Origin of the sequence: Falsochrobactrum tianjinense (assembly GCF_019100495.1) — a bacterium.
Lineage (GTDB): Bacteria > Pseudomonadota > Alphaproteobacteria > Rhizobiales > Rhizobiaceae > Brucella > Brucella tianjinense.
On the sequence record NZ_JAHRVA010000001.1, the window covers coordinates 1 to 55,959 of the forward strand.

Genomic DNA, 55,959 nt, shown 5'->3' on the forward strand with positions numbered 1-55,959 from the left:
GCCGCTAGCAGCGCCGCCGCCCTCGTTGTGGCGCTATATAGGGGCGAGCCATTGCTCCTGTCAACACCGCTTTCCAACTTATTTGATGTTTTTTTGACAAAAAACCAGATGGACAAGTTTTCCACAGGTGCGCCTTATATAGGAGTCGTGTAAGGATCGCCTCATAGCCACGAACAGGGCCGCGAGCGGGACCAGAAGCAGCCGGAAGCAGGAAAGAGCCGGGGTCACAAACCGGCCTCATTATTCAAATAAAAGCCCGCAGCACTTGAGACGCGGGTCGCAGGGCTGTGAATAACGTGCGCGAGCCCGCTTCTCGTTGACTTATACACCTTGGGCAGGCAGAATCGCGCAACCTGTTTGAGGGCCTTCCATCATAGAGGAAGTCACCATACGCCGGATAAGCGGCCTGGCTGCTTTTCTGAGAAATCACGCTCACGCATCTATATGCGACAGATTTGAAAAAGGGCCTGCTATAGCGGCATGAAAGAATTGGGGCCGAATAATCTCGATCCGGGTGACGAGCCCCCGCTGACTGTGGGCGGAAGGCGACGTCCACCTGACAGACGCGAAGTTTCGGCTCGCTGGCTTGCCGGCACTTTCCTGACTGGCGTCACTTCCTGCATGCTGATCGGCATCGCTCTTTTCGCCGCTCTTGATGGCCGAGAACAATTGGCGACGCCCCCTGAAATTCTTGCCCGCAACGACATGCCCGGCGTGACCAACGATACCAGCATTACCAAAGGCGACCGGGTCATCAGCACGATTTCGCGGCAAAAGCCCAAGGATCGCCGACGTTTTGATCTGTCGACCATGCAGAAAGTCGGCGAGCGTGAAGTTATCCGCACTCGACCTTTTGAACTGGTGCATATGGCCCTGGCAGTGGACCACCCTTCCAGCCGGAAATACCCGCCATTCGATGCACTCACCATATTCTCCGAAGGTCCTACCGCACCGCCGCCCGCCGATGCCGGCCAGATTTATGGCGCAAAGGTTGAAAGCGAGATCAGCCTGCGTGTGGTCGATTTCCCCCTTGGCAAGTCCAGTTTTGATGCCGCAAACGACCTGACCGTCGACGAAGTGGAAAAAGTGGTGCGCGATACCGGCGTGTTGCTGACCGACGGCGACGTGCAGGTTGCCTCATTGCATTATATCGATCCGGTGCGCTTCGGCGGAAGCGATTCATCCTTTGCCCTCAGCCCGGCGCTCGGCGTGAAAATCACGCAGGAAAATGTAAGCGTCGCCCCCCGTGCGGACGATGAAGATTCCGGTGATGGCTTCTCGGAAGAGCTGATTCCCTTCCGGCAAACGATGAATATCAAGCAGGCGCTGCAAAATGCCGGCTATACCGGCGAAGACGCGACCGACATGGCGCAGGCTCTGTCGAAACTTTTGAATTCTTCGCGCCTGAAAGAAGGCACCGTCCTGCGTATCGGAACCGAAACGCGCGATGACGTCGACCGTATCGTGCGGGCGAGCGTCTATCACCGCACCACTCATCTGGTAACAGTCGCGTTCAACGACCGCCAGCAATATGTGCCCTCCGATGAACCGGAATCGACGCCGCTTCTAGCTTCGGCCTTCGATGGCGATGCCCCGCCGGCAGCGATTCGCGGCAATCTGCCAACCGTTTATGATGGCATAAGCCGCGCTGCCCTCGCCTATGGCATGACCGAGACGATGCGCGAGCAGCTCGTCAAGATGCTGGCCTCCGATGTCGACCTGCAAGCGCGGCTGTCGCAGACCGACCGCATCGACGCCTTCTTCTCCCTGCCGGAAGATTCCGAAAAAGCCAATGGCGATTCGCAGCTTCTTTATGTGGCAGCAAACTTTGGCGGAACGACACGCAAATTCTATCGTTATCAGGCTCCGGATGGCAGCGTCGATTATTTCGACCAGAACGGAAAGAGCGCCAAGCAATTCCTGCTGCGCAATCCGGTTCCCAACGGGGTCTTCCGTTCGCCATTCGGCATGCGCCGCCACCCGATTCTGGGTTACAGCCGCATGCATACGGGTGTCGACTGGGCCGCGCCGCGCGGCACGCCGATCATCGCATCAGGCAACGGGGTGGTCGAAAAAGCAGGTTGGTCCAATGGTTACGGCAACCAGACGCTGATTCGCCACGCCAATGGTTACGTCACCAGCTACAATCATCAAAACGCGATTGCCCGCGGTGTCACGGTCGGGGCGCGCGTCCGTCAGGGTCAGGTCATTGGCTATGTTGGCTCCACCGGACTTTCAACCGGTCCGCATCTGCACTACGAACTGATCGTCAACGGCACCAAGGTCGATCCGCTACGCATCCGCCTGCCCGACAACAAAGCTCTGAAGGGCAAGGAGCTTGAAGCTTTCAAGCAAGAGCGGGATCGCATTGATACATTGCTCAACAGCGATGATAATGGCACCAGGCTCGCCTCGACCGGATCGGCGAAAAGCTGATGAGCGGCCCGCGATAAACGCAAGCCTTGCCCAAAACATCGAAGAGGCTTTCGATAAGGCAAATTGCCCTGCCAAACCGTTCTATTCGGTAAACTCCACCGACACACCGGCCTTCACTAGCTTGGCGAGCTCCTCGGCATCCCAATTGGTGAGCCGGACGCAGCCATGACTGGACGTCTTGCCGATTCGCGAAGGTTCCGGCGTGCCGTGAATACCGTAGGTGGGCTTTGAAAGTGCGATCCAGACTGTACCGACAGGACCGTTCGGGCCGGGCGGAATGGTCAGCACCTTGTCATTATTGCCCTGCTTGAAATTGATTTTCGGATTATAAGTATAGTTCGGGTTGATCGCGATACGCTGCACCTGAACATTCCCCGAGGGTGACGGGTTGTCCGACGAACCAATTGTCGACGGGTAGGCAACCACGAGCTTGCCGCTCTCATCATAGCCACGCACCTGCTTACGGCCCTTATCCGCAATGATTCGCGCTACCTGCGCGCGGACCGGCCTGCCCAGATTAGGCACTTTGATGGTCGTTCCCGGATGGTTGAAGTTCACTCCGGGGTTGATCTCCTTGAGATAGGGCTCGTCGATATGGAATTTTTCGGCAAGCATCTCAGTCACCGATATATAGGCCATCGCCGGAAGCTGCGCCTTATGCGCATAATCGCTCGGAATGGAGGCTATATATTGTCGCCCCACATCCTCATTGGTGATGGTATATTCGGTGAATGCCGGGCCGCCGGTCGCTTCAAGTTCCGCATTGATCGCCGCCTCATCGGCAGGATTGAGGAATTTGCCGGTCATTTCTCCGTAAGCGGCAGTAGCCTTGTCGACGTTGGAGCCGGAACGCCCGTCGATGACGCCCGGAGATGCGCCCGCCCGATCGAGCAGCACCTGATAGGCGGCAATTTTCTGCTTGGCACCCTGCCCTTGCGGCATTTCGATTGCGGGCATCAAGTCGCCCGAATCGGGAATTCCGCGCGGCTGGATGGAAGGCTGTCCGTAATCCGGCTCACCATAGCCACGATCTATGCTGGCAGTCGGAGCTCCCGAATCAGGATAGCCCGATCCGGGTGGCGGCAGTTCGGATCTCTCGATCTGTCCGTCCCGATTATAGTCATAGCCCGGAGCCGCAGGTGCTTCTGGATAATAATTGGGATCTTCCGGCACATCTCCAAACCCGTCATAGGGTGCACCACCATCGACCGGGCCATCAAGCGTCCAGTTTCCTTCCTGTGACGGCACATTCCGCCTCGACCATCCCGAAGAACGCCGCGGCTCCTCGACATGCAATACGCGCCCGCGCCGGTCCACCGTCACCTGACGTCCATATTCATCGACATAGACGCGCACGCCGTGATCGCCGCCGCCATAATCGAACAATTGCGCAAGCTGCACCGGCTGCGGAGCAGAAGACAATGAATGACCGTCTTCCGCAAAAGCGCTGCCGCCGGAGGCGAGCGCCATGGCGGTGCCGAATAATGCGAAGCGAGACATGCGTATGGAATGCGCCATGAAGGAAACCCTGAATGATCCAGTGATCATGGATGCCGTAAATATAGTTAATAATTTATCTATAACAGCCCATGGCAGATGAACTGGACATGAAAATGGCCGCATCATTCGGTGCCAGCAGGAAATTGCAAGAGCGCCGCAACCGGCATGATTACGGCGCCCAAGCGGTATTTTACGCTTTTTCTTCTTCCTTCGCAGGCTCGTCCGCATCCACCACCCGAACCGGGCGGAAGTTGAGGCGATCCGAACCGGCCAATATCCTGACGATGGAACCGTCGAGAATATCCCCGATCAGGATGCGCTCGGCGAGCGGGTCCTGAACCTCCTTCTGGATCACGCGCTTGAGCGGGCGTGCGCCATAGGCAGGATCGTAACCCTTCTGGGCCAGCCATTCGCGCGCCTCATCCTCAAGCTGCAAGCTGATCTTGCGATCGGCCAGCAGATCCTGGAGGCGCTGCATCTGGATATCGACAATCGCACCCATGTCTTCGCGGCGCAGCCGGTGGAACAGGATGATCTCATCGACACGGTTGAGGAATTCCGGGCGGAAGGCGGAACGCACAACCCCCATCACCTCTTCGCGAACGCTGTCCACATCTTCATTCTCACCAAGGCTGACCAGATATTCCGCACCCAGATTGGAGGTCATAATGATGACTGTATTTCGGAAATCGACCGTGCGTCCCTGCCCATCGGTCAAACGGCCATCATCAAGCACCTGCAACAGCACGTTGAAGACGTCCGGATGCGCCTTTTCGATCTCGTCGAATAGAATCACCTGATAGGGCCTGCGCCGCACTGCCTCGGTCAGTACGCCGCCTTCCTCATAGCCGACATAGCCGGGAGGCGCGCCGATCAGACGGCTCACGGAATGCTTTTCCATGAATTCCGACATATCGATTCGCACCATCGCCGTGTCGTCCTGAAACATGAACGAGGCCAGCGCCTTGGTCAGCTCCGTCTTGCCCACGCCGGTGGGGCCGAGGAAGATGAACGAGCCGATGGGACGATTGGGGTCCTGCAAACCGGCGCGCGCGCGGCGCACCGCCTTGGAAATGGCCTGGACCGCCTCGCCCTGCCCGATGACACGCTTGCCGATTTCATCTTCCATACGCAGCAGCTTCTCGCGCTCGCCTTCCAGCATCCGGTCCACAGGAATGCCGGTCCAGCGCGAGACGATCTGCGCCACATGATCCGGCGTCACGGTTTCTTCAAGCAGCGACCCCCTGTTTTCCTGGCTTTCTGCTTCGACAAGCTGCTTTTCAAGCTGCGGAATCTTGCCATAGGCCAGTTCGCCCGCTTTCTGGAATTCGCCATTGCGCTGCGCGATAGCGAGAGCGTTGCGCGCCTCATCAAGCTGCCCCTTGAGATCGGCGGCAAGGCCGAGCTTCTGCTTTTCCGCCTGCCACTTGGCCGTCAGTTCGCCTGATTCCTCTTCCAGATCGCTCAGTTCTTTTTCAAGGCGCTGCAAGCGATCGCGAGAAGCCTCATCCGTCTCGACTTTCAGCGCCTCGCGCTCGATCTTGAGCTGCATGACGCGGCGGTCAATCTCGTCGAGTTCTTCGGGCTTGGAATCAACCTGCATGCGCAGCCGCGACGCGGCCTCATCAACCAGATCAATGGCCTTGTCCGGCAAAAAGCGGTCGGTGATGTAGCGATTCGATAAGGTTGCTGCGGCAACAAGCGCCGAGTCCGAAACGCGTACCTTATGATGCTGCTCGTATTTTTCTTTCAGGCCGCGCAGAATCGAGATCGTATCTTCAATTGTCGGCTCATTGACGAATACCGGCTGGAAGCGCCGGGCAAGGGCTGCGTCCTTCTCGACATATTTGCGATATTCCTCAAGCGTGGTCGCGCCGACGCAGTGCAACTCACCACGTGCAAGCGCAGGCTTGAGCAGATTGGAGGCGTCCATCGCGCCATCCGCCTTGCCCGCGCCGACCAGCGTGTGCATTTCATCGATGAACAGAATGATCTGGCCCGCAGCCGTTTGCACTTCCGAAAGCACGGTCTTGAGCCGTTCCTCGAACTCGCCGCGATATTTCGCACCGGCAATCAGCGCGCCCATATCGAGCGCCATCAACTGCTTGTCCTTGAGTGATTCGGGCACGTCGCCATTGACAATGCGCAGCGCCAGGCCTTCAGCGATGGCCGTCTTGCCGACGCCCGGCTCGCCGATCAGCACCGGATTGTTCTTGGTACGGCGCGAAAGAACCTGAATCGTGCGGCGGATTTCCTCGTCGCGGCCAATCACCGGATCGAGCCTGCCCGAACGCGCATCCTCCGTCAGATCGCGCGCATATTTCTTCAATGCATCATAATTGCTTTCAGCAGAAGCCGAATCGGCGGTACGTCCCTTGCGCATATCGTTGATGGCCTTGTTAAGCGCCGTCGGCGTCACACCGGCGCTGGAAAGAATCTCGGATGTCTTTGCGGATTTTTCGATTGCCAGCGCGGTCAGGAGCCGCTCGACGGTGACAAAACTGTCGCCCGCCTTGCTGGCCAGTTCTTCCGCAAGCGTAAAAACCTTTGCCAGCGGCTGCGCCAGATAAAGCTGGTCATTGCCGCCCGTGACCTTGGGCAGTTTTTCAAGCGCGCCCTGCAAGCCGATCTGCACTTCCTTGACGCGTCCTCCTGCCCGCTCAATCAGCGATGCGGCCAGTCCCTCCTCGTCATCGACGAGAACTTTCAGAAGATGCTCAGGCGTAAACTGCTGATTGCTGGAAGAAAGAGCGACAGTCTGGGCCGACTGAATGAACCCCCGAACCCGCTCAGTATATTTTTCAATATTCATGATGTCTCCTTTTCCTTCCGACCCTTTGTGGCATCGGAAGACATTTGGTGACGGAACCCCCGTTAGCGGCTGGCCCCTTATCCATCAAATCATATGGGAAGGCATCACAGTTTCGGCAAGAGTGCCCGGAATGGTGAATTCCAAATAAAAATGGCGCGGAAAACCGCGCCATTCTTTCAAAATCAGTCTGCGAAACAATCGCAATCAAACGTCAGAAGCAGTCGTTTCTGCCACCGGCGTCTCGCTGGCATTCTCGTCCTTCGCCACGCGGCGCGGACGACCGGGGCGGCGCGTGGTACGGCGCACGGTTCCTTCTTCTTCCGCTCCCTCGACCGGAGCGGCTTCCACCGCAGCCGGTGCAGCCTTCTTGGCTGCGGGTGCTTTTTTCACAACCGGAGCGACAGGTCCTTCAACAGCTGCGGGAGCTGTCTTTTCAACCGCCGGAGCGGGAGTAGGAACGGGAGCAACTGCGGGTGTTTCCGCTACGGGAGCGGAAGCGTCCTTGACCTCGGCAGCAGCGGCAACCGGTGTTTCAGCCACTGCTTCAATAGTCGGCTGTTCGGAGGCTTCTTCCGCGTTGAAGCGTTCGCGTTGCGGGCGGCGACCTCGGACAGGGCGACGCTGTTCGCGCCCTTCGCGTTGCTGCGAACGGCCTTCGCCGCCTTCCTCGCCATAAATAACTTCTGCCGGAGTGCCTTCGATAACAGGCTGCGGCCCGGTGCCGCTGGCTGGCTGCGGTGCGGACGCGGCAGGGCTGAAGCCTGTCTCGTCTTCGTCAGCGCCATCATTGTCGAATGTCTCTTCACGCTGGAACGGAATATTGTTCTGCGCCATAGCCGCCATGATGATGCGGTTGTAATGTTCGGCGTGCTGAAGATAATTTTCAGCGATCACGCGGTCGCCAGATGCTTGCGCGTCCCGTGCCAGGGTCGTGTATTTTTCTGCAATATGCTGGGCGTTGCCGCGGATTTTCACGTCCGGGCCATTGCTTTCATAGTTGCGCGACAGAGGATTGGGGCCTTTGCGGTTATTGTTATTATTATTGTTATTCCCCCGTCCGCGCATACGCCTGTTCTGCTGTGCTGGCCTCATTATTCATCTCTTTTCAGATTAAAGGGTGTAGAAATCCGTAGCCAAAAACAGCCACCGGCTTCGCATTATCGAACCATGGAGGAAGTACACCCTGAACTTCCTGCATATCGAATGTTCCTGAATTCCCGTTGTTTCATTACGAACAACATGAATCTTATGGTTAGTGTTACGCGCGTAACTCCCTCCGAAAAACCCTGCTTCCCGGAAATAATTCTGAAAGTCTTGCGCTTCCGTACAAACCATCCCTTTAGAAGAATTGCCTCTCAAGGGAGCATGACCTTAAATCGTCATGGAGTATTTTCGCCACCGCCCTCAAGCGGGCAAAACCATTCTGGCTGTATCGGTGGCTGGAAACTAAACGGCTTCGCCGTAAATTCCAAGTGTTTTTTTTGGGGTCGATGAGTGTTTTTTAGCGTCCCGCTGCAAGGGTAAAAATCATGGCCCTTCGGTGGCCACCAAGATCGCTTGCAGCATCGACAAAAGAAAAGCCGCCGCTTTCAAAGAGCGCGTGAACATCGTCAAACTGGCCTGCGCCAATCTCGACGGCAATCATTCCATGCTTATATAGGTATGGTGTTGCCCCTTGTGCAAGGGCCCGATAAAAATCTAATCCATCTATGCCGCCATCTAGCGCTGCCAGCGGATCGTGCTCACGCACCTCGCGCGCCAACTCCGCTATCTCCTCATGCGGAATATAGGGCGGGTTTGATACGATAAGATGAAACTTTCCGCTCACATTGGTGAACCAGTCGCTTTTCAGGGCGGCGAACCGTTCGCTCACCCCGTTTGCGATGGCATTGATCCGCGCCATGGCCAGCGCACCCTCAGATATATCCAGCCCGACGCCGTGCAGTTTCTCAAACCGGTGCAACAGCGCGATGGCGATTGCCCCGGTTCCCGTTCCCATATCGAGCATATCCGCGTAGCCATGCCGTTCGATCAGGGGTTCGATATGCGGCATAACAAGCTCCACCAGCGCTTCCGTATCCGGGCGCGGCTCCAGCGTTTCCGGTGAAAGCCGGAACGGCAGGCCGTGAAATTCGCGTATGCCGATGATCCGGTGTACAGGCTCACCACCAATGCGACGTTGCAACGCTGCATCCAATTGCGCGACCTGCGTCACATCGAATGTCATTTCAGGCGTGGAAATCAGATCGAGCCGAGTCGCGCCCGTAGCCCATTCGACCAGAAGGCGGGCGTCCAGATCGGGCGTATCAATACACGCTTCGCGAAGCCGCGCGCGCGCGGCTTGCATCAGCTGATCGAGTCGTTCTGGTCGCTCGTGGTTCACGCCTGGCCACCCAGTTCCGTCAGAAGTGCGGTCTGGTGATCGGAAATCAGCGCATCAATCAGTTCGTCGAGATCGCCTTCCATCACGCGGTCCAGCTTGTAGAGCGTGAGGTTGATGCGGTGATCGGTAACGCGGCCTTGCGGAAAATTATAGGTGCGGATGCGTTCCGAACGGTCGCCCGAGCCTACTTGGCTGCGGCGTGCTTCCGAGCGTTCGCTATCCGCTTTCTGCCGCTCCATGTCGTAAAGGCGCGCGCGCAAGATCTGCATGGCGCGGGCGCGGTTCTGGTGCTGCGATTTCTCTGCCTGCACCACCATAAGTCCGGTCGGGATATGCGTGATGCGCACGGCCGAATCGGTTGTGTTGACGTGCTGTCCGCCAGCGCCTGAGGCGCGCATCGTGTCGATGCGGATATCTTCGTTGCGAATCTCTATATCGATATCTTCAGCCTCTGGCAGCACAGCAACCGTCGCCGCAGATGTATGAATACGCCCGCCGCCTTCCGTTTCCGGCACCCGCTGTACGCGGTGCACCCCTGATTCGAATTTGAGCTTCGAGAACACGCCCCGGCCCGAAACTGTTGCGATGATTTCCTTGTATCCACCCGCATCGCCTTCACTGGCCGAAACCAGTTCGACGCGCCAACCTTTCTCGCTGGCATAGCGCTCATACATGCGAAACAGATCGCCCGCAAAAAGCGCTGCCTCAAGCCCGCCTGTACCGGCGCGGATTTCAAGAATAGCGTTCTTTTCGTCTGCCGCATCCTTGGGCAGCAGCAGGATTTGTACCTCCTGCTCCAGTTCTTCGATGCGGTTTTCCACCTGCGGCAATTCCTCATTAGCCAGCGCGCGCATCTCCGCATCCGTTGAAGCATCGTCACGCATCGCCGCCAGATCCTGCACTTCCTTGCGCGCATCGGTCAGTTCGCGGATTTTACTGACAACATCCTGAAGCTCGGAATATTCGGAAGCCAGTTTCACATAGGTTTCGGAATCCGGATTGTTGGCCATCTGGCTTTCAATCATGGAAAACCGCTTTAAAAGCTGGTCCATCCGGTCCTGCGGCAATGCGATCATCATCATGTCCTAAAATTTATCCATAGCGCATAAATATGCGGTCGAGCGCGGCCAGCACTGCGGCCCGTCACATAAAATTCTCGTCGCTATAACGGGATATCGTTGTCCTGTGCAAACTCAAGCAGCAGTTCGCGCAGCGAATGCGCCTTGTTTTGCTTGTCGAGCTCGCCGAGCAGAAGGTTATTCAGCTTGCCTGCGTCGAGTGCACCCAGCATGGCCTTGACCGGGCCGATGGATGCCGCCGACATGGAAATCGAGCGGAAGCCCAGGCCGATCAGCGTCATGGCACTCAGCGGGCGCCCCGCCATTTCGCCGCAAAGCGTGACCGGCTTGCCATGGCGCTGGCCCGCGTCGACAATATGGCGAAGCGTGCGCAGAAAAGCCGGTGAAAGCTGGTCAAAACGGTCGGAAATCAGTGAATTTCCACGATCCACCGCCATCAGGAACTGGAACAGGTCGTTCGAACCTACAGAGACGAAATCCACGCTCGCCATCAATTCGTCAAGCTGCCACAAAAGCGCGGGAACCTCGACCATGGCTCCAAGCTTGAGATTGAGCGGCAATGCATGCGCAAAGCGCGAAAGATGGCGGACTTCGCGGTCAATGATCTCGCGCGCCGCCTTCACTTCGCTCACTTCTGTAACCATCGGCAGCATGAGACGAAGTTCGCGTCCGCCAGCCGCCTTCAAAAGCGCGCGCAACTGGGTGCGCAACAGGCCGGGACGGTCAAGCGTCAAGCGAATGGCACGCCAGCCAAGCGCGGGATTTTCCTCCTGCACGGTCGTGCGGAAGTAAGGCAGTACCTTGTCGCCGCCAATATCCAGCGTGCGGAACGTCACCGGCTTGTTGCCAGACGCCTCGATCACCGAGCGGTAGAGCCGCTCCTGCTGTTCGGCGCGCGGGAAGGTCGAAGCCACCATAAACTGGAGCTCGGTGCGGAAAAGCCCGATACCGGCGGCACCCGAAGCAGCAAGCTGCGGCAGATCCACCAGAAGTCCGGCATTCATCAGCAATGAAATTTCCACGCCGTCGCGCGTCATCGATGGCTTGTCGCGCAATTCGCGATAATGTGCCTGGCGCCGTGCGCGAAAACGCACTTTCTCGGCATAAGCCCCTTCCACATCGGTTTGCGGACGCAGATGGACGATGCCCTCGTCTCCATCGACGATTGCCGCATCGTTGTTTTCCGCCATGGAGACGGCGCCCTTGGCCTGCCCCACGACGGGAATGCCCATGGCGCGCGCCACGATCACCACATGGCTGGTGGCCGCGCCATCTTCAAGCACCACACCGCGCAGCCGCTCACGCGGATAGTCGAGCAATTCCGCCGCTCCCATCGAGCGGGCGACGATGATTGCATCCTTGGCCAGCGATTCGGCCATGGTCTTGATATCCCGCCCCATCAGCTGGCGCAGCAGGCGATTGGCGAGATCGTCGAAATCCGACAAGCGCTCGCGCATATAGGGATCGGTCAGATGCATCATACGCGCGCGCGTATCGCTCTGCACTTTTTCGACCGCAGCCTCTGCTGTCAGTCCGTTATGAATGGCCTCTTCCAGACGCCGGACCCAGCCACGATCATGGGCGAACATGCGATAAGCTTCCAGCACCTCACGATGTTCGCCTTCAACCGCCACATCACGGCGCGAGAGCATGTCGTCGATGGAAATACGCAAAGACCCCAGCGCGTCTTCCAGCCGGTTCAGTTCGGCCTGGCTATCTTCATTGAAGAGATTGGTGACGACGATACGCGGCTCGTGCAGCACCACATGCCCAAGGCCGATCCCGTCATTGAGCGCCATGCCGCCCACGCTCATCGGGCGCCCAAGATCCAGCTCGATGCCGGGGCGTGCGAAACGCAAGCCGTCGCCTGTCGCGATGATCTCGGCCAAAACCATGGCCGTGGTTTCCAGCGCTTCCACCTCGTCTTCACGATAGGCGCGCTTGGTCTGGTTCTGCACCACGAGAACCCCAAGCGTGCGGCCAGCGCGAAGCACGGGGACGCCGAGGAATGAATTATAAGCCTCTTCGCCCGTTTCCGGCAGATAGGCGAAGGCCGGATGCCCCTGCGCATCCGTTAGATTGAGCGGGCGCGCGCTCGCGGCAATGGTGCCGACCAGCCCCTGCCCCAGACGCAATTGCGCCAGATGGACCGACTGCGGATTGAGGCCCTCGGTGGCATAGAGTTCGAGCACGCCATCGGCGCGCAATATATAGAAGGAGCAGACTTCCGCGACCATATTCTGCGCGATTTCACGAACGATCCGGTCAAGCCGTTCCTGCGGCTCCAGCGGTTCCGCCATCAATTCGCGCAACCGCCTCAGCAGCACGCGGGGACCGGTTGTCAGATCTCGCATGATCGTCAGGGGCTCCTCAAGGTTGGGCGCAGCTTTTCGCAAAGCCGATTCCCATTACCCGCTTGCGAAGCGTTACGCCAAGTCCTTTGTGAGCATTTTTGACATGGACGTCCAGCGGATTCAGCAGAAAATCGGACAACTCGCGAAATCTTGCGCTGCCGCACGCCGTTTACGGCGTGCGGTTTGTCTTGCGCCTCATACCGTTTACTTATCCAGATCGTAAACGCTGTGCAGCGTACGCACGGCCAGTTCCGCATAGGGACCGTCGATCAGGATGGATATCTTGATTTCCGATGTAGTGATCGCGCGGATATTGATGCCTTTTTCGGCCAGCGCCTTGAAGGCGGTCGCAGCCACGCCCGCATGGGAGCGCATGCCGATGCCGATCACCGAAATCTTGGCCAGCCCCGATTCGGACTGGATCGTGTCGAAGCCCACCTCGGCCTTGGCTTTTTCCAAGGCCCGGACAGCCTTGTCCAGATCGCCCGACGGCACGGTGAAAGTCATATCCGTTTTGGAACCATCTTCGGAAATGTTCTGAACAATCATATCGACATTGATATATTCTTCAGCCAGCGGTCCGAAAATAGCGGCGGAGACGCCGGGGCGGTCATTGACGCGCCTGAGCGAAATTTGCGCCTCATCTTTCGCATAAGCGATACCTGTGACGACCTGCTGTTCCACGATTTCTTCCTCGTCGCAAATGAGCGTTCCGGGCGGATTGATCGGATCATCCATGCCCGGCGCATTGGGGTCCGTAAAGCTGGAGCGCACGAAAGTACGTACCTTATGTACCATGGCAAGCTCGACCGAACGCACCTGCAAGACCTTGGCGCCCAGCGAGGCCATTTCCAGCATTTCCTCAAACGTGATGCGGGAAAGGCGCTTGGCCTTGGGCTCGATGCGCGGATCGGTAGTGTAGACGCCATCGACATCCGTATAGATATCGCAGCGATCGGCCTTCACACCGGCGGCAATGGCGACGGCGGACGTATCTGATCCGCCACGGCCCAGCGTCGCCACCCGATTGTCCGGCCCCACGCCCTGAAAACCGGCCACGACCGCGACCTGCCCCATTTCCATGCGGCGGATGATTTCGGTGCCGTCGATTTCCTGAATACGCGCCGCGCCATGGGAATTGTCGGTCTTGATCGGAATCTGCCAGCCCTGCCACGACCGCGCATCCACGCCGATCGATTGCAGCGCGATCGCAAGCAAGCCGCTCGTTACCTGCTCGCCGGAAGAGACGATAGTATCATATTCGCGCGCATCATAAATCGGGGAACTTGCGCCGCAGACCTTGGGTATGTTCTGCACCCAGCCGACCAGTTCATTTGTCTTGCCCGCCATGGCGGAAACAACGACTGCAACCTGATTGCCGCTATCGACTTCGCGTTTGACGTGGCGCGCCACATTACAGATGCGCTCCAGATCGGCCACTGAGGTGCCGCCGAATTTCATCACGATGCGCGCCATTTAAGGATACGTCCCGTTCTTTTGAGAAATTTCATTCTTGTCCGCCCAAACAATACTTTATTGCGACAGACAACCCGGCGTCACATAACTAAATTGCCTGCATTTCGCAAGTCCATGATTTCGCACATGGCCGCACGGGTGGATCGAATCGGGAAATTGATTTGCTCCTTGACAATCACGCGCTACCTTGGGAGGCAGAATTTTGCACGTCAGCGCCGCCGCCCGCAGGAGAACGATATGACCAACGCCGCCCGCACCACCATTGATGCTTCCGAAATCGAGCATTTCTCGCGCATTGCCGCCGAATGGTGGAACCCACAGGGCAAGTTCCGTCCGCTGCACAAGTTCAACCCGACGCGGCTTGCCTATATCAAGGAAAAGATCTGCACCCAATTCAAACGCGATCCTGATAACCCCCGCCCGTTTGAGGGCCTGCGCCTGCTTGATATCGGCTGCGGCGGCGGGCTTCTGTGCGAACCCATGGCAAGGCTCGGCGCGACGGTGATCGGCGCGGATGCTTCCGAGACCAATATAGAAGTGGCGAAAATCCACGCCGCGCAAAGCGGTCTCGACATCGATTACCGTGCCACCACTGCGGAGGCCCTGGCGGAAGCAGGCGAAAAATTCGACGTGGTTCTCAATATGGAAGTGGTCGAACATGTCTCCGACGTCGATCTTTTCATGTCGGCGACCAGCGAAATGGTGAAGCCAGGCGGGCTGATGTTCGTCGCGACCATCAATCGGACGCTCAAGGCTTATGGGCTGGCTATTTTGGGGGCGGAATATGTGTTGCGCTGGCTGCCGCGCGGAACCCATCAATATGAAAAGCTGGTGCGTCCGCAGGAACTCGAAACAGCTCTTTCCAAAAGCGGCCTGCGCCTCATCGACAAGGTAGGCGTGAGTTACAATCCCCTTGCCGATAGCTGGAGCCGCACGCGCGATACGGATGTGAACTATATGGTGCTGGCCGAACGGCCCGAATAACCAGCTTCTCTATAATCAGCCTCTCTGGGCCTTCGTGGTCAGCGTCACGCCGATGGCGATCACCCCCGCCCCGATCCATGTGAGCGGCGGATAATGTTCACCCAGAAACAGCGTGCCGGACATAAGCCCCAGCGCTGCCGCGACATAGCCGATCTGGCTCAGATAGACGGGACCGCCAACCGCCTGCAAGCGAAAGAACAGCGCAAACATGCCCGCAGAGGCAACGGCCTGCGCCACGGTAGCCTCCGGCACCAGCGCGAATGTATGAAGCGGGAAATTGCCGGTGAACAGAAAGATCCCGCCAAAAAGCATGAGGGCCGCTGCCAGATGGCTACCCGCTGCAAGTTCGGTCGGCGCAGCGTTTTTGGGCCAGTCGAGCGTGCGATAGACATTGCCTATGGCAAGCAGCACCGGAATGAAAAGCGCTGCCGCGACCCAGAGCGGATCGGCAGGCTTGCCTACCTCGCCGCGCGTTAGCGCCACCATCACCGCGCCGGCGAAGCCGACCGCGATGCCGACAATGCCGAGCGCATTGGGGCGGCGCAGGCCGAAACCCATCGAGATCACAAGCGTGATCACCGGCGACAGCGTATACATGATGCCGGTGAACCCGGCGCCAAGATGCGGAATGGCCGAAAGAATTAGGAGATTGGGCAATGCATAGGAGATAATGGCGGTGCAGATATAATAGCGCAGCCTGCCGCCCGAAAACCCAACGCCTCTTCTTTGCAACAGTAAAACCGCAAGCAAGATTATGCCTGCGCCTGCCGAAACGAGAAAAGCCCACATGGCGGGTGCAACCCCCGCTTCAGCCGCGATTTTTCCCAAGGGAAGAATGAGGCCCAGAAGCATGCCGGTCGCAAGCAGCAGGAACAGCGCGGAATCCATTATTCTCATGCGCTCTGCCTCCCGCGCGAGCTGATTGGTGAGTTCTGGTCTTCCGGGAAGAACCCTTTTCAGTTCTGATCTTCCGGGAAGACCGGCAGGGGCATGACTTCGACGCCGTCCTCAAGCAGCGAATGCACATCCTCGCGAGAGGCTTCGCCATAGATGCCGCGCTCCTCGGTTTCCCCGAAATGAATCTTGCGGGCCTCTTCGGCGAATTTATCCCCGACATAATCAGCGTTTTCACGCACCTTGCGGCTCAGTTCGCGCATTTCGTCCAGTGCCTGCTTTTGTGCCTCGCCCAGAGCCAGTGCCATTTTTTCCTTGGTCCGGCTGGTGGAAACGGCAGGGGCCATCAACGATTTACCCACATGCAGCGAGCCGCAACCGGGACAGGAGACGAGCTTCATTTCCGCCTGCCGGTCGAAATCGGCATTGTCGCGGAACCACCCCTCGAATTCATGGCCGTGATCGCAATGAAGCGAAAAGCGGATCATGGATTATGCGTCCTCTTTCTCTTTCGCCGAAGCGAGCGTGACTGAAAACTCCCGTGCATTTTTCAGGTTGGGAACCTTGGCGCGCGCGGCCGTACTTTCGGCAATATCGATATCGGCCAAGATGACGCCCGGCTCGTCATGATCGGCTTCCGCCAGAACCTTACCCCAGGGTGAAACGATGATCGAATGGCCATAGGTCTCGCGGCCATCTTCATGCACGCCGCCCTGCGCCGCCGAAATCAGGAATGCACCATTTTCAATGGCGCGCGCACGCTGCAATACATGCCAGTGCGCCTCGCCAGTCTGCCGCGTGAATGCAGCCGGAGCGGTAATCACATTGGCCCCGGCAAGCGCCTGTGCCCGGAAAAGCTGCGGAAAACGAATATCGTAGCAGACCGCCATACCGAGTGCTGCGAAAGGCAGTTGCGCAATCACCGTTTCCCTGCCCGGCTCATAGGTTGCCGATTCACGCCAGCTTTCGCCGTTGTCGAGATCGACATCGAACATATGAACCTTGTCATAGGTCGCGACCTTTTCGCCGGAAGGCGCAAAAATCGCGGCGCGATTGGCGACCTTGCCGTCACCCGCATTGATGGCCGTCGATCCGATATGCAAGAAAATGCCATGCTTTTTCGCAAGCATTGATGCCGCCTGAAATACCAGATCATTAGCCTCGTCGCGCAAGCTTGCAAACAGCGCCGCGCGGTCGCGCACCAGCCCGCCGGTCATTTCTGGCGTCTGCACATATTGCGCGCCTTTGGCCGCAGCCTCGGCGACCAGTTTTTCCAGATCCCCGACATTGCGGGCAATATCGGTGCCGGAACGCATCTGCACGGCTGCTGCGCGAAAGGTGCTCATAATCTTAATCCTTTAATTCGCGACCTGTTTCAATTCGCCAGTGGCAAGCAAACCGTCGAGTTTGCCCTGACTGTCGAGCGCGAAAAGATCGTCGCAGCCGCCGACATGAACGGAGCCGACAAAAATCTGCGGAAATGTGTTGCGGCCTGAACGCTCTCGCATTTGAGCGCGCAGTTCTGGCGTCGTGCCTGCATTGATTTCATTAAACTCCACGCCCTTGCTGGTCAAAAGTTCCTTCGCACGGGTGCAATAAGGACAGCCGGGACGCGTATAGACAGTAATATCAACCATGAAAAACTCCATTCGTTGCCCCCTATATAGGCAGCAACGGCCTGATCTGGAAGCCCTTTCGATTTTCACGTTTCCGGCAGAACGCGGCTGAACGTCAGGACGTCCACGCTGGTGGCCCCGGTCCGCAGCAAGGCGCGTGTGGCAGCTTTCACCGTGGCTCCGGTCGTATAAACATCGTCCACCAGCAGAACCCGACACCCACGTACCAGAATTTCGCTTTCCTTCGGCACCCGGAAAGCGCCATCGACATTGCGCCGACGCTCTTTGAGGCCAAGACCGATCTGCTGTTGCGTCCGGCGTACACGCTTCAGTGCCTCCGGTGCGAAAGGCTTCGCATTCAATCGCGTCAATGCGCGTGCCAGTTCCGCCGACTGGTTGAAGCGGCGCTGCCACATCCGCCAGCGATGCAGCGGCACCGGCACGACAACATCACAATCGTCGATCAATTCGCGGCCTGCGCGCTGCATCCAGCGCGCCATCCAGGGTGCAAGATCGGTGCGGTCATGAAATTTCAGCGATACGGCCATGCGCTGCGCCGCCCCGCGATGCAGAACCGCCGAGCGCAACCGGCGGAATGGCGGCGGGTCGGCGATCGCCTCCGCGCTCATGAAATTTTCGCCAAAATCATGATTGAACGGAATGCCGAGCACCGGACAGTAAGGTTTTTCGATAAAGCGCAATTGCGACCAGCATTGCGGGCAAAGCGTGCCGGGTTCGGAAACCTGCATGCGACATCCAATACAGGCAGCTGGAAACAGAAGATTCGCGCCAGAGCGCAAGCCGCCCTGCATAGCGTCTAATGCTTTCGTCCCGAACGAACGCAGAAAGCTTTCGTGCGGCCTGTCGTCATCCGCCATTGCATTCGCCCCCCTTCGAATGCATTTAACACTTACCCAGTTTACAGGCGCATGCCCGAAAGAAAAGCCCGAAAGAGAAAACAGAATTCCATGGCCGCTCCCACATCCGAAAGCGCAATTTTCGACCGCGATCTCCTGCTGGCCTTTCGCCGCCGCGCCTTTGCGCGTGCCGATCCGGGTGCGGATTTTCTATTGCGCCGCGCCGCCGAAGATTTCGAAGATCGACTGGATGCGGTTGAGCGCCATTTTCCGGTCGCCATCGATCTTGCGGGGCACAACGGTCTTGCAGCCGCAGCCATTGCCCGTTCGGGAAAAGCTGATCTGATTCTTCGCATTGAACGCAACGAGGCTTTTCTCAAAGGCCCCTTTCCGGCAATCGTCGGCGACGAGGAATTCTTGCCTTTAAAACCCGCAAGCGCCGATCTGATCGTCTCGCTCATGTCGCTGCACGCGACCAACGATACGCCGGGCGTAATGATCCAGATCGCCCGCGCGCTCAGGCCCGACGGCCTGTTTCTGGCGGCGCTCAGCGGCAGCGGTACGCTCGGCGAATTGCGCGAAAGCCTGTTGCAGGCCGAAATCGAGCTGACGGGCGGCGCTTCGCCGCGCGTTTTTCCCTTTCCTGATGTGCGCGATGTGGGCGGACTTTTGCAGCGCGCGGGCTTTGCGCTGCCCGTCACCGATGTCGAAAACGTCACCGTGCGCTATGATTCGCTCTTTAATCTGATGGCCGATCTGCGCGCCATGGGTATGCAAAACGTGCTGCGCGACCGCTCGCGCAAGCCGGTTTCAAAACGCCTGTTCCTGCGCGCTGCCGAAATCTATGCCCAGCGTTTCAGCGATCCCGACGGGCGCATCCGCGCGAGTTTCTCAACCATCTGGCTTTCGGGCTGGGCCCCGCATGAATCGCAGCAAAAGCCGCTCAGGCCGGGTTCCGCCAAAACATCGCTGGCCGAGGCCCTGAAGAAAACGGAAGAAAACTGATCAGCAATCGCCGCTATGGCGTCCATCCGCCTCGATGATGCAGTGAGGGCCGGAGACACCCTTTCTGGCAACAGCAGGCGGTGTCCGCTTGATCGATCCGGTCATCGTGCGGTCAATGCCATTGGGCAGCACCGACTGGGATGCGACCTTGTTCGCCTGATCGTTGAGAATCGGCACGATAATCAGCGCCAGGGCGATGGCTGCCGAGCCGAACAAAAGCACGACGCGCAAAATACCCCGGCCGGCTTTCGAGAAAGGACCCGGCGTATATTCATTGTGATCTGCTTTAAAAAAATTGTCGTCGAAACTCATGAAACTAACTCCGGGACACCTGTTTTTGGAGAATGCCGCAGCGGAGTGAATCATCGATTAACGCGGGGCTGCAATCGTAACGATTTGTCAGCTTTTTTGCGCATGTCCACAGGCAGTGTTTACAGCAGATCGACCAGGAACGGAATCAGCGGCTCGTCGGCTGGCGGCATCGGATAATCGCGCATGTCCTTAGGCCGCACCCATTTGATCGCCTGCCCTTCAAGCCCCTGCGCGATGCCTTCAAAGCGACGGCACACATAAAGCGGCATCAGCAGATGGAAACTCTCATAGGTGTGGCTGGCAAACGTCAGCGGCGCAAGGCAGGCCGTCTTTGTCGTGATGCCGATTTCTTCCTGCAATTCGCGGATCAGCGTTTCTTCCGGCGTTTCGCCCGGTTCCACCTTGCCGCCGGGAAATTCCCAAAGCCCGGCAAGCTGCTTGCCTTCGGGCCGCTGCGCCAGAAGCACGCGCCCGTCCGTATCCACCAGCGCACAGGCCGCAACCAGAAGGATGGGATGGGATTTCGTCTCGCTCATATTCCGTTGCTTTCCCGATAGGCATATCGATAGGCTTCTTGAAACCCGAAAGCTTCATAAAGCGCGATCCCGGCGGCATTGTCAGCGCCGATCTGAAGCCATGCGGTTTTCGCGCCCTCGCTTTTGGCCCATTTGAGCGCCGAAGCGATAATGGCGCGGCCATGCCCCTTGCGGCGTTCAGCGGGCAATGTGCCCACATCGAACAGACCCGCCATCTCTCCATCCTGCACGCAAAGGGCGTTGGAAACCGCACGGCCATCCCGCTCCAGAACGAACATTCCCTTGTTGGGGCCTATGCGAGCAAGAATCTCGCAAAAGCCGGAGCGCAGTTCGGGGGCGCGCTCATGAATGGCCTGCGATCCATCGGCAAACCGCTCCATATCATCAAGCGGAACCACATCGCCCGCCCCGGCCAGATCGAGCTTTTGCAGATCGCACGTCATGACGATGGATTCCTCGAAGCGCTTCCAGCCGACGGCTTCGAGATGAGCGTCGAGTTCCACCGGCGCGAGCGGCGTGAGGCGAAAACAGGGCCGGCGTCCAAAAGACTGGAAACGCCCCGCCACCCGCTCGACGCGCGCTTCTATATTGCGCGTATCGCCCGGATCGAGCGGATTGACCGAATTAAGCCGCCGGGACGAATATCCTTCCGTCAGGCGTACTGCCCATGCGCCATCATATTCAACACATGCGGCTGGCCACGCCCGAAAGCCTGCCGCTTCAAGCCGCCGGACAATGGCAAGGTTTGGACTGGCCATGGGGGTCAACTCCTGTAGTCACCATTGATCGCCACATATTCCTTGGTCAGATCGCAGGTCCAGACGGTGGCCTTGCCGCTTCCCAGCCCCAGATCGACGCGGATAAGAATATCCTCGCCCTTCATATAGGTGGAGGTCGCATCCTCCGAATAGGACGGATCGCGCTCGCCCTGATGAGCCACGCGAATATCGCCGAACCAGATCGCCAGCAGGTCGCGGTCCGCCGGTTCCCCCGCCTTGCCGACCGCCATGACGACACGGCCCCAATTGGCGTCTTCTCCCGCGACAGCGGTTTTGACCAGCGGGGAATTGGCGACGGAAAGTGCGATTTTCTTTGCCGAAGCTGCCGATTTCGCGCCCGTCACTTCGATCTCGACCATCTTGCGCGCGCCTTCGCCATCACGCACGACCTGAAGCGCCAGCGATTTGAGTACGCGGCCCAGAGCCTCGCGGAACGCCGTCAGGCGCTCATCGGCAATATCCGTGATTTCCGGCGCGCCGCGTCCGGCAGCAAGCCCGGTGGCAAACAGCATCAGCGTATCGGAAGTCGATGTATCGCTATCCACCGTCACCGCGTTGAAAGTCGTCTCAACACCCTCGCCAAGCAGGCCCTGCAACACGTCCGATTTGATCGGCGCATCGGTGACGACGAAGGACAGCATCGTCGCCATGTCGGGCGCGATCATCCCCGCCCCCTTGGCAATGCCGTTGATCGTCACCAGCACCTGCCCGAGCAGCACCGTCTCGGTCGCCACTTTCGGATAGGTATCGGTCGTCATGATGGCCTTGGCGGCTTCGGCCCAAAAATCCTCATGCGCCTCCTGCGCCATGCCCTCCAGAAGATGGGAGAACTTGCCCGCATCGAGCGGCTCGCCGATCACACCTGTCGAGGCGAGAAAAATATCGCTCGTCTTGCAGCCGACAGCCCTGGCCGCAGCCTCCGCGGTCGCCTGCGTGGCCTCACGCCCCTTCTGCCCGGTAAAGGCATTGGCATTGCCGGAATTGACGACCACCGCGCGCGCCTTGCCATGGGCCAGATTATGGCGGCAGAAATCCACCGGCGCGGAGGGGCAAAGCGAGCGGGTGAAAACGCCCGCCACTTCCGCAGGTCGGTCGAACACCATCAGCATCACATCCGTTCGCCCCTTATATTTGATCCCGGCAGCAGCGGTTGCGATGCGCACGCCGTCGATGGCGGGCATGGGAGGATAATATTTGGGGGCGAGCGGAGATACAGACGCTGACATGATTGCCTCTGGCAAGAGATAAGGGATTCATCCGCATTGGAAGGATTTACGGTTTAAAATCAAGCGGGAAACGCGTGAAGTCAAAAAAAAATGCCCCGGAAAGCCGGGGCATTTGATCGGTTGACTGCTATTATTGCGGCTTTGCGCCCTCTTCCGGCGCATCGCCTTTTTCGGCGTCGTCCTGCGCCGCAGCGGCATCTTTCATCGCCTTCTCGATCGCTGGATCCTTATATTCGATCTTCATGCCCTCACGCAGATTCTTGACCAGCTCGACATAGCGCTCGCGCATGACGACCGAGCGAATCTGCTCCGACACCTGCTCGAAAGCGGGTGGCTGCTTGGTGCGGCGATCTTCAAGCTGGATCACATGGAAACCGAACTGCGACTGCACCGGCTCCTTGGTATATTCGCCCGGCTTGAGCGCAAAAGCCGCCTTCTCGAATTCCGGCACCATCTGGCCTTCAGCGAAATAACCCAGATCGCCGCCATTGGCGGCTGTGCCGTCGGTGGAGCTTTCCTTGGCCAGGTCTTCGAACTTCGCGCCGCCTTCAAGCTTCTTGATGATGGCGTCGGCTTCTTCCTTGGTCTTCACGAGAATGTGACGCGCGCGCACCTCGACCTGTGGCGGGATGGCGGCGATTTCCTTGTCGTAGCGTGCCCGTACATCGGCATCCGCGATCTTGTCGACGACGGCATCCTTGAAATATTCATTGTGCAGCGCACGCTCGCGCAAAAATTCCATGCGGCTCTTGAATTCCTGGCTCTGGTCCAGCTTTTCCTTTTCCGCTTCGCTCGACATGGCCTTGATGTCGATCAGCGCTGCAAGAGCAGCCAGGCGGCGTTGCTCGGCCGGAAGGCGCGCAAACTGCGGATCGAGGTCGCCTGCGGCCTGATCCAGGTCGCCGACGGTAATGTCCTTGCCGTTGACAGTCGCAAGCACCTTTGCAGGATCTTCGGAAGCGGCAGCGGACTGCGCGGCTTCTGCGGGCTTTGCAGTGTCTTGGGCATTGTCCTGCGCAAGAACGGCATGGCCGCTGAAACCTGCCAGTACGACGGAAGTGGCAAGAATGGCAAATGTCTTGCGGTAGGGGGCTTTGAGAATGGCTTTCATATGGGATTCTCTCCTTCGGAGCGCTTACCGGCCCGATGAATACGGCAGAATTTGGCCGGAACCCCCCATACTTTATGCAAGGAACAGAAATTCCGACCAATCGGGCAACGTTGACATCGCCCGATCCCCCTCTTATCTGTCCTTCGACTTTGCGTCCAGTAAGGCGCGGGGAGAATTGCGCTGGAAAGCGCCTTGAACGGCTGCTTTTCGAGCGTGCTTTTCTTGCATTTGTTTTAATACGCGTGAATAAAGCATTTCGATATTGCCGGATTGCCGGAAGCGCTTCCGGCTGAACGAACAGGAAAGGACCAGGAATGGTCAGCTTTGGCGGCCTCGCCCGCAAGATATTCGGTTCATCCAACGACCGCCGCATCAAGACATTGCGGCAGCGTGCGCAAGAGATTACCGCGCTGGAAAAGAATTACGAATCCCTCACCGACGAACAACTTCAGGCCAAGACCGCCGAATTCCGGGCAGCGCTGGCCGAAGGCAAATCGCTTGAGTCGCTGCTTCCCGACGCTTTCGCCACCGCGCGCGAAGCCGCAAAGCGCGTGCTCGACATGCGTCCTTTCGATGTGCAGTTGATCGGCGGCATTGTGCTGCACGAGCGTGGCATTGCCGAAATGCGTACTGGTGAAGGCAAGACGCTCATGGCGACCCTGCCGGTCTACCTCAATGCGCTTGAGGGCAAGGGGGTTCATGTCGTCACCGTCAACGACTACCTCGCCTCCCGCGACGCCGAAACCATGGGCCAACTCTACAATTTCCTTGGCCTTACCGTCGGCGTCATCAAGCATGGCCTCGATGATGACGAACGGCAGGCCGCCTATGCCTGCGACATCACCTATGGCACCAATAACGAGCTCGGCTTCGATTATCTGCGCGATAATATGAAGTATGAGCGCGGCCAGATGGTTCAGCGCGGCCACAACTACGCCATCGTTGACGAAGTGGATTCCATCCTTATCGACGAAGCGCGCACGCCACTCATCATTTCCGGCCCGCTGGAAGACCGTTCCGAATTCTACACTCTCATCGACACTTTCATCCCGCCGCTGGAGCCGGAAGATTATGAAGTCGATGAGAAGCAGAAGACAGCGATCTTCACCGAAATCGGCACCGAAAAAGTGGAACGGCTTCTCGAAGAAGCAGGCCACCTCAAGGGTGAAAGCCTTTATGACATCGAGAATGTCGCAATCGTTCATCACCTCAACAATGCCCTTCGCGCCCACAAGCTGTTCCAGCGCGACAAGGACTATATCGTCCGTAACGACGAGATCGTCATCATCGACGAATTTACTGGCCGCATGATGCCGGGCCGCCGTTTTTCGGAAGGCCTGCATCAGGCACTGGAAGCCAAGGAAAATGTGACGATCCAGCCCGAAAACCAGACGCTGGCCTCAATCACCTTCCAGAACTATTTCCGCATGTATACCAAGCTCTCCGGCATGACCGGCACCGCTGCGACGGAAGCAGAAGAATTCGGCAATATTTACGGCCTTGAAGTGCTGGAAATCCCGACCAATCTTCCCATTCAGCGCATGGACGAGGATGATGAGGTTTACCGCACCGTCGAGGAAAAATACCGCGCCATCGTGCGCGACATCCGCGCCTCGCACGAAAAGGGGCAGCCGATCCTCGTCGGCACCACATCGATCGAGAAGTCGGAACTTCTGGCCGAGCGGCTGCGCCAGGAAGGCATCAAGGGCTTCCAGGTTCTCAATGCCCGCTACCATGAGCAGGAAGCCTTTATCATCGCGCAGGCGGGTGTGCCCGGCGCAGTGACCATCGCCACCAATATGGCCGGTCGCGGCACCGATATCCAGCTTGGCGGCAATCTGGAAATGCGCGTGCGCCAGGAACTCTCCGAGATTCCTGAAGGTCCCGAGCGCGAAGAAAAGATCGCAGCCATCAAGGCCGACATCGCCTCTCTCAAGGAGAAAGCACTTGCGGCTGGCGGTCTCTATGTTCTTGCGACCGAACGCCACGAAAGCCGCCGCATCGACAACCAGCTGCGTGGCCGTTCCGGCCGTCAGGGCGATCCGGGCCGCTCGAAATTCTTCCTGTCGCTTCAGGATGACTTGATGCGCATATTCGGCTCTGACCGCATGGACGGCATGCTCCAGAAGCTGGGCCTCAAGGAAGACGAAGCCATTGTCCATCCCTGGATCAACAAGGCGCTGGAAAAGGCGCAAACCAAGGTCGAGGCGCGCAACTTCGAAATCCGCAAGAATCTGCTTAAATACGACGATGTGATGAACGATCAGCGCAAGGTGATCTTCGAGCAGCGTCTGGAAATGATGGACGAGGAAGACCTGACCGATATCGTGACGGAAATGCGTCACGAAGTGATCGAGGACATGGTCGCGCTGCGTATCCCCAAGGACGCCTATGCGGAAAAATGGGATATTGCGGGTCTCAAGGAAGATGTGACTTCCAAGCTCAATCTTGATCTCCCGGTCGAGGAATGGGCAAAGGAAGAAGGCATTGCCGAAGAGGAATTCGAGGCACGCATCAAGGATGCCGCCGATAAGGCTGCAACCGACAAGGCCGAGCGTTTCGGCGCGCAGATCATGACCTATATCGAAAAATCGGTCATCATGCAGTCGCTCGATAATCTGTGGCGCGAGCATCTGGTCAATCTCGACCATCTGCGTTCGGTGGTCGGTTTCCGCGGCTATGCGCAGCGCGATCCGCTCAACGAATACAAGACGGAAGGCTTCGAGCTGTTTCAGGCCATGCTCGCCAATCTGCGTGAAGTCGTCATCTCGCAATTGATGCGCGTAGAGATCGTCCGAGAGGCTCCGCCGGAACCGGAACTCCCGCCGATGACCGGACGTCATATCGACGGCACCACCGGCGAGGACGATTTCGATGAGGCCGCCTGGACACAGCACCAGCAGGATGAACATGTCATTCCTGCTGCCGAACGTGATCCCGCCGATCCCAAGACCTGGGGCAAGGTCAGCCGTAACGAGCTTTGCCCCTGCGGGTCGGGCAAGAAATACAAGCATTGCCACGGCGCATTCGAATAAGCGCATCGTAAAAACGGAAACAAGACAAACCCCGGCGTGCAATCGCCGGGGTTTTTTGCCCGCCATTGAGCGCCTGAGCGGCTGGAACGCTCTGTTGCCAAGTTTAGAAAATACTTACCATTCCCAAAGCTTTGTCGTGCTTGCGTGCAATAGGCCGCTTCGTTTTTACCTTTATAAAGAACTGCCCTCTAATGTTCATTCATCGCAGGAGACAAATCTTCGGTGCGATTGAAGAAACATGGTCCATAGAAGACCGGCAGTGCGAAGCTTGAAGAGGCAGCACGCAAACAGGGTTGGCAGACGTGCGTTTTTCGGCAGCCAAAGCAGCGGGCCGGTTTTTGCCCGGCAGGATAGCGATCAGACTTCGCCCGGTGACGGAGCGGCTTGATGGCATCCTCTCGGGTAGCGGCCCGCACGCCGGTGCCCAGCGTTCTTCGCTGGTGGCTTTTTGCGTGCGCGCGGCCAGCGCCGCCATTGCACTGCTTTCTCAGGTCATACTCGCCCGCTGGATGGGCGAATTCGAATATGGCATTTTCGTTCTCGTCTGGCTCGCAATGATTATCATCGGCGATCTTGCCTGTTTCGGCATGCACACCACGATCATCCGCTATGTTCCGCAATATATTCAGCGCAATCTTCACGCTCAGCTGCGCGGCATTCTTTTCACCGGACGCCTCTTCGCTCTCCTGTCGGCCAGCGCCATCGCTCTTGTCGGCTGCCTGCTGCTGCTTGTGTTCGAGGATCGCGTCGCCACCTATTATCTCGTACCCTTCATTCTGGGCTTCATCTGCCTGCCGATGATCGCGCTCGGCGATATGCTCGACGGCATCGCCCGCTCACGCAGCCGCATCATGATGGCGCTGACCCCGAGCTATATCATACGCCCCCTCCTCGTCCTGCTTTTTATGGTCACGGCCCATGCCGCCGGATGGCCGTCAACTGCCGTGACGGCGCTTGCTGTTTCCATCGCCGCGACATGGCTGACCACTCTGGGGCAACTATTAGCGACAGGCCGTACGATGACAGCCGATATTCCTGCCGGACCGCAGGAAGTGCGTCTGGGCGAATGGATGAAGGTCGCCCTGCCGATTTTCTTCGTCGAAGGCTTCTTCTTTCTGCTTATCAATGTCGATGTGCTGATGGTGGGCCGGGCGATGGACCCGCAGCATGTGGCGATCTATTTCGCCGCAACCAAAATCATGGCATTGGCGCATTTTGTCTATTTCGCCGTCAAGGCGGGCGTGGCACAGCGCTATTCGCAACTGCTCCACAACGGCAACCGCGCCGAATTTGCAGACTTCGCTCAGGCTTCCACACGCTGGACCTTCTGGCCGACACTTTTTCTCGGCCTTATCATTCTCGCTCTGGGCTACCCGCTTCTCATGCTGTTCGGCCAGGCATTTACCGAAGGCTATCCGCTGCTTTTCATCCTCATTATCGGCGTAATCGCTCGCGCCAGCATCGGTCCTGCCGAAAGCCTTCTTAATATGTCGGGCAAGCAGAATATCTGTGCCCTGCTCTATGCGGTGACGCTCGGCATCAATATCGCGCTCAATCTGCTGCTCATCCCGCGCTTCGGCCTGATGGGCGCGGCTTTTGCGACCGCTTTTTCGATGCTGGTCGAGGCGGCGCTTCTTTCGACAGCGGTATACCGCACCATGAGTATAACCATGTTCATTCTTGTTCCACAAAACCGTAGCAAAACCTCGGAGGAGATCTTGTAATGGCCGCGAAACCCTTGCTTGAGGAATCTGCGGGTGGAAATGCTGCCCGGATCGTGTCGGAGCTTTCCGACAACCTGACCAGCGTGGACGCTGTAAAACGGCTGGAAGAAAGCTTGCACAGCCGCGATATTCCGCGCAAGCTTGCCATTTATGGCCCATCCGCAGGCTTCGAATTGCGTGATGAGCTAGATCATCTGAGCAACCGCACGATAGAGCCAAATATTTTCTTCAATGCCCGCTTCCTGGCTCCCGCCATGCCGCGCCTTGAAGATCGCGAAGTGCGCGTCATGGTCATGCGCGACGAGAACGAAACGCGCAGTCGCCTGCGCTTCGTCATGCCCTATACGGTCGAGCGGCCCGGCCTGCCGCTATCCACGCCGGTGATCCGCGCCTGGGCCACGCCCTTCGGTCCTCAGGGCACACCTCTCATCGATCATGACGACCCGGTTGGTGTCCTCGAAGACCTCTTCGACATTCTCTCCCGCGACCATATCAAGATGCCGGAAATTCTGGTGCTGCCCGAAATGCGCACCAACGGCGCCGCGGCAAAACTGATCCGCTCGGTCGCTGTCGGACGGCAATTGCCGATTGTCTCCATCGAAAAGAAAGAGCGCCCATTTCTTGAAAGTAATCTTGATGGCGAAACATATATCAAGCAGGCCATCGGCTCGCATCACCGCCGCGAATATAGCCGCCTCTGGCGACGCCTGTCCGAACAGGGCAAACTGGCGCATCACGTCGCCCGAAGCCCGGACGATGTGCGCTATGCTTTCGAGCATTTCCTGGCACTGGAGGCGAGCGGCTGGAAGGGACGGCGCGGCACGGCAATGGCCGTCGACCGTTTTCGCGCAGCCTTCGCGCGCGAGGCGGTCAACAATCTCGCCGAACGCGATTGCGTGCGCATTCATACGCTTCAGCTTGACGGGCGGGTGGTCGCCATCCTGATCGTCTTCACGGTCTCAGGCGAGGCATGGACATGGAAAACGGCCTATGACGAAACGCTTCGCGCATTTTCCCCCGGCATGCTTTTGATGATCGAGGTGGTCAAGAATCACCTTGAAGACTCAAATATCGCCCGCACAGATTCCTGCGCAGTACCCGATCATCCGATCATGTCGCGACTGTTTAGGGAACGCGAGACGATTGAAACGTTGGTGATCGGCCTTAATCCGGGTGCGGACAGGCATGTGCGCCAGGCCGCTTCACAGATTCATCTCTATCAGCGCACCCGCAATCTCACGCGCATCATCCGCAATCGCATCCGGAATTTCACCGAACGAAAAGGATAAGCAATCAAGCCGCGCGAGAGCAATTGACCTGATTTCGTTTAGCCGTTATATCCCTCACCACTGTCCGTTTCAGGACCATATCGAACCGCTTCGGCGGGAATGTGCGGGTGTGGTGGAACTGGTAGACGCGCCGGACTCAAAATCCGGTTCCGAAAGGAGTGTCGGTTCGATTCCGACCACCCGCACCATTTTTCCTCCCGCCAGTTTTCCAGATCTCAGGCCGCCTCCAGCGCCTGTGCGAGATCGGCGATCAGATCGTCAGGATGTTCAATACCGATGGAAAGCCGAATTGTTGATTCGAGCACGCCGATGCGCTCGCGCACCTCAACTGGAACGCCCGAATGCGTCATCGCCGCTGGATGGCTTGCCAGTGATTCCGTGCCGCCCAGGCTGACTGCAAGCTTCAATATCTGCAAAGCGTTGAGAAAACGGAACGCCGCAGCCTGCCCGCCCTTGATATCGAATGAATAGGTCGAGCCTGCACCGGTGCATTGACGCTGGAACAATGCTCCACTCGCCGATCCCTCATCCTCGAATGGCAGATAGTGCAGCTTTTCGACCTTGGGATGATCGCGCAGAAAATCGGCGGTCGCGCGCGCATTGGCGTTGGCGCGCTCCATCCGCAGGCCCAGTGTTTCAAGCGAACGCCCCAGCATCCAGCATGAATGCGGATCGAGCTGGGTTCCGATGGCTCCGCGCAACGCCTTGACCTGGCGCACCAGCGCCTTCTCGCCCAGAACAGCCCCTGCGATCAGGTCCGAATGCCCGCCAACATATTTAGTCAGCGAATAAAGCGACAGATCCGCCCCATGCACCAGCGGTTTCTGGAAAACCGGACCCAGCAATGTATTGTCGCAAGCGATGACCGGGCGATGCCCCTGTCTCTCCTCAATCTTTTCGGCAATGCGCCGGATGGCGGCAATATCGACAAGGCTGTTGGTCGGATTGGCTGGTGTTTCGATCAGGATGACCGAAACACGCCCCTTTGACAGTGCTTCTTCGGCGGCTTTTTCCATCGCCGCCTCATTCACTCCATCGGCAAAGGCAACGGCTTTGACCTCGAAATTGTGAAAGGTCTTTGCCAGCAGCGTTTCGCTGCCACCATAAAGCGGCTGCGAATGCAGGATCACATCGCCAGGACGCGCAAAGGCGAACAGGGTGGTGGCAATCGCCGACATGCCCGAGGAGAAGAGCGCGCAGCTTTCCGCCCCTTCATAGACCGCCAGCCGGTCTTCCACGATCTCGCTGTTGGGATGATTGAAGCGCGAATAGACCAGCCCCGCTCCCACGCCCTCCGGCGGTTCCTTGCGCCCGGATACAAAATCGAAAAAATCACGCCCGTCTTCGGCGGTCTTGAAAACGAAGGTCGAGGTCAGAAACACCGGCGGTTTGACCGCCCCTTCCGAAAGCTCGGGATCATAGCCATAATTGAGCATCTGCGTTTCGGGGTGCAGCAGATGATTACCGATACTGGTCTTGGACGGGCGCGGCGCAGTCATGACGATCTCCTGAAAAACTCCTGCCGACGAAGCGGCCAGTCGGAGTCTATCAGATATATGCCAGAATCTTCTTGCGTTATTGATGGTTGGCAGGAAATGAGAAGCGCGTCAAAACCTTCTTCCGGCTAACATCGATACGCTTACTTGATGACCAGCACCGGAACCGTACTCAGGGAGAGTACCTCTGCCGCCTGGCTGCCCAGCAGAAGCTTGTTAACGCCGCGCCGCCCATGCGAGGCGATGACGATAAGATCGCATCCCTCTTGATTCGCGGCTTCCACTATGCCTTGCGCCGGCGACTGGTTTTCCACATGCAACACTTCGGCAGCAACGCCTGCGCTTTCCGCTTTCGCCTTGGCCTCAGCGAGAAGTTCGCCCGCAGCCTTGGTCACAGCCTCGCGATATTCCTGAAACGCAGCCGGACTCGACGCCCATTCCGCCGCAATCACGATACCATAGGAAGGCAGAAGTTCCGTGACTGAAACCAGCAGGACACTGGAACCGAGCTGGCCCGCAAGCGCCACGCCCTGCTCGACGCCTTTACCAGCAAGGCCGGACCCGTCGGTTGCGATCAGAATTTTCTTATACACGATAATGCCTCCTGTTTGCGATCATATCCGAACATGGATGATTCCGTCGATAATGATGTTGACGCAGATCAATCCGATCCGAAAAGCCGCGGCCCATTTTAGCTTTAATTGGGATAGAATATTTTTCTATAATTATCTACTTTATAGCATTTACTTCTAAATTAAACGAATTGGGCGCACGGCATCAGCTATGCTTCTGCTCCATTTCCCCATAGACTTCGGCAAAATAGAAGGAGGTTATTTCATGACCAAGCCCCAAGGCGCAATTGACGGTCAGACTGCGGGTCATGGCCATATATATAATTCCATTCTTGAGACCATCGGCAACACGCCGCTGGTTCGCATCGACAAGTTCGCCAGAGAAAACGGCGTCGCTGCCAATCTTCTGGTGAAGCTCGAATTCTTCAACCCACTGGCGAGCGTCAAGGACCGCATCGGTCTCGCGATGATCGAGTCCCTCGAAGAGCAGGGCAAAGCGGTTCCCGGCAAGACGGTTTTCGTGGAACCTACATCCGGCAATACCGGTATCGCGCTGGCCTTTGCGGCTGCGGCGAAGGGCTATCGCCTCATCCTCACCATGCCCGAAACCATGTCGGTCGAGCGCCGCAAGATACTCAAGCTTCTGGGTGCCGAGCTTGTGCTCACCGAAGGCCCGAAAGGCATGAAGGGCGCGATTGCCAAAGCCGAGGAAATCGCCCAGGCCAATCCCGATGCGATCATTCCGCAGCAATTCGAAAACCCGGCCAACCCTGAGATCCATCGCCGCACCACGGCGGAGGAAATCTGGAACGACACCAATGGCGAAGCGGATATTCTCATCTCGGGCATCGGTACGGGCGGTACGATCACCGGCGTCGGCCAGGTCATCAAGGCGCGCAAGCCCTCATTCAAGGTGATCGCGGTCGAGCCGAAAGATTCCGCGATTCTCTCCGGAGGAACACCAGGTCCGCACAAGATACAAGGGCTTGGCGCAGGCTTCGCACCCAAGATCCTCGACACCACTGTGTATGACGAAGTAGTGCAGGTTTCCAACGAAGACTCCTTCGCCAATGCACGCCTGATTGCGCGTCTAGAAGGCATTCCTGTCGGCATTTCATCAGGTGCCGCACTGGCCGCCGCAATTGAGGTCGGCAAGCGTGCGGAGAATGCAGGCAAAAATATCGTCGTCATTATCCCCTCCTTTGCCGAGCGCTATCTTTCAACGGCGTTGTTTGAAGGCCTGGAATAATCTTTCGTTATAATGAATAAAGAAAAGCCAGAGCATCAGTGCTCTGGCTTTTGTGTTGGCTGGATATTTTCCGAGATTAACCGGAGATCAAATACCCGTGCGAGCCGCGCAAGCCGGACCAGGCCCGCGCATATAATGGCGCTCGGGCCTGTAACTCGGTGCGACGAACTCACGGATGACGTTAACGCTGTCACGCAACTGGACAATGATATTCATCGTCTTCACCCCATCAAGAATTTGCAGCTCAAAAGCGATGCTCGCCATATCCGTAAGGGTTAATAAACCCCTTTAGGCTTTGGTGCATCTTAATGAAAACTTTAACAATTAAAGATGAACAAGGCCTGAATTTGCAGCGTTAACAATAAGTTAATAGTAAGGATACTTGTGTTTTCCACAGGCATGAAATTGCCGGAAAAAGGCCGGTCTCCTGCGAAACCGGCCTTAAAAGTAAAATCATGCGCGCTGTTTGTTTTTGGGCATTGCCCTAACGCAAAACCGCTTCGCACTTTTGCTGGAAATGCTCTAATCAGCGCGTGGGAACCGGCTGCTCGCCGCGATAATCATAGAAGCCCCGGCCCGTCTTGCGACCCAGCCATCCCGCCTCGACATATTTGACCAGCAGCGGGCATGGGCGGTATTTCGAATCCGCCAGCCCATCGTGCAGCACCTGCATGATGGAAAGGCAGGTATCCAGACCGATGAAGTCCGCCAGTTGTAACGGCCCCATCGGATGGTTGGCGCCAAGTCTCATCGCCGTGTCGATGGCCTCCACCGTACCCACGCCTTCGTAAAGCGTGTAGATCGCCTCGTTAATCATCGGCAGCAGGATTCGGTTGACGATAAAGGCCGGGAAATCTTCGGCCACAGTCACGCTTTTGCCAAGCGCCGTGACAAAATCCTTCGACTTGCGGAATGTTTCCTCATCGGTCGCAATGCCGCGCACCAGCTCGACAAGCTTCATCAGCGGCACCGGATTCATGAAATGAATGCCGATGAAGCGCTCCGGCCGGTCGGTCGTCGAAGCAAGCCGGGTGATGGAGATAGAGGAGGTATTGGTCGCGAGGATCGCCTGCGGATTGAGGATCGGGCATAGCTGCGTGAAAATCTTGCGCTTGACGGTTTCGTCTTCGGTCGCAGCCTCGATGGCCAGATCGACACCGGCCAGGTCTTCCATGGAATTGGCCGGACGGATCAGGCTCATGGCAGCGCTGCGCTGTTCATCTTCCAGCTTGCCCGAAGATACCTGACGCGCCATGTTGCCATTGATTGTGGCAATGCCCTTTTCCAGCCGGTCTGCGGCTGCGTCATGCAAAAGCACATCATATCCGGCCAACGCGCACACATGAGCAATGCCGCTCCCCATCTGGCCCGCGCCAACAATGCCTACCGTCTTGATCGCCACCGTTCCAACTCCTTCATGCTCCCGCCCGATGCGGAGATCTATTCGAGTATAGCGCAGAAAAAGGCGGCAGGTGATCCCGCCGCCCCATCATAAATCAAAGCGCTTTCTGCAACTCCGGCAGGATGGTGAAAAGATCGCCGACGAGGCCGTAATCGGCCACCTGGAAGATCGGCGCTTCCTCATCCTTGTTGATGGCGACGATGACGCGGCTGTCTTTCATGCCCGCCAGATGCTGGATCGCACCCGAAATACCCACTGCAATGTAAAGATCCGGCGCAACCACCTTGCCCGTCTGGCCAACCTGCCAGTCGTTCGGCGCATAACCCGCGTCAACTGCTGCACGGCTGGCGCCGACAGCTGCACCGAGCTTGTCGGCAACCGGCAGGATCACTTCCTGGAACTTCTCGGCTGAACCGAGTGCGCGACCACCCGAAATGATGATCTTGGCCGAGGTCAGTTCTGGACGGTCCGAATCCGAAAGCGCATTGCCGACAAAGCTCGACAGGGCCGGATCGGCAGCCGCATTGACGCTCTCAACTACAGCCGAACCGCCTTCGCCGGTGGCCTGGAAAGAAGCGGTACGCACCGTGATCACCTTCTTGGCGTCGTTCGACTGCACCGTCTGGATCGCGTTGCCTGCATAGATCGGGCGCTTGAATGTGTCGCTCGACACCACTTCCATGATTTCCGAAAGCTGCATCACATCGAGAAGCGCTGCCACACGCGGCAGGATGTTCTTGGCCGAGGTGGTCGCCGGTGCAATGATCGTGTCGTAATTGCCTGCCAGATTGACGATCAGCGCTGCGACCGGTTCAGCAAGCTGGTTTTCCAGCGCATCGCCTTCGGCCAACAAAACCTTGCGCACACCCTTGAGTTTGGCAGCGGCATCCGCAGCAGCCTGAGCGCCCTTGCCAGCAACCAGAATATCGACATCGCCACCGATTTGGCTGGCTGCGGTCAGCGCCTTCGCCGTCTGGTCGGAAAGGCTTGCATTGTCATGTTCGGCAATAAGAAGAATAGCCATGTATTTGTTCCTTCCGATCTCTTAGAGTACGCCGTCGGCCTTGAGCTTTTCCACCAGCTCGCCCACGGAGCCAACCTTGACGCCCGCCTTGCGGCCCCCCGGCTCTTCAGTCTTGAGCACCTTGAGGCGCGGCGCGACATCGACGCCGAAATCGGCAGGAGACTTCTCTTCCAGCGGCTTCTTCTTCGCCTTCATGATATTGGGGAGCGAGGCATAACGCGGCTCATTCAAGCGCAGATCCACCGTCACGATGGCCGGAAGCTTCACATCGATGGTCTGCAAACCGCCATCGACTTCACGCGTCACCTTGGCCGAACCGTCATGCAGTTCCACCTTGGAGGCAAACGTCGCCTGGCTCCAGTTCAAAAGCGCCGAAAGCATCTGGCCAGTCTGGTTGGAATCATCGTCGATGGCCTGTTTGCCAAGGAAAACCAGATCCGGCTTTTCCGCCTCGACCACACCCTTCAAAACCTTGGCGACGCCCAGCGGCTCGACCGCCTCGTCGTGCTTGATCAGGATGGCGCGATCCGCGCCCATGGCAAGTGCGGTGCGCAATGTTTCCTGTGCCTGTGCCGGGCCGACTGAAACCGCGACGATTTCCGTCACCTTGCCCGCTTCCTTCAAACGGATCGCTTCTTCAACCGCAATCTCGTCGAACGGGTTCATCGACATCTTCACATTCGCAAGCTCAACGCCAGAACCATCTCCCTTAACCCGGATCTTGACGTTGTAATCTACAACCCGCTTGACTGCGACAAGGACCTTCATCCGCGATTACCTCTTCCTCGACTTTTCGGCATGACTATGCCGCCTTGAATCTGTGTTTGCATGTCGAAAGCCGACACGAAACCAATACTGACAAAAACACTGTGGAAAGCCACAATGCCTGTCTCTCCCTTGAGAACCGGCTGGAAACCTAAAGATGGCTGACATGCACGTCAATCAGGCTTGGCGCGCTATATCGATTAAAATCAATTTATTCTGACAGAACATCATTCCCAATCCGACACACCTCGCTAGCCGTTCCCGGCGTTTACAAGCCGGTTTTCTTGCGCTAGGAAAGCGTCCGTCACTATCCGGTCGCAGCCTACCCGGTCAAAACAAGGACTCAGAATATGAAAACGCTCGTCATCTGCTCCGGCGGATTGGACTCCGTTTCGCTCGCGTATAGAATCGCAGCGGAACATCAACTCGTCTCGCTCCTCTCTTTCGACTACGGCCAGCGCCATAAAAAGGAGCTGAACTACGCCGAAACCTGTGCGGAACAGCTCGGCGTGCCGCATCAGGTCATCAACATTCGCAGCATTGGCGCAAGCCTGACCGGTTCCGCATTGACCGACGATGTGGATGTGCCTGACGGTCATTACGCCGAAGAAACCATGAAAATCACAGTCGTACCGAACCGTAACGCCATCATGTTGGCGATTGCCTTCGGCGTGGCGGCGGCACAAAAGGCGCAAGCCGTGGCACTCGCCGTCCATGGCGGCGACCACTTCATCTATCCCGACTGCCGCCCCGAATTCATCGATGCATTCCAGACCATGCAGAACCATGCGCTGGAGGGCTATGCCGATGTAAAACTGCTGGCCCCCTACGTAGATGCATCCAAGGCGGATATCGTCACCGACGGCGCAAGATACGCCACCCCCTTCGAGGCGACATGGTCATGCTACAAGGGCGGAGAACATCATTGCGGCCGCTGCGGCACCTGCGTCGAGCGGCGCGAAGCCTTCCACCTTGCCGGCATTCAAGACCCGACGATTTATGAAGACGCCGGCTTCTGGAGAACGGCTATCGATAAGAGGAGTGCGTGATGTTCCGTATCACCAAGGAATTCCACTTTTCCGCCTCGCATCAGCTAACTGCCTTGCCTGCCGACCATCAATGTGCCCGGTTGCACGGCCACAACTATATCGTCGAGGTGGAGCTTTCCTCGCCTGATCTCGATGAAAACGGCTTTGTGCGCGATTATCACGAACTGGCCCCGTTCAAGCGCTATATCGATGATGCATTCGACCACCGACATCTGAATGACGTGCTGGGACACAGCCGCACCACGGCCGAAAATCTGGCAAAGCACTTTTTTGACTGGTGCCGCGCGCGCTGGCCGGAAATTTCCGCAGTGCGGGTGAGCGAAACGCCCAAGACATGGGCCGAGTACCGGCCATGAAACCCACCCCCGAAATCCGCATCAGCGAGATTTTCGGCCCCACCATTCAAGGCGAAGGCGTCCTGATCGGCGAGCCGACCGTCTTCGTGCGCACGGGCGGCTGTGACTATCGCTGCACATGGTGCGACAGTCTGCACGCTGTCGAAAGCCGCTTTCGCCGTGAATGGAAGCCGATGAGCGTCGAGGCGATCTGGCATGAAGTGACGGCACTTTCCGGTAAAAGGCCATTAACGGTGTCACTTTCTGGCGGCAATCCGGCCATCCAGCCATTGGGCCCGCTGATCGAACGCGGCAAGGCCGAGAACTATCGCTTTGCCCTGGAGACGCAAGGGTCGGTCGCCAGGGATTGGTTCGCGCTGCTTGACACGTTGGTCCTGAGCCCCAAACCGCCATCGAGCGACATGGAAACGGACTGGAACATCCTCGCCGCATGCATGGATGCAGCAGGGCAAAAACCCCGGACCGTGCTGAAATTCGTGATCTTCGACGATGCGGACTATGCCTTTGCCCGTACGGCTTCGGCGCGTCATCCGTACCTGCCGGTCTATCTCCAGCCCGGCAATCACACGCCGCCCCCGCCAGAAGCGGATGATGCCGCAATCGACATCGACGGCATCATGCAGCGCATGGAATGGCTGGTCGACAGGGTGATCGAGGATCAGTGGTTCGACGCGCATGTGCTGCCCCAATTGCATGTGCTGATCTGGGGCAACAGGCGCGGCGTCTGATCAACGGTTCTGGCCTGGAACCCAGAGCACATCCTGCGCGCCATTATCGTTGACGGCGCGTCCGGCAACGAAGAGGAAATCCGACAGGCGGTTGATATATTGCAGCGCCTCCGGCGACACCACTTCGCCGTCGATTTTCGCCAGCGCAACCATCAGCCGTTCAGCCCGTCGCGATACGGTACGGGCGAGATGCAATGCAGCGGAGGCAGCCGAGCCACCCGGCAGTATGAAGGATCGCAAGGGGCGAAGATTAGCGTTGAGCTGATCAATATCCGCCTCGATACGCGAAACCTGCGACGCGACGATGCGCAGCGGTTCATAAGCAAGCGGCTTGCCGTCATCCGGCGTCGAAAGATCAGCCCCCAGATCGAACAGGTCGTTCTGGATGCGCGCCAGCATGGCGTCGATATCCGCGTCCGGATTGTCCGACCCGGCTGTATGGATACGCGCCATGCCGATACAGGCATTGGTCTCGTCCACAGTGCCATAGGCTTCCACACGCAGGTCGGATTTCAACCGGCGCGGTCCGCTTGTAAGCCCCGTTGTACCGTCATCGCCGGTCCGTGTATAAATTTTATTCAGCCGCACCATGGTTTATTGTCCGCTGGTCTGGCGAGCATAATAAATCGCGCCCACGATCAACAGCACCGCGATGAATTGCAGGAACACGCGCAATTGCATCATCTTGTTGGAAAAATTGGCGTCGCCGCCGCGCATCATATTGCGCAGGCCGATTATTAGCACGATGGCGACAGCCAGCATGGCAACCATGGCTGCGCCTTTGAACAGAAAGTCCATCCTATTTCCTTCCCATGACCTGCCGCCCGTTGTTACTGCCAATCATGACTGTTCGGACAGCATCCGGTAGAGCCAGCGCGCAGGCATCAAGCGTCGTGCCAGAATACCGAGTTTCGCCGGTCTCGTAACCGCGTAATGCGGACGCGGGCGCGGCGCCTCCAATGCGTGAAGCAGTACATCATAGACGGCCTCCGGTCCAAGCTTGTTCTTGGATTTTGTGCCGCCAGTTTTCAACTTTTCCATCTGCCGCTGATAAAGCTCGCGATGCACAGAAGCTTCCATGTCTATGACGGCTTGCGCATGCATGGCGGCATTGTAAGTGAAACGCGAAGCAATTGGCCCCGGCTCGATCAGCGACACATCAATGCCTGAACCTTCAAGCTCCATACGTTGCGCCAGCATCAAACCTTCAATGGCAAATTTCGACGCCACGTAGGCTCCCCGCCATTTCATCGGCACCAGACCCAAAATTGACGAGCAGTGCACGATCCGCCCATGCCCCTGCGCCCGCATAACCGGGACAATACGGCGTGTCAGATCGTGCCAGCCAAAGAAATTGGCCTCGAACTGCGCGCGAAGCGCCTCCACCGGCAAATCCTCAACGGCGCCGGGTTGGGCGTAGGCGCCATTGTTGAAAAGTGCGTCGAGTTTGCCACTTGTCTGGCGCAGAACGTCTTCCACCAGAGTCTCGATGGACGCTGGCTCGGTATAATCGAGATAATGCGCGCTCAATCCTCGGGCTTGCAGTGCCGCTATGTCTTCGCTTTTGCGGGCCGTGGCGAAAACCTGCCAGCCTTGTCTGTGAAGCGCCTGTGCGCAATATGCCCCAATCCCGGATGAACATCCGGTGATGAGAATGCTGCGCCCTGCGCGTTCGAAAGCCATTCCGTCTGTTCCTTACCACCACGTTTCGCGCACAGTGCTTGATTCGGTCCCCCTTTAAAACGGCACTGCCCTTGCAATCCGTGAACCGATGCTAGATTTAAGGCCTTGAAACATCGGCATCGTCAATCGAAGGGGACACATCTGCGGATGCGAAAAATCAGGCGTTTTCTCCGGCAGATAACCGTCGACGTATGGGGACATTTCAGCACCGACGACGGCTGGGCCTTTGCCAGCCATATCGCCTTGTCGGGTCTGATGGCTCTGTTTCCCTTTCTCATTTTCGCGACCACGCTGGCGAGCTTTCTCGGCACTAAAGAATTCGCCGACACGGCAGTCCATGTCATTTTCGACATGTGGCCGTCGAATATTGCAGCGCCCATCGCCAATGAGGTGAAGAACGTGCTGACCGTTCAGCGCAGCGGACTTTTGACCCTCAGCGTGATCGCTGCCGCCTATTTCGCCTCCAACGGCGTGGAAGCCCTGCGCGTTGCACTCAACCGCGCCTACCGCGTCACGGACCAGCGCTCGATCATCTTCTGCCGCCTGCAAAGCCTCGGCTTCGTGCTGATCGGCACGCTAAGCCTTATGGCGATCAGCTTTCTGCTGGTTCTGGCTCCGCTGGCCGTGCGTATTGCCGAACAATGGTTTCCCGATATAGCGCCCTTCACCGGTACCATCGCCTTCTGGCGCTATTCGGTAGCAGTCGGCGTTCTGGTGCTGGCGCTCTTCATCGTGCATATCTGGCTGCCGGCGGGACGCCGTCGCCTAAGCGACATTCTCCCCGGCATCGGACTTACACTTCTTGCATGGCTGGCGGCTGCAACCGCCTTTGCCAAATATCTCGAAACATTCGCCAATTATGTCACCACCTATGCGGGCCTCGCCTCGATCATGGTGGCGATCGTCTTCCTGTACATGATCTCGGCAATCTTCATCATTGGCGCTGAAATCAACGCCGCGATCATGAATTTCCGCAAGCGCGAACAGCAACCCGATCTTATCGCCGCAAAGTAGTCAGTGCCACGCCGAGCGTCGTCACCACCATGCCAGCGATCTGGATAGGCCCCAGCGTCTCGCCGAAAATAAGATAGGCCATGATCGCCGCCGTTCCCGGCACGAGATAGAACAGCGACGCTACCTTCGACATTGCGCCTTCACGAATCATCACGAGGAGCGCGAGAATCGCCCCAATGGAGATAGCCAGCGTCAGCCAGACCAGCGCGATAATGAGCTGCGGCGACCAGACCATCACCCGCGTTTCAAACGCGAATGCACAGATGGCGGTCAGCAAGGCTGCGGCGATATATTGAACTGCCGTCCCGGTTTTCAGGTCACCTGCCATGCCGAACCGCTTCTGCCAGACCGTACCGGTACTGATGGCGAGCACAGCCACGAATGCGGCGGCAAGGTTTGCAGGATCGACCCCGCTGCCCGCGGAAAATTTCGGCCATACCACCATTGTCACGCCGATGAATCCGACGATCAGCCCGAGCCACTGACCTCTGCTTGCCCGCTCGCCAAGAAGCAGAGCCGCGATCAACGTGGTCAGCATCGGCTGCAACCCCGCAACGAGACCGGACATGCCCGCCGGAAGGCCATGATGTACAGCCCAGAACAACGCGGAAAGATAAACACCGTGAATAAGGCAACCGGCAATTGCCGCATGGATGAGCACCTGCCCTTTCAGCCAAACGCTGCGGCTTGCCAGCGCCCAGACCGCCATGATCGCCGCCGCGATGAAAAACCGGACTGCCATGAAGGTGAACGGTTCCGCATAAGGCATGGAAAGCCCGGCCCCGATGAAACCGGTGGCCCAGAGTAGAACGAACATGATCGGGAAAAAGCGGGCGGCCATTATATTACCTTCGTGATTTTGGCCCGCCATATACCGCTTTGCGCCGAACGCCTATCGCATAAATCTGATTGCTGCGATCAATTTGCCAAATGTGCCTCTACCTCCTAAGGAAAGGAATGGACACCAGAAACGACGCAATCCGCATTCTTGTCGATGCCGACGCCTGCCCTGTGAAAGCGGAAATCTACCGCGTCGCGGAGCGGCACAGGCTCCCCGTTATTCTCGTAGCGAACAGCTTCATCGCCATTCCCCGAGATGCAGAACGGGTGGAACGCGTCATCGTCTCCGATGGACTCGACGCCGCCGACGACTGGATTGCCGAGAACGCGCATCCCGGTGCAATCGTCATCACTGCCGACATACCGCTCGCCAGCCGTTCGCTGGAAATGGGGGCATCGGTGATAGCCCCCAATGGTCGCGTTCACACACAAAGCACCATCGGCAACACGCTGGCCACCCGCAATCTGATGGATTCGCTGCGCTCCGCCGGTGAAGTGACCGGCGGTCCTGCGCCCTTCTCGCCGCGTGACCGCTCAGCTTTTCTTTCGGCGCTCGATCTAGCGATTGTCCGTCTCAAACGCGCCGGTTTCAAGCCCGCCTGATCAAAGCGCCTTGGCGGCATCGATCAACTGAATCGCATCCGGCCCATCCCAGTGCGCGGGGCCATTCATAGCCGCGATCTGGCAACCGTCCTTATCGACCAGAAGCGTCACCGGCAGGCCAAAAGCCAAGTTCTTGCGCTTTAATTCGTTGAAGCTTGCCATGGTCGCATCGCGGTTGAGCGTCAGATTTTTAACGCCGATTTCATTAAGGAAATTTTTCGGCTTGTCGTCTGAACCGGTATCGATATTGATCGCTACCACGTCGAAATCATCACCGCCTCTTTTTTTCTGCAACGTGTCGAGCGCAGGCATTTCCTCGCGGCAGGGTGCGCACCATGTCGCCCACAGGTTCACAAGCAGCGTCTTGCCCTTGTAATCGCCCAGCGTCATCTGTTTGCCGTCAGGGCCGGTAAAGGCGATATTGGCGACCGAAATGGGATTTTCCGCCGCTCGCATGGCCGCAACATCACCGATAGCGGCTGCATCGAGAGCTTTAAGCGAATCCGCCTTCAACGCACATTGCGCAGAAGCTGCATCATTTTGTGTCGAAACATTGCTGCTAACTGCATTGCCAGAAGGCCGTTCCATCACGTATACCGCCCCGATACCGGCAATGACACCGGCAAGGGCGGCAAGAAGGACGATCCTGCGATTTCCTGATTGCTTCCGAGGTTCGGATTTCGCTTTTTCGTTGTCTTCTGCCATCTCTTCTTTCCGATGTTTCGTCAAACCTTCGTCCGGGGCATATGAGCATGAGCGAACAAAAATCAAGCAACCAGATGTGGGGCGGCCGTTTTGCCTCAGGGCCCGATGCGATCATGGAAGAGATCAATGCATCGATCGGCTTCGACCGCAAGCTCTATGCGCAGGATATTGAAGGCTCGCTCGCCCATGCAGCCATGCTGGCAAAGACCGGCATTATTGCGGCACAGGATCATGCGCAGATCGAAGCCGGGCTGAAAACCATCGCCAAGGAAATCGAGGACGGCAAATTCGTGTTTTCGCGCAAGCTCGAAGATATTCACATGAATATCGAATCGCGCCTCGCCGAACTGATCGGCGCATCCGCCGGACGCCTGCATACCGCGCGCTCGCGCAACGATCAGGTGGCTGTCGATTTCCGCCTCTGGGTCAAGCAGGAAATGCAAAAGACCGCCGTCGCTCTGAAAAACCTGATCGAAGCCTTCCTTGAGCGCGCCGAGGAACATGCGGCCACCGTCATGCCCGGCTTCACCCATCTTCAGACGGCACAGCCCGTCACTTTCGGCCATCACTGCATGGCCTATGTGGAAATGTTCGGTCGCGACCTGTCCCGTGTACGCGACGCCATCACCCGCATGGACGAATCGCCCTTGGGTGCCGCAGCGCTCGCAGGCACTGGCTTTCCCATCGACCGTCACATGACTGCGGAGGCACTCGGCTTCCGCGAACCGACCCGCAACTCGCTCGATAGCGTTTCCGATCGTGACTATGCGCTGGAATTCCTGTCGCTGGCTGCAATCTGCGCCGGCCATCTGTCGCGCCTTGCCGAAGAAATCGTCATCTGGTCAACGCCGCAATTCAACTTCGTGCGCCTTTCGGATGCATTCTCGACCGGCTCCTCAATCATGCCGCAGAAGAAAAACCCCGATGCCGCCGAACTGGTTCGCGCCAAGACAGGCCGCATCAACGGCTCGCTCGTTGCCCTTCTGACCATCATGAAGGGCCTGCCGCTGGCCTATTCCAAGGATATGCAGGAAGACAAGGAGCAGGTCTTCGACGCCGCCGAAAATCTGGAACTCGCCATCGCGGCCATGAGCGGCATGGTGCGTGACCTGACCGTCAATGTCGCTTCGATGAAGAAGGCAGCAGGTTCTGGCTATTCGACCGCAACGGACCTCGCCGACTGGCTGGTGCGCGAACTGGGCCTGCCGTTCCGCGAAGCCCATCATGTGACCGGCCGCGCCGTGGCTTTGGCCGAAAGCAGGAAGGTCGATCTGGCAAAGCTTTCGCTCGAAGAATTGCAATCGATCCATCCAGGCATCACCGATGCAGTTTTCGGCTATCTCACAGTGGAAAAATCAGTGAAGAGCCGCCAATCCTTCGGTGGCACGTCTCCGCAGGAAGTGCGCCGCCAGATCCGCTACTGGAAAAAGCGCATCGTCAAAGCGTGAAATCCGCTCGACGGGCCGGTTAAAGTCAGTCGTCTTTTCCGAGGCGCGGTGCGACCCGTTCTATATCGCTGATCAATTGCAGCAGGTTTTTGCTGATATGTGCGTGCAGCGACGCGGCGGCTTCGGGGTATTCTTCCAGAATCCGCCGGAAAATGGCGCGGCTGATACGGATGACTTCGGTTTCCCCTTCGGCCACGGCGCTGATCAGCCGCGTGGTCTGCGCAATCAGCGCCATTTCGCCCAGCATCGCGCCGGGGCCGACCGAGCGGATCGCAACCCGCCCCGCATCCGTTTCATGAAACAGCGTGATGTTGCCCGAAACGACGATATAGCCGCAATCGGCGCTCTGGCCTTCGCGGAACAGCTCGCGGCCCGCACGCAAGACAAGGCGCTCTGCGCCGAAAGCGAGCAGCCTTAGCTGTTCGGGTGTGAAAGACTCGAACAGTCCAACCAGACCAAGAATGCGGATATCGTCATCAAGCGCCATAACGTGTCAATATACCTGCATCAGGCGCAGTCCATCAGGGGACAAGCTTATATCCCCCGCTTTCTGTAACCAGAAGTGTCGCATTGGACGGATCTTTCTCGATTTTCTGGCGTAGACGATAGACATGGGTTTCCAGCGTATGGGTGGTGACGCCGGAATTATAGCCCCACACCTCTTCAAGCAATATATCGCGGCCGATAACTTTGTCGCCGGCGCGATAGAGATACTTGATGATCGCCGATTCCTTTTCGGTCAGGCGAATCTTGCCGCCGCTCTCGTCCAGCAGCAGCTTCTGTCCCGGCTTGAACGTATAGGGCCCGACGGTGAAGGTCGCGTCCTCGCTCTGCTCGTGCTGGCGCAATTGCGCGCGTATGCGCGCCAGCAGCACCGCGAATTTGAACGGTTTGGTGACGTAATCGTTCGCACCCGATTCGAGGCCGAGAACAGTATCCGATTCGGTGTCATGCCCCGTCAGCATGATGATCGGCGGCTTGAACCCGCCCTTGCGCAGCAGCTTTACCGCTTCGCGGCCATCCATATCCGGCAGGCCGACATCCATGATCAGCAGATCGACAGTGCCGTTACGGGCCGTCTGGATGCCCTTGGTGGCGTTGTCTTCCTGAAGAATCTGGAATTCTTCGCATAACTCCAGTTGCTCGACGAGGATGCTGCGCAGATCTTCGTCATCATCCACAATGAGTATTGTACGACCTGTCATGCCTGTCCTCGTTACCCTTTGATTCAAATGGCTCTTGGTGTTTTATGACATTTAATGGCGGCAAGTTGAAGCCGCCAAAACCGAAAGGCTTCCAGGCATTGCCGACACTAAGCAGACATATGGGTACGAAAATGCATTTGGCCAGAAAAAGACAGGGCCACGGCATAGCAATTATCGAAGTACGGGCCAAGCCCGGCCATAAAACACGCGGCCTGCTTGTCGCAGGCAATCTGGTGCTCGAATGCGCACTTGGCAAGGGAGGCATCAACACTTTCAAGCGCGAGGGCGATGGCGCGACACCACTTGCCGCGATGCGCCTGCTCTATGGCTACCGGCGCGGCGATCGGGGAAGCCTTCCCCCTTCACGCCTGCCATTGAGGCCCGTCCGCCGCCTCGACGGCTGGTGCGATGCGCCGCATGACGCCAATTATAACCGCCCGGTGCCACTGCCTTTTTCAGCCAGCCATGAAAAAATGTGGCGCGACGACAATCTTTACGATGTCTGCATCGTCATGGACTGGAATATAGCAACCCGCAAACGCGGCTGCGGCAGCGCGATTTTCTTTCATCTCGCAAAGCCTGGCTATACGCCCACCGAAGGCTGCATTGCATTGAAGCGCGCCGACATGGCTCGCCTCTTGCCGCATCTGAGCAGTAGAACGATGATCCGCGTTATGCGGTAAAAGCCCAGACCGTGGTGCGCTTGACCTCGGCATCTTCCAGTTCGCGCGTCACCGGCACCGTATAGGCTGCCAGTTGCGCAAGCCGTTCCTTTGGCAGATAGGAGCGGCCCGGATCGCCGACGATTACGCATGCACCGCGTGCACAAAGCTTTGAAAACCACGGGATCAGACGGTCAGCCAGCGGCTTTTCGTAAAAGACATCGCCCGCGAGCACCACGTCCCAGCCGTGATCCTGCCCAATGAGATCATCCGGCACTGAGCAAAGCGCGACACTGTTTTCCTGCGCATTGATCTGCATCGCGACCAGCGCAAAAGGATCAATGTCCGATGCGATAACGCTTTTTGCCCCCGCTTTCAGGGCAGCGATGGCGACCAGCCCGGAGCCGGAAGCAAAATCCAGCACATTTTTACCGGCCACGCTTTGAGGATGATCGAGGGCATAACGCGCCACGCCTTGCCCGCCGGCCCAGGCAAAAGCCCAGAATGGCGGCGGCAGGCCGATGGTCGCCAATTCTTCCTCGGTCCTGTGCCAGAGGTTGTGGGCTTCATCGGCCAGATGCAGGCGGATTTCCGGCACATGCGGCGGCGCTTGCAGGCCGGTATTGGCCAGAATAAAATCGCGCGCGCCGCCCGGTGCCGAAACGGACATCAGATTTTGCTCGCGTCCAGACCGCCCATGCGGCAGACCTCGATCCACTCGTCTTCCATCACCGGCTGCACGGAAAGGCGCATCGATGTGACCAGCGCCATGTTCTCGAGCTTGGGATTGGCCTTCACATCTTTCAGCGTGACGGGTTTGGGTATATCGCAGACCGCCTTGATATCCACGCATTCCCAGCGCGGATCGTCGGTGGTGCTGTCAGGATGCGCGAGCTTGCAGATTTCGACGATGCCGACCACCTCCAGTCCGACATTGGAGTGGTAGAAGAAGCCGCGATCGCCCAGCTGCATGGCGCGCATATTGTTGCGTGCCTGATAATTACGCACGCCATCCCACTCTTCGCCTTTTTCGCCACGGGCCTTCTGCATTTCCCATGACCATTTGAACGGTTCGGATTTGAACAGCCAGTAAGCCATGACCCTGCCCTATGCGTTCGCCGGATTGTTGATGGACCAGTTCCATGGACAGATGGTGGCATCGCTGAAAAGGCCAGCCAGCGCATAAGGATCATTGGCGGCGATCTTTTCCGCCTGCGCCTTGTCTGCGGCCTTCACGACCACCAGACTGCCATTGGGCTTGCCGTCTTCGTCAAGAAAGGGGCCTGCAAATTGCAGCGTCTCGCCCAGACCGTTGAGATAATCGAGATGCGCCGGGCGCGTGTCGAGGCGCACTTGCAAATGGTCTGGCTTGTCGTTGCACATAATAGCAAAAAGCATGGTCAATCCTCGCTCTTGAGTGGTCGATTGATGAGGGCCGTGACGGCCTCGTCGATTGTGATTTTTCCGGCAAGCAATGCCGCTACCGCTGCAATGATCGGCGCTGCAATCGCATGTCTTGCACAAAGCTCGGCTGCTATGGGGGCTGTCGCCACCCCTTCCGCCAATGGCCTGTTGGCAAGGTCTTCGCCGCGCCCGAGCGCAAGCCCATAGGAATAATTGCGCGACTGCGCCGATGAGCAGGTCAGCATCAGATCGCCTAAGCCCGACAGTCCCATGATGGTTTCGGGCCGCGCGCCCATGGCCTGCGCGATGCGGCGCAATTCGGCAAAGCCGCGCGTGACAAGTGCTGCCTGCGCGCTGGCGCCATAGCCCCGCCCGATGGCAGCACCTGCGGCAATCGCCAGCACGTTTTTGAGCGCGCCGCCGATTTCAACCCCCTTGAGATCGGTGGTGGAATAGCAGCGGAAGGCAGGGCCGGAAAAGGTTACCGCAAGCTGGTCGGCAATGGCTGCATCCTCGCAGGCGATGGTGACGGCAGTCGGCAGACCGCGTGCCACATCACTCGCAAAGCTCGGGCCGGAAAGGGCTGCGATTGTGTGATCAGGCAGAACCTCTGCCACGACTTCCGACATCAGCCGCCCGGTGTCGCGTTCGATTCCCTTGGCACAAAGGATTACGGGCGCGGATTGCGGGATAAATGCGCCCAGCGCCGACAAGCCGTCGCGCATGGCCTGCGCCGGAAGCACGGTCAGAACCGCATCAGCCCCCTCAAGAACCGCTTTTGCATCGACGCTGGCACAAATGCCCTGGGGCAATTCGATATCGCCCAGATAATGCGGATTTCGATGCAGCTCATTCAACGAGCGGACTGTTTCGCGGTCACGCGCGTAAAGCCATGTTTCATGACCGCTCGTGGTCGTCATGGCCGCAAGCGCGGTTCCCCACGCGCCGCCGCCCAGCACGGCGATTTTACTCTTGCCATTCATGCTTTTGCTCCACGCCGTCCAGTGCCAAATATGGGAGCGGATTTTTCATCGAGCGGCCAACGCGAGCGCGGCGCGATGGCAAGCGAATCGGGGTCAGTACCTGCTGCGCGTTCCGCGCCGGCCCATGCGATCATGGCGGCATTATCCGTGCACAGTTCGAGCGGCGGGGCGATGAAGCTAAAGCCATGCCCGCCGCATAGGGCTTCAAGCGATGCGCGCAGCGTCTTATTGGCTGCAACGCCCCCCGCCACGATCAACGCGGGTGTCGCGCAATCGGGAAATTCCTGTTTGAAACGTTCGAGCGAACGCTTGACGCGGTCCGATAATGTATCGGCAACGGCGGCCTGAAACGAGGCGCATATATCCGCCACATCCTGATCGGAAAGCGGCGCAAGCTCGCTCGCCGTCTGGCGCACGGCGGTCTTGAGGCCCGAAAAGGAAAAATCGAGGCGTGCCTCGCCCTTGAGCGGACGCGGCAGGGCAAAGCGCTTGGAATTGCCTTGCAGCGCCATGCGCTCTACGGCAGGACCGCCGGGATAAGGCAATCCGAGCAGCTTGGCGGTCTTGTCGAAAGCCTCACCCAATGCGTCGTCAATCGTGGTGCCAAGACGTTCATAACGCCCAAGGCCGCGCACCAGCACCATTTGCGTATGGCCGCCCGAGACCAGCAGCAGCAGATAGGGGAATTCAAGATCATCGGTCAGCCGCGCGGTCAGCGCATGGCCTTCAAGATGATTGATGGCATAAAAGGGCTTGTTCGCGGCCATGGCCAACGCCTTGGCGGTCATCAGCCCGACAATCAACCCCCCGATCAGGCCGGGGCCTGCGGTGGCAGCGATGGCATCGACTTCCTCAAGCTTCAAGCCGGCTTCGCCCAGAGCACGCTCGACCAGCGTGTCGAGCACTTCGACATGAGCACGAGCGGCGATTTCCGGCACCACGCCGCCATAAGGTTCGTGTTCGGCAATCTGGCTGAGCACGACATTGGACAGAATACTGCCTTTGCCCTTATCGTCGCGTTCGACAATTGCGGCGGCTGTTTCGTCGCAACTTGTCTCTATTCCAAGAATGCGCATTTGCGGATAGACCCTGCCTGTCACATAATTTCTGGCAACCCGGTATCATGGACGGCGCAATATGCAAACAGCATCCTTGAAGATTGGCACGTTGAAGATCGGCACAAGGGGCAGCAAGCTGGCTCTGGCTCAGGCTTATGAAACACGCCGCCGTCTACAGCAAGCACATGGCCTGCCGGAAGACGCCATCGAAATCCTGCCCATGTCCACCGCTGGCGACCGCATTCAGGACCGCCCGCTGGCGCAGGTAGGCGGCAAGGGGCTGTTTACCGAAGAGATCGAAGCGGCGCTCAAGGATGGCCGCATCGACATTGCCGTGCATTCGACCAAGGATATGCCAACGGTTCTGCCCGATGGCCTTCATCTTTCCACTTTTCTTGAGCGCGAAGACCCGCGCGACGCCTTCATCGGCCGCACATCAAAGCGTTTTCTCGATCTGCCGCAGGGTGCGGTAATCGGCTCTTCATCTTTACGGCGCCAGGCGATGATCAAGCGTCTTCGCCCTGACCTGCAAGTGGTGATGTTTCGCGGCAATGTTCATACACGCCTGCGCAAGCTCGAAGAGGGCGAAGTGGATGGTACCTTCCTCGCCTGTGCCGGGCTGATACGACTGGGTCTCGCCGAGGTGATAACCGATCTTCTCGATCCTGAAATATTTTTGCCAGCACCTGGTCAGGGCGCAATCGGCATTGAAAGTCGGATCGGCGACGAACGAATCGATGCGCTGCTCGAACCCATAGCCCATCGCGATACGCATGTGGCACTCAACTGCGAGCGCGCATTTCTGGCAAGCCTCGACGGCTCCTGCCGCACACCGATTGCGGCGCTTGCGACCGTTGATGGCGACAGGATTTCCTTCCGCGGCATGATCCTGACCCCGGATGGTACCGAAGCGCATGAGGTCACGGCAGAAGGCGCGGCCGACGATGCGGCGCTGCTCGGTGCGGGTGCTGCAAAGCGCGTTCGCGCCATGGCGGGACCGCACTTCTTTGATGGCTGGGACTAGGCATTGGCGGCGCGGCTTGAAACAGCAGCAGGGGGCCGTGTTCTGGTGACAAGGCCGGAGCCGGCGGGCGCGCAAACGGCGCAGAGGCTTGTTCAGGCAGGTTTTTCGCCGGTACTTTTTCCCGTCAGCCGCACCATGGCGCTCGAATTCGACATGCCTGATACAGCTTTCGATGCGCTCGCCATAACCAGCGCCAATGCCTTTCGCCATATCGCGCCGCAAAGGCTTGTGCCCTTCACGGCACTGCCGCTTTTTGCCGTCGGCGAAGGCACGGCGCGCGCCGCCTGCAAGGCGGGATTTGCACAGGTGATCGAGGGCGGCGGCGATGCCGTGCGCCTTGCCTCGACCATGGCCCGCTCCCTGCCCGAAGGCGCGAAGGTGCTTTATCTCGCCGGGCGGGTCCGCCAGCCGATCTTCGAAGAGCGCATCGCGGAAGTGGGCCTCAATATGACGGTACGCGATGTCTACGACGCGCAGCCTATCGACCATTCGACCGATGAAATCCGCACCATCGCAGGCAAAGGGCCATTTGTCGCGGTTCTGCTTTATTCTGGTCTGGCGGCAAAAGCCTTTGTTGAAGCCATGCGCCTGATCGAGCCGCCCTTCAATGCGCAGACGCGGTTTTTATGCATTTCCAGCCGCGTCGCCGAGAAATTGCCGCCGCAATGGCGAAGGCAGGCGCTGGTGGCGGACCACCCCGATGAAGAAGGTGTTTTTCGTTTGTTTTCCAAACTTTGACTCTTTTACGCGCAACCTTCCTTCAACTGGCGATTTTATCTGATAAGATTCAGAACAGTAAACGGCGATTACGAGAGGACCTATGGCGAAATCCGGCACTCCGCGACATTCCAAACCGGCCCGTAAGCCCGTGACCATCAATCTTGATCCATCGGATGTGAAGCGCGTTGACGAAGCGGCGGCATCGAAGGCAATCCCCGCCGCCGAGCCTGTCGGCGCCCCCCGCCCTAAAGCCGCACCAACGCCCGATGCAACCGAAAAGCCACAGACGAAAGCTGAAAAGCCGCCCTTTACAGCGGGCGTCAAGCCGGAAGCCGCACGAGAAGCAGCAAAAGCCGCCGCGAGCACACCGCCGCAGTCCGTGCAGAAATCAGGGTCAGGCCTTTCTCATCTTGTGGCAGGCGTCGCGGGTGGCGTGATTGCACTTGGTGGCCTGTTCGCACTGCAATGGGGCAATGTCGTTCCTTTGCCGGGTGCGCACGTAGCGGCGGACCAATTGACACGCATGGAACAGCAGATTGCCGATCTGCGCACCAACCCCGTCCCCGCACCGCTGGATGAAGCCAGCAAGACGGAACTTGCCGCTCTGCAAAAGAATGTGCAGGCCGCCGAAATCAAGGCAGAGGCTGTCGCTGGAACCCTGTCGGAATTGCAGCAGCAATTCGAGGCGCTGCCGAAAGCTGCCGAGGGCGGCGCGCCGGTCGATACGGCGGCGCTGACCGCGCGGCTGGAAGCGCTCGAAACGCAATTGAGCGCCGCGAAGAATCAGGCCGATCAGGCCGCTGCCAGTGTTTCGGGCAATAGCGGCACGATTTCGTCGCTGGAGCAGAAGCTGGTTTCGCTTCAGGACAAGGTGAGCGAAGCCGCACGCCAGCCCGACGCTTCGGCGCTGATTGCCGCCAATGCGCTCAGAACCGCCATTGATCGCGGCGGTTCTTTCAAGGCCGAACTCGACACCTATGCAGCACTTGCTCCTGACGACCGCTCAGTTGCGGGCCTGAGCGCCTTTGCCGACAAGGGCGTGCCGACTGTGGCCGATCTCAATGCATGGTTCGGCCCCGTCGCTAACCGCATCGTCGGAACCGAAAATAAATTGCCAGCGGATGCCGGTATCTGGGATCAGCTCAAGGCAAGCGCCAGGGGCCTTGTCAGCGTGCGCCCGGTCGCGGGTGATGTGAGTGGAACCGGGGTCGGGCCGACCACAGCGCGCATGGAAGCGGCGCTTCAGGCGGGCGATCTGGGACGCGCCATTGGCGAATGGGAACTGCTTCCTGCCGATGCCAAGGCGGTTTCGGAGGAGTTTGCCGGTCAGATGAAGGCGCGGCGCGATGCCGATGCGCTGATCCAGCGGCTCGTAGCCGACAGTTTGGAACCGAAGTCTCCAACAAACGCTCCATCCGCCACCATGGCTCCAACCGGAAATTAAGGGGGCGCCATGCTGCGTGTCATATTCTATCTCGTCATTATTGCGGCTCTGGGCTTTGGCTTCTCGTGGCTGGCCGACCGCCCCGGCGAACTCGACGTCACCTTTGCAGGCAATCATTACAATGTGCCGCTGATTACCGCTGCCGCCGGTGTCGTCGCGATTGTGGCGGCAATTCTGATTCTGTGGTGGCTCGTCAAAAGCATCATCCAGTCGCCCTATACGCTGCGCCGTCATTTTCGTGCTCGCAAGCGCGACCGTGGCTATCAATCGCTTTCGACGGGCCTGATTGCAGCCGGTGCGGGCGATGCGGAAGCTGCCCGCCGCATGACCAAACAGGCAGGCCAGCTTCTCAATTCCGATCAGGAGCCGCTGATAAAACTTCTGCAAGCCCAGACAGCCATGCTTGAAGGCCGCACCGACGATGCACGCAAGGGCTTCGAGGCGATGATCGAAGACCCGGAAACCAGGCTTCTCGGCCTGCGCGGCCTCTATATAGAGGCGCAGCGTGTGGGTGCACGCGAAGCCGCCCGTCACTATGCTTCCGAAGCTGCGAAAACTGCGCCGCAGCTTGAATGGGCATCTTCCGCCGTCATGGGCCAGCTTTGCGCCGAAGGTGACTGGGACGGCGCATTGAAGCTCGTGGATGCGCGCAAGCAGGCGCTGCTACACAGCAAGGATGTCGTCAAGAAAGAACGTGCTGCCCTTCTCACCGCCAAGGCGATGGCGACCATCGATACTGATCACGTTCATGCCAGAGCAATGGCACTGGAAGCCAACAAGATCGCGCCCGATCTCGTACCTGCCGCAGTCGTCGCCGCGCGTGCGCTTTTTGCCGATGGCGACGTGCGCAAAGGCTCGAAAATCCTTGAGGCAGCATGGAAGCGCTCGCCGCATCCCGATATTGCCTCCGCCTATATCTATGCCCGTTCCGGCGATACGGTGCAGGATCGTTTGAAGCGCGCGCGCCATCTGGTCTCGCTGCGCTCCAACAATGCGGAAGGCAGCCTCGCACTGGCACGCGCGGCCTATGAGGCGGGCGAATATTCTCTGGCGCGCGACAATGCCGAACAGGTCTTGCGTGGCGCCCCGCGTGAAAGCGCCTATCTGCTGCTGGCCGACATTGAGGAAGCCGAAACGGGGGATCAGGGCAAGGTGCGGCAATGGCTGGCGCAGGCGGTCAAAGCTCCGCGCGATCCGGCATGGACCGCCGACGGCTATGTGTCCGAGCAATGGTCGCCTGTCTCTCCGGTCACAGGCAGGCTAAACAGTTTCGAATGGAAAGTACCGGTCGAACAGCTTGCACCGGTGATCGAGGTGGAAAAGCCGCAACTCATGGAAGCGGAGCCGGAAAACAAGCCTGTCGTTCCGGTTGCTGTCGCGGCGCCACAAGCCAAACCGGATATAGCCGAAGCGGAAGTGGTTGTTCCCGCCGCCGAGCCAGTCCGTATCGACGCAGCCCTTCCCGAAAAGAACGGCGAGGACCAGCCGCAACCCGCGCATATAGTCGTGGACGATCCGGGCATTGAGGAAGACGAGGTTCCCCAGAAGGCGCAGAGCGGCTTGCGGCTGTTCTGAAATTGCACAACTTATCCAGGCCTGCCCAGGCATAAAACGTTGCTTAAAAACAACGGTTGCCATGTCTTGCGCTGTAAAAGGCGGCGAAGACGCTTTGCTGTCTTGTGCGATGCAATCATCCGGCTAGTTTCAGCATTTCTAAACAATGACCCGCATTATTGCCGGTCTTTAGAGCATTTCCCGCAAAAGCGTGAAACGGTTTTGCGTCAGGATAATGCGTAAGAACGAATGGTTAGAGCGGTTCGGTGTTTCCGTCAAAATCGAGACCGCTACAGGCTGCGTGGACGGACTGGCGAGGGTGAATGTTCGAGCGTTTGTTGGACTTTATCAAGGATTTGCCGGGCAGCGGCCTGCGTGAACGGGGCGAGAAATTTTCCGATGCCGATCCAAGGCTCGCTGCGGCGGCGCTGCTGTTTCATGTCATGGCCGCAGACGGGGAAACACGAGAGAGCGAACGCGCACTGCTTTCCACCCTGCTCGCCCAGAAATACGGCCTCAAGGGCGATACGCTCAAGCAATTGATCAAGGCCGCACAGGAAGCGGATCAGGAGGCAGTCAGCCTCACCAATTTCACATCGGTCCTCAAGCGTCATCTCGATTATCAGGCCCGCCTCGATTTCATCCTTCTCATGCAGGAGATCGTTTATGCCGATGGAACGGTCAGCGAGGTCGAAGTGGACGTGATGTGGCGCATCGCCCAACTGGTTGGCATCAGCGAGCCCGACCGCCAGTTGATCGAGGCGCGGATGCACGAAAGCAGCCATCCCGCGCCTGATCTGTAAGCCTCAGGCGCGGGATGGTCGGCAGCGGCCTTACCGTACGATCAGTCCTTGCCGAGCAGGCCCTTCCAGATGAGCGCTCCAATAGCAGCGCCGACCAGCGGCGCGACCCAGAACAGCCAGAGCTGGCCAAGGGCGGCGGTATCGGCAAACAGCGCAACTCCGGTTGAACGCGCCGGATTGACCGAGGTGTTCGTCACTGGAATCGAGATCAGATGGATGAGTGTGAGGCCAAGACCGATCGCAATCGGAGCGAATCCCGCCGGAGCCAGCGATGAGGTCGATCCCAGTATGATAATAATGAAGAACGCCGTCAGTACGATCTCGATGATGAGTGCCGCCGTCAGGCTGTAGCCGCCGGGCGAAAGCTCGCCATAGCCGTTTGACGCGAAGCCGCCCGCCACAAAATCAGGCTTGCCCGAGGCGATCAGGTAAAGCACGACAGCGGCAACAATAGCACCAAGAACCTGCGCCACCCAATAGGGAACGAGGTCCTTGGCCGGAAGACGGCCGCCGAGCATGAGACCGAGCGAAACGGCGGGGTTGAAATGGCCGCCGGAAATGCCGCCGACCGCATAGGCCATGGTCAACACCGTAAGACCGAAGGCCAAGGCAACGCCAAGAAAGCCGATGCCGAGTTCGGGAAAGGCCGCTGCGAGCACAGCGCTGCCGCAGCCTCCGAATACGAGCCAGAATGTTCCAAAAAATTCAGCCGATAATTTGTTCAACATAGGGGTCCCTCGATCTGGTATAGAGATACATT

At 58.2% G+C, this 55,959-nt stretch carries 55 protein-coding genes and 1 tRNA gene; 20 read left to right on the top strand and 36 right to left on the bottom strand.

Annotated features, from left to right (window positions below):
- The first annotated feature begins 480 nt into the window (after window positions 1-480).
- Window positions 481-2,436, top strand: coding sequence for a M23 family metallopeptidase (locus KUG47_RS00005; protein ID WP_217675913.1), 1,956 nt, complete (start codon window positions 481-483; stop codon window positions 2,434-2,436).
- Window positions 2,437-2,517: 81 nt separating this feature from the next.
- Here the strand turns inward: KUG47_RS00005 and KUG47_RS00010 are convergent, their stop codons facing one another.
- The 7 genes from KUG47_RS00010 to KUG47_RS00040 form a co-directional block, all read right to left on the bottom strand.
- Complete coding sequence (locus KUG47_RS00010) at window positions 2,518-3,906, bottom strand: L,D-transpeptidase (RefSeq protein ID WP_422718053.1); 1,389 nt, start codon at window positions 3,904-3,906, stop codon at window positions 2,518-2,520.
- Between the two features lie 220 nt (window positions 3,907-4,126).
- Window positions 4,127-6,748 (bottom strand): ATP-dependent chaperone ClpB, encoded by a 2,622-nt coding sequence (clpB, locus tag KUG47_RS00015; RefSeq protein WP_217675915.1) that lies wholly within the window; start codon window positions 6,746-6,748, stop codon window positions 4,127-4,129.
- 204 nt (window positions 6,749-6,952) lie between these two features.
- On the bottom strand, window positions 6,953-7,840 hold the full coding sequence (locus KUG47_RS00020) for a DUF4167 domain-containing protein (RefSeq protein WP_217675916.1): 888 nt from the start codon (window positions 7,838-7,840) through the stop codon (window positions 6,953-6,955).
- A 409-nt stretch (window positions 7,841-8,249) separates the two neighbouring features.
- A complete protein-coding gene (gene prmC, locus KUG47_RS00025) occupies window positions 8,250-9,095 on the bottom strand; it encodes a peptide chain release factor N(5)-glutamine methyltransferase (protein ID WP_254799279.1) in 846 nt (281 codons plus the stop codon).
- Window positions 9,096-9,127: 32 nt separating this feature from the next.
- Window positions 9,128-10,207, bottom strand: coding sequence for a peptide chain release factor 1 (prfA, locus tag KUG47_RS00030; RefSeq protein WP_217676917.1), 1,080 nt, complete (start codon window positions 10,205-10,207; stop codon window positions 9,128-9,130).
- Window positions 10,208-10,293: 86 nt separating this feature from the next.
- Window positions 10,294-12,564, bottom strand: a complete 2,271-nt coding sequence (gene ptsP, locus KUG47_RS00035) for a phosphoenolpyruvate--protein phosphotransferase (RefSeq protein WP_217675918.1) — start codon at window positions 12,562-12,564, stop codon at window positions 10,294-10,296.
- Window positions 12,565-12,768: 204 nt separating this feature from the next.
- Window positions 12,769-14,040 (bottom strand): aspartate kinase, encoded by a 1,272-nt coding sequence (locus tag KUG47_RS00040; protein WP_217675919.1) that lies wholly within the window; start codon window positions 14,038-14,040, stop codon window positions 12,769-12,771.
- Window positions 14,041-14,277: 237 nt separating this feature from the next.
- On the opposite strand from KUG47_RS00040, the gene ubiG reads away from it, so the two are divergent.
- On the top strand, window positions 14,278-15,024 hold the full coding sequence (gene ubiG, locus KUG47_RS00045; RefSeq protein ID WP_217675920.1) for a bifunctional 2-polyprenyl-6-hydroxyphenol methylase/3-demethylubiquinol 3-O-methyltransferase UbiG: 747 nt from the start codon (window positions 14,278-14,280) through the stop codon (window positions 15,022-15,024).
- Window positions 15,025-15,039: 15 nt separating this feature from the next.
- Here ubiG and KUG47_RS00050 read toward each other — a convergent pair whose 3' ends face one another.
- The 5 genes from KUG47_RS00050 to KUG47_RS00070 all read right to left on the bottom strand — a co-directional run bounded on the left by KUG47_RS00050 (window position 15,040) and on the right by KUG47_RS00070 (window position 18,412).
- The gene (locus tag KUG47_RS00050) at window positions 15,040-15,921 is read right to left on the bottom strand and encodes a DMT family transporter (RefSeq protein ID WP_217675921.1); all 882 of its coding nucleotides are present in this window, start codon (window positions 15,919-15,921) and stop codon (window positions 15,040-15,042) included.
- Window positions 15,922-15,980: 59 nt separating this feature from the next.
- A complete protein-coding gene (locus KUG47_RS00055; protein WP_217675922.1) occupies window positions 15,981-16,406 on the bottom strand; it encodes a DUF1178 family protein in 426 nt (141 codons plus the stop codon).
- A 3-nt stretch (window positions 16,407-16,409) separates the two neighbouring features.
- Window positions 16,410-17,264, bottom strand: a complete 855-nt coding sequence (locus KUG47_RS00060; RefSeq protein ID WP_217675923.1) for a carbon-nitrogen hydrolase family protein — start codon at window positions 17,262-17,264, stop codon at window positions 16,410-16,412.
- Between the two features lie 12 nt (window positions 17,265-17,276).
- Entirely contained in the window at window positions 17,277-17,555 is a 279-nt protein-coding gene (gene grxC, locus KUG47_RS00065) for a glutaredoxin 3 (protein ID WP_217675924.1), read from the bottom strand.
- A gap of 65 nt (window positions 17,556-17,620) precedes the next feature.
- Window positions 17,621-18,412, bottom strand: coding sequence for a ComF family protein (locus KUG47_RS00070; protein WP_217675925.1), 792 nt, complete (start codon window positions 18,410-18,412; stop codon window positions 17,621-17,623).
- A 90-nt stretch (window positions 18,413-18,502) separates the two neighbouring features.
- Here KUG47_RS00070 and KUG47_RS00075 point away from each other — a divergent pair, with 90 nt between their 5' ends.
- Window positions 18,503-19,396: a class I SAM-dependent methyltransferase gene (locus KUG47_RS00075; RefSeq protein ID WP_217675926.1), complete on the top strand. Its 894-nt coding sequence runs from the start codon at window positions 18,503-18,505 to the stop codon at window positions 19,394-19,396.
- Here KUG47_RS00075 and KUG47_RS00080 read toward each other — a convergent pair whose 3' ends face one another.
- From KUG47_RS00080 to KUG47_RS00100, 5 genes are all read right to left on the bottom strand, one after another.
- Complete coding sequence (locus KUG47_RS00080; RefSeq protein WP_217675927.1) at window positions 19,397-19,708, bottom strand: hypothetical protein; 312 nt, start codon at window positions 19,706-19,708, stop codon at window positions 19,397-19,399.
- Window positions 19,709-19,827: 119 nt separating this feature from the next.
- Window positions 19,828-20,244 carry an 8-oxo-dGTP diphosphatase MutT gene (mutT, locus tag KUG47_RS00085; RefSeq protein WP_217675928.1) on the bottom strand — a complete coding sequence of 139 codons (417 nt, stop codon included), beginning with the start codon at window positions 20,242-20,244 and terminating at the stop codon, window positions 19,828-19,830.
- Entirely contained in the window at window positions 20,241-21,002 is a 762-nt protein-coding gene (locus tag KUG47_RS00090) for a GNAT family N-acetyltransferase (RefSeq protein ID WP_217675929.1), read from the bottom strand. The genes mutT and KUG47_RS00090 overlap by 4 nt, the downstream gene beginning before the upstream one ends.
- Window positions 21,003-21,007: 5 nt before the next feature.
- Window positions 21,008-22,249 (bottom strand): bifunctional glutamate N-acetyltransferase/amino-acid acetyltransferase ArgJ, encoded by a 1,242-nt coding sequence (gene argJ, locus KUG47_RS00095; RefSeq protein WP_217675930.1) that lies wholly within the window; start codon window positions 22,247-22,249, stop codon window positions 21,008-21,010.
- A gap of 130 nt (window positions 22,250-22,379) precedes the next feature.
- A complete protein-coding gene (locus KUG47_RS00100; RefSeq protein ID WP_217675931.1) occupies window positions 22,380-23,360 on the bottom strand; it encodes a peptidylprolyl isomerase in 981 nt (326 codons plus the stop codon).
- 314 nt (window positions 23,361-23,674) lie between these two features.
- On the opposite strand from KUG47_RS00100, the gene secA reads away from it, so the two are divergent.
- From secA to KUG47_RS00120, 4 genes are all read left to right on the top strand, one after another.
- On the top strand, window positions 23,675-26,395 hold the full coding sequence (gene secA / locus KUG47_RS00105; protein WP_217675932.1) for a preprotein translocase subunit SecA: 2,721 nt from the start codon (window positions 23,675-23,677) through the stop codon (window positions 26,393-26,395).
- Window positions 26,396-26,697: 302 nt separating this feature from the next.
- Entirely contained in the window at window positions 26,698-28,119 is a 1,422-nt protein-coding gene (locus KUG47_RS00110; RefSeq protein ID WP_217675933.1) for a lipopolysaccharide biosynthesis protein, read from the top strand.
- On the top strand, window positions 28,119-29,408 hold the full coding sequence (gene bspF / locus KUG47_RS00115) for a type IV secretion system effector crotonyl transferase BspF (protein WP_217675934.1): 1,290 nt from the start codon (window positions 28,119-28,121) through the stop codon (window positions 29,406-29,408). The genes KUG47_RS00110 and bspF overlap by 1 nt, the downstream gene beginning before the upstream one ends.
- Before the next feature lie 103 nt (window positions 29,409-29,511).
- Window positions 29,512-29,596, top strand: a tRNA-Leu gene (locus KUG47_RS00120).
- A 27-nt stretch (window positions 29,597-29,623) separates the two neighbouring features.
- Here the strand turns inward: KUG47_RS00120 and KUG47_RS00125 are convergent.
- Together KUG47_RS00125 and KUG47_RS00130 are read right to left on the bottom strand one after the other, a co-directional pair.
- Entirely contained in the window at window positions 29,624-30,907 is a 1,284-nt protein-coding gene (locus KUG47_RS00125; protein WP_217675935.1) for a cystathionine gamma-synthase family protein, read from the bottom strand.
- Window positions 30,908-31,047: 140 nt separating this feature from the next.
- Entirely contained in the window at window positions 31,048-31,497 is a 450-nt protein-coding gene (locus KUG47_RS00130) for a universal stress protein (RefSeq protein WP_217675936.1), read from the bottom strand.
- A 244-nt stretch (window positions 31,498-31,741) separates the two neighbouring features.
- On the opposite strand from KUG47_RS00130, the gene cysK reads away from it, so the two are divergent.
- Entirely contained in the window at window positions 31,742-32,725 is a 984-nt protein-coding gene (cysK, locus tag KUG47_RS00135; RefSeq protein ID WP_217675937.1) for a cysteine synthase A, read from the top strand.
- 87 nt (window positions 32,726-32,812) lie between these two features.
- On the opposite strand, the gene KUG47_RS16795 is transcribed toward cysK, so the two are convergent.
- The 4 genes from KUG47_RS16795 to KUG47_RS00150 all read right to left on the bottom strand — a co-directional run bounded on the left by KUG47_RS16795 (window position 32,813) and on the right by KUG47_RS00150 (window position 35,919).
- Complete coding sequence (locus KUG47_RS16795) at window positions 32,813-32,941, bottom strand: hypothetical protein (protein ID WP_256448747.1); 129 nt, start codon at window positions 32,939-32,941, stop codon at window positions 32,813-32,815.
- Window positions 32,942-33,251: 310 nt separating this feature from the next.
- A complete protein-coding gene (locus KUG47_RS00140; RefSeq protein ID WP_217675938.1) occupies window positions 33,252-34,127 on the bottom strand; it encodes a 3-hydroxybutyryl-CoA dehydrogenase in 876 nt (291 codons plus the stop codon).
- A 94-nt stretch (window positions 34,128-34,221) separates the two neighbouring features.
- Window positions 34,222-35,151 (bottom strand): electron transfer flavoprotein subunit alpha/FixB family protein, encoded by a 930-nt coding sequence (locus KUG47_RS00145; RefSeq protein WP_217675939.1) that lies wholly within the window; start codon window positions 35,149-35,151, stop codon window positions 34,222-34,224.
- Window positions 35,152-35,172: 21 nt separating this feature from the next.
- Window positions 35,173-35,919 (bottom strand): electron transfer flavoprotein subunit beta/FixA family protein, encoded by a 747-nt coding sequence (locus tag KUG47_RS00150; RefSeq protein WP_217675940.1) that lies wholly within the window; start codon window positions 35,917-35,919, stop codon window positions 35,173-35,175.
- 347 nt (window positions 35,920-36,266) lie between these two features.
- On the opposite strand from KUG47_RS00150, the gene queC reads away from it, so the two are divergent.
- The 3 genes from queC to queE are packed head-to-tail and all read left to right on the top strand — an operon-like array spanning window position 36,267 to window position 38,049.
- The gene (queC, locus tag KUG47_RS00155) at window positions 36,267-36,965 is read left to right on the top strand and encodes a 7-cyano-7-deazaguanine synthase QueC (RefSeq protein ID WP_217675941.1); all 699 of its coding nucleotides are present in this window, start codon (window positions 36,267-36,269) and stop codon (window positions 36,963-36,965) included.
- Window positions 36,965-37,321: a 6-carboxytetrahydropterin synthase QueD gene (queD, locus tag KUG47_RS00160; protein ID WP_217675942.1), complete on the top strand. Its 357-nt coding sequence runs from the start codon at window positions 36,965-36,967 to the stop codon at window positions 37,319-37,321. The genes queC and queD overlap by 1 nt, the downstream gene beginning before the upstream one ends.
- Window positions 37,300-38,049, top strand: coding sequence for a 7-carboxy-7-deazaguanine synthase QueE (gene queE / locus KUG47_RS00165; protein ID WP_217675943.1), 750 nt, complete (start codon window positions 37,300-37,302; stop codon window positions 38,047-38,049). The genes queD and queE overlap by 22 nt, the downstream gene beginning before the upstream one ends.
- On the opposite strand, the gene KUG47_RS00170 is transcribed toward queE, so the two are convergent.
- From KUG47_RS00170 to KUG47_RS00180, 3 genes are read right to left on the bottom strand one after another with little or no spacing between them, the layout of a single operon-like run.
- A complete protein-coding gene (locus tag KUG47_RS00170) occupies window positions 38,050-38,640 on the bottom strand; it encodes a cob(I)yrinic acid a,c-diamide adenosyltransferase (protein ID WP_185916897.1) in 591 nt (196 codons plus the stop codon).
- Between the two features lie 3 nt (window positions 38,641-38,643).
- Complete coding sequence (locus tag KUG47_RS00175; RefSeq protein ID WP_185916898.1) at window positions 38,644-38,847, bottom strand: twin transmembrane helix small protein; 204 nt, start codon at window positions 38,845-38,847, stop codon at window positions 38,644-38,646.
- A gap of 42 nt (window positions 38,848-38,889) precedes the next feature.
- Entirely contained in the window at window positions 38,890-39,732 is an 843-nt protein-coding gene (locus tag KUG47_RS00180) for an SDR family oxidoreductase (protein ID WP_217675944.1), read from the bottom strand.
- Between the two features lie 147 nt (window positions 39,733-39,879).
- On the opposite strand from KUG47_RS00180, the gene KUG47_RS00185 reads away from it, so the two are divergent.
- Window positions 39,880-40,746 carry a YihY/virulence factor BrkB family protein gene (locus tag KUG47_RS00185; RefSeq protein ID WP_185916900.1) on the top strand — a complete coding sequence of 289 codons (867 nt, stop codon included), beginning with the start codon at window positions 39,880-39,882 and terminating at the stop codon, window positions 40,744-40,746.
- On the opposite strand, the gene KUG47_RS00190 is transcribed toward KUG47_RS00185, so the two are convergent.
- Window positions 40,730-41,587, bottom strand: coding sequence for a DMT family transporter (locus KUG47_RS00190; RefSeq protein WP_217675945.1), 858 nt, complete (start codon window positions 41,585-41,587; stop codon window positions 40,730-40,732). The two genes, KUG47_RS00185 and KUG47_RS00190, sit on opposite strands and share 17 nt — an antisense overlap.
- A gap of 116 nt (window positions 41,588-41,703) precedes the next feature.
- On the opposite strand from KUG47_RS00190, the gene KUG47_RS00195 reads away from it, so the two are divergent.
- A complete protein-coding gene (locus tag KUG47_RS00195; RefSeq protein WP_217675946.1) occupies window positions 41,704-42,189 on the top strand; it encodes a YaiI/YqxD family protein in 486 nt (161 codons plus the stop codon).
- On the opposite strand, the gene tlpA is transcribed toward KUG47_RS00195, so the two are convergent.
- Window positions 42,190-42,894, bottom strand: coding sequence for a thiol:disulfide interchange protein TlpA (gene tlpA / locus KUG47_RS00200; RefSeq protein WP_217675947.1), 705 nt, complete (start codon window positions 42,892-42,894; stop codon window positions 42,190-42,192).
- Between the two features lie 47 nt (window positions 42,895-42,941).
- On the opposite strand from tlpA, the gene argH reads away from it, so the two are divergent.
- Complete coding sequence (argH, locus tag KUG47_RS00205) at window positions 42,942-44,342, top strand: argininosuccinate lyase (RefSeq protein ID WP_217675948.1); 1,401 nt, start codon at window positions 42,942-42,944, stop codon at window positions 44,340-44,342.
- 25 nt (window positions 44,343-44,367) lie between these two features.
- Here the strand turns inward: argH and KUG47_RS00210 are convergent, their stop codons facing one another.
- Window positions 44,368-44,829 carry a cyclic nucleotide-binding domain-containing protein gene (locus KUG47_RS00210; RefSeq protein ID WP_217675949.1) on the bottom strand — a complete coding sequence of 154 codons (462 nt, stop codon included), beginning with the start codon at window positions 44,827-44,829 and terminating at the stop codon, window positions 44,368-44,370.
- A 34-nt stretch (window positions 44,830-44,863) separates the two neighbouring features.
- Window positions 44,864-45,547 carry a response regulator OptR gene (optR, locus tag KUG47_RS00215; protein WP_217675950.1) on the bottom strand — a complete coding sequence of 228 codons (684 nt, stop codon included), beginning with the start codon at window positions 45,545-45,547 and terminating at the stop codon, window positions 44,864-44,866.
- A 131-nt stretch (window positions 45,548-45,678) separates the two neighbouring features.
- Between optR and KUG47_RS00220 the strand changes: the two genes are divergently transcribed.
- On the top strand, window positions 45,679-46,230 hold the full coding sequence (locus KUG47_RS00220; RefSeq protein ID WP_217675951.1) for a L,D-transpeptidase family protein: 552 nt from the start codon (window positions 45,679-45,681) through the stop codon (window positions 46,228-46,230).
- Here the strand turns inward: KUG47_RS00220 and KUG47_RS00225 are convergent.
- The 5 genes from KUG47_RS00225 to tsaD are packed head-to-tail and all read right to left on the bottom strand — an operon-like array spanning window position 46,220 to window position 49,672.
- Window positions 46,220-46,879, bottom strand: coding sequence for a class I SAM-dependent methyltransferase (locus tag KUG47_RS00225; RefSeq protein ID WP_217675952.1), 660 nt, complete (start codon window positions 46,877-46,879; stop codon window positions 46,220-46,222). The genes KUG47_RS00220 and KUG47_RS00225 overlap by 11 nt on opposite strands.
- The gene (locus tag KUG47_RS00230) at window positions 46,879-47,307 is read right to left on the bottom strand and encodes an EVE domain-containing protein (RefSeq protein ID WP_217675953.1); all 429 of its coding nucleotides are present in this window, start codon (window positions 47,305-47,307) and stop codon (window positions 46,879-46,881) included. Before KUG47_RS00230 ends, KUG47_RS00225 begins: the two co-directional genes overlap by 1 nt.
- A gap of 9 nt (window positions 47,308-47,316) precedes the next feature.
- Window positions 47,317-47,607, bottom strand: coding sequence for a YciI-like protein (locus tag KUG47_RS00235; protein WP_217675954.1), 291 nt, complete (start codon window positions 47,605-47,607; stop codon window positions 47,317-47,319).
- 2 nt (window positions 47,608-47,609) lie between these two features.
- The gene (locus KUG47_RS00240) at window positions 47,610-48,596 is read right to left on the bottom strand and encodes an NAD(P)H-dependent glycerol-3-phosphate dehydrogenase (protein ID WP_217675955.1); all 987 of its coding nucleotides are present in this window, start codon (window positions 48,594-48,596) and stop codon (window positions 47,610-47,612) included.
- Window positions 48,593-49,672, bottom strand: coding sequence for a tRNA (adenosine(37)-N6)-threonylcarbamoyltransferase complex transferase subunit TsaD (gene tsaD / locus KUG47_RS00245; protein ID WP_217675956.1), 1,080 nt, complete (start codon window positions 49,670-49,672; stop codon window positions 48,593-48,595). Before tsaD ends, KUG47_RS00240 begins: the two co-directional genes overlap by 4 nt.
- A 61-nt stretch (window positions 49,673-49,733) precedes the next feature.
- Between tsaD and hemC the strand changes: the two genes are divergently transcribed.
- From hemC to KUG47_RS00270, 5 genes are all read left to right on the top strand, one after another.
- Window positions 49,734-50,678, top strand: a complete 945-nt coding sequence (gene hemC / locus KUG47_RS00250) for a hydroxymethylbilane synthase (RefSeq protein WP_217675957.1) — start codon at window positions 49,734-49,736, stop codon at window positions 50,676-50,678.
- Window positions 50,679-50,681: 3 nt separating this feature from the next.
- Window positions 50,682-51,416: a uroporphyrinogen-III synthase gene (locus tag KUG47_RS00255; protein WP_217675958.1), complete on the top strand. Its 735-nt coding sequence runs from the start codon at window positions 50,682-50,684 to the stop codon at window positions 51,414-51,416.
- An 82-nt stretch (window positions 51,417-51,498) separates the two neighbouring features.
- Window positions 51,499-52,842 carry a COG4223 family protein gene (locus tag KUG47_RS00260; RefSeq protein ID WP_217675959.1) on the top strand — a complete coding sequence of 448 codons (1,344 nt, stop codon included), beginning with the start codon at window positions 51,499-51,501 and terminating at the stop codon, window positions 52,840-52,842.
- Window positions 52,843-52,851: 9 nt separating this feature from the next.
- The gene (locus KUG47_RS00265) at window positions 52,852-54,417 is read left to right on the top strand and encodes a heme biosynthesis protein HemY (protein ID WP_217675960.1); all 1,566 of its coding nucleotides are present in this window, start codon (window positions 52,852-52,854) and stop codon (window positions 54,415-54,417) included.
- Between the two features lie 302 nt (window positions 54,418-54,719).
- Complete coding sequence (locus KUG47_RS00270) at window positions 54,720-55,199, top strand: tellurite resistance TerB family protein (RefSeq protein ID WP_217675961.1); 480 nt, start codon at window positions 54,720-54,722, stop codon at window positions 55,197-55,199.
- 41 nt (window positions 55,200-55,240) lie between these two features.
- Here the strand turns inward: KUG47_RS00270 and aqpZ are convergent, their stop codons facing one another.
- On the bottom strand, window positions 55,241-55,927 hold the full coding sequence (aqpZ, locus tag KUG47_RS00275) for an aquaporin Z (RefSeq protein WP_217675962.1): 687 nt from the start codon (window positions 55,925-55,927) through the stop codon (window positions 55,241-55,243).
- Window positions 55,928-55,959 lie beyond the last annotated feature (32 nt).

Excerpts from the sequence above, each read along its gene's own strand:
- KUG47_RS00210 (WP_217675949.1), bottom strand. The coding sequence starts at position 44,829 with ATGGCGCTTGATGACGATATCCGCATTCTTGGTCTGGTTGGACTGTTC.
- secA (WP_217675932.1), top strand. The coding sequence starts at position 23,675 with ATGGTCAGCTTTGGCGGCCTCGCCCGCAAGATATTCGGTTCATCCAAC.
- ptsP (WP_217675918.1), bottom strand. The coding sequence starts at position 12,564 with ATGCGAGATCTGACAACCGGTCCCCGCGTGCTGCTGAGGCGGTTGCGC.
- KUG47_RS00240 (WP_217675955.1), bottom strand. The coding sequence starts at position 48,596 with ATGAATGGCAAGAGTAAAATCGCCGTGCTGGGCGGCGGCGCGTGGGGA.
- ubiG (WP_217675920.1), top strand. The coding sequence starts at position 14,278 with ATGACCAACGCCGCCCGCACCACCATTGATGCTTCCGAAATCGAGCAT.
- KUG47_RS00010 (WP_422718053.1), bottom strand. The coding sequence starts at position 3,906 with ATGGCGCTCGCCTCCGGCGGCAGCGCTTTTGCGGAAGACGGTCATTCA.
- queD (WP_217675942.1), top strand. The coding sequence starts at position 36,965 with ATGTTCCGTATCACCAAGGAATTCCACTTTTCCGCCTCGCATCAGCTA.
- grxC (WP_217675924.1), bottom strand. The coding sequence starts at position 17,555 with ATGGTTGATATTACTGTCTATACGCGTCCCGGCTGTCCTTATTGCACC.
- queE (WP_217675943.1), top strand. The coding sequence starts at position 37,300 with ATGGGCCGAGTACCGGCCATGAAACCCACCCCCGAAATCCGCATCAGC.
- KUG47_RS00195 (WP_217675946.1), top strand. The coding sequence starts at position 41,704 with ATGGACACCAGAAACGACGCAATCCGCATTCTTGTCGATGCCGACGCC.
- aqpZ (WP_217675962.1), bottom strand. The coding sequence starts at position 55,927 with ATGTTGAACAAATTATCGGCTGAATTTTTTGGAACATTCTGGCTCGTA.
- bspF (WP_217675934.1), top strand. The coding sequence starts at position 28,119 with ATGGCCGCGAAACCCTTGCTTGAGGAATCTGCGGGTGGAAATGCTGCC.
- KUG47_RS00185 (WP_185916900.1), top strand. The coding sequence starts at position 39,880 with ATGCGAAAAATCAGGCGTTTTCTCCGGCAGATAACCGTCGACGTATGG.
- KUG47_RS00020 (WP_217675916.1), bottom strand. The coding sequence starts at position 7,840 with ATGAGGCCAGCACAGCAGAACAGGCGTATGCGCGGACGGGGGAATAAC.
- KUG47_RS00150 (WP_217675940.1), bottom strand. The coding sequence starts at position 35,919 with ATGAAGGTCCTTGTCGCAGTCAAGCGGGTTGTAGATTACAACGTCAAG.
- queC (WP_217675941.1), top strand. The coding sequence starts at position 36,267 with ATGAAAACGCTCGTCATCTGCTCCGGCGGATTGGACTCCGTTTCGCTC.
- KUG47_RS00235 (WP_217675954.1), bottom strand. The coding sequence starts at position 47,607 with ATGCTTTTTGCTATTATGTGCAACGACAAGCCAGACCATTTGCAAGTG.
- KUG47_RS00040 (WP_217675919.1), bottom strand. The coding sequence starts at position 14,040 with ATGGCGCGCATCGTGATGAAATTCGGCGGCACCTCAGTGGCCGATCTG.
- cysK (WP_217675937.1), top strand. The coding sequence starts at position 31,742 with ATGACCAAGCCCCAAGGCGCAATTGACGGTCAGACTGCGGGTCATGGC.
- hemC (WP_217675957.1), top strand. The coding sequence starts at position 49,734 with ATGCAAACAGCATCCTTGAAGATTGGCACGTTGAAGATCGGCACAAGG.
- KUG47_RS00170 (WP_185916897.1), bottom strand. The coding sequence starts at position 38,640 with ATGGTGCGGCTGAATAAAATTTATACACGGACCGGCGATGACGGTACA.
- KUG47_RS00090 (WP_217675929.1), bottom strand. The coding sequence starts at position 21,002 with ATGGCCAGTCCAAACCTTGCCATTGTCCGGCGGCTTGAAGCGGCAGGC.
- KUG47_RS00175 (WP_185916898.1), bottom strand. The coding sequence starts at position 38,847 with ATGGACTTTCTGTTCAAAGGCGCAGCCATGGTTGCCATGCTGGCTGTC.
- KUG47_RS00060 (WP_217675923.1), bottom strand. The coding sequence starts at position 17,264 with ATGAGCACCTTTCGCGCAGCAGCCGTGCAGATGCGTTCCGGCACCGAT.
- KUG47_RS00220 (WP_217675951.1), top strand. The coding sequence starts at position 45,679 with ATGCATTTGGCCAGAAAAAGACAGGGCCACGGCATAGCAATTATCGAA.
- KUG47_RS00055 (WP_217675922.1), bottom strand. The coding sequence starts at position 16,406 with ATGATCCGCTTTTCGCTTCATTGCGATCACGGCCATGAATTCGAGGGG.
- KUG47_RS00145 (WP_217675939.1), bottom strand. The coding sequence starts at position 35,151 with ATGGCTATTCTTCTTATTGCCGAACATGACAATGCAAGCCTTTCCGAC.
- KUG47_RS00225 (WP_217675952.1), bottom strand. The coding sequence starts at position 46,879 with ATGTCCGTTTCGGCACCGGGCGGCGCGCGCGATTTTATTCTGGCCAAT.
- prfA (WP_217676917.1), bottom strand. The coding sequence starts at position 10,207 with ATGATCGCATTGCCGCAGGACCGGATGGACCAGCTTTTAAAGCGGTTT.
- KUG47_RS00125 (WP_217675935.1), bottom strand. The coding sequence starts at position 30,907 with ATGACTGCGCCGCGCCCGTCCAAGACCAGTATCGGTAATCATCTGCTG.
- KUG47_RS00190 (WP_217675945.1), bottom strand. The coding sequence starts at position 41,587 with ATGGCCGCCCGCTTTTTCCCGATCATGTTCGTTCTACTCTGGGCCACC.
- KUG47_RS00080 (WP_217675927.1), bottom strand. The coding sequence starts at position 19,708 with ATGAGTTTCGACGACAATTTTTTTAAAGCAGATCACAATGAATATACG.
- tsaD (WP_217675956.1), bottom strand. The coding sequence starts at position 49,672 with ATGCGCATTCTTGGAATAGAGACAAGTTGCGACGAAACAGCCGCCGCA.
- KUG47_RS00050 (WP_217675921.1), bottom strand. The coding sequence starts at position 15,921 with ATGAGAATAATGGATTCCGCGCTGTTCCTGCTGCTTGCGACCGGCATG.
- KUG47_RS00180 (WP_217675944.1), bottom strand. The coding sequence starts at position 39,732 with ATGGCTTTCGAACGCGCAGGGCGCAGCATTCTCATCACCGGATGTTCA.
- argH (WP_217675948.1), top strand. The coding sequence starts at position 42,942 with ATGAGCGAACAAAAATCAAGCAACCAGATGTGGGGCGGCCGTTTTGCC.
- clpB (WP_217675915.1), bottom strand. The coding sequence starts at position 6,748 with ATGAATATTGAAAAATATACTGAGCGGGTTCGGGGGTTCATTCAGTCG.
- KUG47_RS00075 (WP_217675926.1), top strand. The coding sequence starts at position 18,503 with ATGGCCGCTCCCACATCCGAAAGCGCAATTTTCGACCGCGATCTCCTG.
- prmC (WP_254799279.1), bottom strand. The coding sequence starts at position 9,095 with ATGCAAGCCGCGCGCGCGCGGCTTCGCGAAGCGTGTATTGATACGCCC.
- KUG47_RS00070 (WP_217675925.1), bottom strand. The coding sequence starts at position 18,412 with ATGGCGGATGACGACAGGCCGCACGAAAGCTTTCTGCGTTCGTTCGGG.
- KUG47_RS16795 (WP_256448747.1), bottom strand. The coding sequence starts at position 32,941 with ATGAATATCATTGTCCAGTTGCGTGACAGCGTTAACGTCATCCGTGAG.
- KUG47_RS00260 (WP_217675959.1), top strand. The coding sequence starts at position 51,499 with ATGGCGAAATCCGGCACTCCGCGACATTCCAAACCGGCCCGTAAGCCC.
- KUG47_RS00100 (WP_217675931.1), bottom strand. The coding sequence starts at position 23,360 with ATGAAAGCCATTCTCAAAGCCCCCTACCGCAAGACATTTGCCATTCTT.
- KUG47_RS00230 (WP_217675953.1), bottom strand. The coding sequence starts at position 47,307 with ATGGCTTACTGGCTGTTCAAATCCGAACCGTTCAAATGGTCATGGGAA.
- KUG47_RS00270 (WP_217675961.1), top strand. The coding sequence starts at position 54,720 with ATGTTCGAGCGTTTGTTGGACTTTATCAAGGATTTGCCGGGCAGCGGC.
- optR (WP_217675950.1), bottom strand. The coding sequence starts at position 45,547 with ATGACAGGTCGTACAATACTCATTGTGGATGATGACGAAGATCTGCGC.
- tlpA (WP_217675947.1), bottom strand. The coding sequence starts at position 42,894 with ATGGCAGAAGACAACGAAAAAGCGAAATCCGAACCTCGGAAGCAATCA.
- KUG47_RS00265 (WP_217675960.1), top strand. The coding sequence starts at position 52,852 with ATGCTGCGTGTCATATTCTATCTCGTCATTATTGCGGCTCTGGGCTTT.
- KUG47_RS00005 (WP_217675913.1), top strand. The coding sequence starts at position 481 with ATGAAAGAATTGGGGCCGAATAATCTCGATCCGGGTGACGAGCCCCCG.
- argJ (WP_217675930.1), bottom strand. The coding sequence starts at position 22,249 with ATGTCAGCGTCTGTATCTCCGCTCGCCCCCAAATATTATCCTCCCATG.
- mutT (WP_217675928.1), bottom strand. The coding sequence starts at position 20,244 with ATGAGCGAGACGAAATCCCATCCCATCCTTCTGGTTGCGGCCTGTGCG.